Below are 41,489 nucleotides of genomic sequence, written 5' to 3' on the forward strand. Positions count from 1 at the left end.
GTATATCAACGGAACTTTGGTTCAGACAAATACGGGTGTGACTAATGCCGGTTATACCAACACCAGTGCAGGACTTGGCGTATGGAACATAACAGCTACAGCAACCAATACCAATGGTGTTGATTCACAGATGTGGATATGGAATGTCACAACAGCACCCACGCCACCAACGTCATCATTACCGCCACCAGTACCTCAGAACCTTGGTTTATATGATGCGGGGATAGACCAACTTCAGACCAACGCAACTAGCCAGAGTGCATGCAGACAATGCCATCAAACATCCGGAACAAACATCAGTGGAGGATACAGCAACACCGTCGTAGGTGGAGTACCAACAAGGCATCACAGGCTGTTACAAACACAAAAGATAAATCCATTAACCAATGCTCTATTCGGCTGTGGGGATTGTCATCCGTCCACTCCAGGAGCAGGAAATGGAATATTATTGGATAGAAGCTGTGTAGATTGCCATAATGGGACAAGTTTCTGGGCAGATTCGACTCTTGGTGCACATGTAGGCAATTTCAGTAGACCTCACCATGTCGATACAGCGAATGATACCGCAAATATTGGAACACCTGCTGCAAACAGGACGTGCAATTTCTGTCACGGCAGTTTCGTAAACAACTATAACGATGGACATTATAAACCATCATACGCTACGGACTTTATGATAACGCCGTTCGCTACCTTTAAAGCGACCAACTTCTCACAACCGGATGGACTTGGTGGCAATAAGGTATGGGGAGGTTGTTTATCATGCCATGATCCCAATCCTGCAGCAACGCCATCACCAATTGGCAGCAACCGCGACAACCATCACAAAGAAATATTGGGCTTTAGCGGATTCGGCGGTAAGACTGCATTCCAAAATGCATCGACTCCAGGCGCATCATGCAGCTGGTGCCATGTAATAACACCAGGCGGTGCAAGCCCGTTGAGAGTCAACATAACCAATCCATTTACTGGTGAGCTGCTCGTCGGAGCGATGGAAGTTAGGAACTCAACCATTGAAGCAACCGATGTATTTGAACCAGGAACAACTAATATCACCGTTAATGGTACGGGTTGCGAGAAGTGCCACGGTGTCCAGTCAATCCATAACATCCAGTTTAACTATGCGCCAGGTGGACAGCAAGGACTTGGTCATATAAACAATAACACGGATTGCTATGGCTGTCACAATTCATGGTTGCCAGCAGATACATGGACGCCGGGAGCCCTTGTTCCATATGTGGATAGTGTAAGCCCGTCAGTAATAGCCGAAGGAACTGCTGCTACTCTCACCATCACGGGTTCGAACTTCGTGAATGGCGCCTATACTTCTGTAGTAACTGTAGATGGAGTGACATATACACCAACATCTGTAACAGATTCACAGATAGTGGTTAACATTCCGGCACTCAGTGCAGGAGTTCACACAGTGCAACTTGTGAAAGGCGGGGATACGCTTAGCAAACTGTCGACATTGACTGTTGTGCCAGCGGTCACTTTGTCTTCAGCGACATTGAATGGCGGAACCTTAACTATCTCCGGAATTGGACTGGGAAATCAACCAACAACAAATGCTCAGCAATATGTCACTTTCAGTCATGCAGGAATAATCAATTATTCCACGAGTATCATCAGCTGGAGCGATACGCAGATAGTGGCAACATTATCTGGTTCAGTAGTAGCGGGAGATACGGTAGAAGTGATGACGGCAAACAGTGGACAAGCAACGGCTGCTATTGTAATACCAGGGTGACTGTAAAACATAAAGTCGAAGTGATGACCGCGAGTATCGGACAAGAAAATAAGTAGAAACCTGAAAGAAGGGATTTAAATCTCTTCTTTAAATTTTTTTTTAAAGAATGATAAGAACTAACTTCCAGCATTGGTTTTTCTTTGATGCCCTCCACAATTTATAAATTTCACCAGCACTAAATCACAGGCCTTTCCTCAACTTCGCTATCCAGTCCCTTATTTTTGCAGCTTTCTCAAACTCAAGGTTCTTCGCAGCTCTGTGCATCTCCGCTTCCAGTTCAACAATATAATTGAACATCTCCTCCTTTGGAGGGGCAACTTCGGTAATCTCCCTCGGCTGGACAGCCTTTCGAATGGTCTGCGGCGTGATGTCATGCTCCTGGTTGTACAGTATCTGCATTGCGCGCCGCCGGTTCGTCTCCTCCATCGCCCTCTGCATCGAGCCCGTTATCCTGTCAGCGTACATCACTACCCTTCCTTCCACATTCCTTGAGGTTCTTCCTATTGTTTGCAAAAGGGAGCGATCCGAACGCAGGAATCCCTCCTTGTCGGCATCCAGGATCGCCACAAGTGCGACCTCTGGCAGGTCAAGCCCCTCACGCAACAGGTTTATTCCCACAAGCACGTCGAACTCCCCGAGGCGCAGTCCCCTTATTATTTCGATTCGCTCGAGAGTTTCGATCTCAGAATGCATATACCTCGCCTTGATGCCGACATTGATCAGATATTCGGTCAGATCCTCAGCCATTCTTTTCGTGAGTGTCGTGACAAGCACCCTGTATTTTTTCGCAGTCTTTGCATGTATCTCAGCTATCAGGTCATCGATTTGACCTTTAATAGTCTTCACTACTATCTCGGGGTCCACGAGCCCGGTCGGTCTTATGATCTGTTCCACAACCTGGGCGCTTCGGGTCATCTCGTACTCGGCCGGAGTGGCAGAGACATACATAACCTGGCTCACACGCACCTCGAATTCCTCGAAAGTTAAAGGGCGGTTATCAAAAGCCGATGGCATCCTGAACCCGTAATCCACGAGCGATTCTTTTCGCGCATGGTCACCTGCATGCATTCCACGAATCTGAGGTATCGTGACATGCGATTCATCGATAACGATAAGATAGTCCTCCGGGAAATAATCAAGGAGGGAATATGGCGGTTCGCCTTCTCTTCTCCCGTCCATATGACGGCTGTAGTTCTCTATTCCCTGGCAGTATCCTATCTCCCGCATCATCTCGATATCGAACTTCGTTCTCTGCTCAAGACGCGCCGCTTCGAGTATTTTCCCCATGGATTTCAGCTTTCGCAGCCTATCCTTGAGTTCATCTTCGATCGATTCTATGGCCGCGTCAATTCTTTCCTGTGGCATCACGAAATGCTTTGCGGGGTATATCACAAGAGCATCGCTCTCACGGAACGCTTTCCCGGTGAGAGGGTCAAATTCAGCTATGCGTTCTATCTCATCGCCGAAGAGTTCTATCCTGACCCCGTTTGAAGCGTAAGAAGGGAATACTTCAACGGTGTCACCGCGTGCCCTGAACTTTCCCATGCTGAAATCAATGTCATTACGTTCGTATTGCATGTCCACCAGGCTTGAAAGTATAGCCCTGCGCTCCATATTATCTCCTTTTCTCAGGAGAAGCGACATATCATGCCATTCCTGCGGCGACCCTATGCCGTAGATGCACGAGACACTTGCCACTACGATCACATCCCTCCGCTCAAAAAGCGACCGTGTGGCTGAAAGCCGCATCCTGTTTATCTCCTCATTTATGGATGCATCTTTTTCGATATACGTATCGGTCTGGGGAATGTATGCTTCAGGCTGATAGTAATCATAGTAGCTAACAAAATATTCAACGGCATTTTCCGGGAAAAATGCCTTGAACTCCGAATAAAGCTGCGCCGCAAGGGTCTTGTTGTGCGAGATAACAAGCGTGGGCCGCTGAACTCTGTTAATTACGTTCGCCACCGTGAATGTTTTTCCCGAACCTGTCACGCCAAGCAGGGTTTGATGCTTCATCCCGCGTTCTAACCCGGAAGTCAGCTTTTCAATGGCTTTTATCTGGTCTCCCTTTGGCTCAAATCCGGATACAAGTCTGAATGCTCCCATCGCTTCTGAGAAGGAGGCATACTAACTTATTCTTTCCTGTTTGGGACATCAGAGCACGAACATGGTGAATAAGAGGTAGCCTATTGTTACCATAATCACCGAGTGCTTCAATCCGGAGAGCACACTGCCTTCTCCCATAACTCCTGCAATAAGGCCCGAGGAAAAGCCCTGTATCAGAGCCCCGTGAAAAAACAGGCGATTATACATGGCCAGTTTCTCCCTGTTAAGGCTCAGGGGAACTGCATGCGCCCCGGAGGAAGTCGCCTTTTCCCCGGCTTTTACCATTTCCTGAAGGAAAGTGGATGATATGATGTAGATGATTCCGATGAAAACCAGGAATGATATATAAATTATAACTATGTAAATAAACATGGAGACTCTTCGCTCATTCTTTAATTCCTGTTCAGCCGCAGCGTCACGGGCAGCCACCGATAGCACCTCGCCTATATCTCCGCTGGATTCATTCGCTTTTGTCAATAGAGTGACCGAACGTGCAACGATATGTGTTCTCACACGGTTCGCAAACCGCTTGAGCGCCTCATTAATTTCAAGTCCCCAGTCTATATCATTCCAGATTTTCTTGATCTCCTTGCTCATGCCAATATCGGATCGCGTCATTAATTTAATAGAATCTCGCAGCGTCATTCCGGTTTCATTGGTACTGGCAAGCTTTTTTAAGAAATCAGGGATCTGGTTCTGTATTTTATTTTCTTTACTCTTCTTGTACTCATGAAAAATCATCAGTGGGATTATTATAATATATATGGCCAAAATTATTTTGTCGTCTATATAGTCAATGAAGTAGTAAACTTTCAAGCCCTGAATGATAGAAATTATTAAGTAAATGAGCGCGATTGGCACGGTTATCGCCAGCGAGTATTCTGGTTTTTCTTTAATCCGCTTTAAAGGATCTTTGAGCAAGTTTCTTATCTTGATTGTGTCTCTGGATTTTATGAAATTCAAAAAGGTGGGCTTTTCTTCGGTCTCAGGAACTATTATATCACCCACAAGGCTCTCCGTGGGGAGGATTGGGGCATCGCCCGTTGAACCTGGGGTTATGATGCTGATCATAACTACAAACATCATCGAGCCTATCGGAATCACTGCATAGATTATAGCATATATCATTATATTGCTTCCAGAGCCCATTACAGACATCATCACACCAAGAATTATAATAAAAAGAGGCCCGGCAACAAACGCCGTAACGTAGGATTCCGCTATCAAACCAAGGGTTTCAAGAAATCCCTTCTGCTCTACCTTGGCCTTATTGAGATATTGTTCGGACTTATCCCTGAAATATGCGGGAATATTGCCACCGCTGTCGATAACTGTTAAAAGATTGTACATGAGATCCCTGAAATTCTCTGACGGTGTTACCTCGCAGATATTGTGGAGGGCAGTCCTCAAATCATTTCCAAAGTAATCCATGTCCCGAAGGATTACATCTACCTCCCGGGCGACTTCCTCGTATGTATCTGTGCATTTGCTCAGCGAACGCATTATCTCGATAACGTTCATGCCGCCACGGCTCAATGCATACATGAAGGTCACCGCATAGGGGAGGTTTTTATCTATAGACCCTTTTCTCTCACCAGCTAAGAAACTCGGATATATGGTAAAGAGCATATAGGTTATTCCACCCAGCAGTAAAGTCAGGAAGATTATAATAAAAAGTGCGATAGATATATTCCTGTATTGAATAAGCCAGGCACTCGATGGTGAAAATGTGAGGTGGGTCAACCTGTCGGGGAGTTTAACTACTGTTACTACTATATAGGCCATTATCAGGCCAACGAACGCCCCTATAAAACCCGCCAGCGCCGAGTAAAATAGGGCGTTTGAGATATACATCTCATAAGACATGGGTATGCGCGCCTGCCTCATAGAATTCCGCAGGTCGCGATAACCGCCCTTGTGCTGTTTCATCTTTTCCCCGAGCAAGACGAAGGGCAGAGCTTTTAATTTCCGGAAAAACAATTCAAATGATTTATTATAATTCGCCATAATTACCCGGGGGTGATATTCAGCTTCTTGATGATCTTTTCTGGTGTGGCCTGATAATCATGGATGATCGTGGAAATCGCATTGAAGTCTGAGATCTTATTATTGACCATGAACTCGAGTATTTTTTGCCTGTTCATGAGTTCATTTTTCAAGTCGGGAAGGCTCCAGCCCCTTCGGATCATTATCTCATTAACAGCTTTTGATTCCCCGACCCTCAGGAATTTATCGGTCAATGGATCCCAAACGAAAATATCGTTTGTCCTGATATTCCTTGTTGTCGGGTCGATATCTGTAATCTCAACAAGTTTCATGTTACGGCGCGATCGTTTTCCTTTCACGTAGGTCTGGGACTGTATGCTAATGATATTTAGCGCCTGTATCATAGTCCTCGGGACACTGATAGGCGGGTTTTCAAGCCGGTGGATGGCACTTGAAACAGAATCAGCATGCATCGTGGAGAAAGTGGTATGCCCTGTGCTCATCGCCTGGAAAAGGGTAAGAGCTTCCTTACCTCTCACTTCGCCTACAAGCAGGAATTCGGGCCGCTGACGCAGTGCGGCTCTTAAAAGCTCGTACATATCTATGCTTCCCCTACCATCGGCGGTGAATGAATCCCTTGTTATTCCGGGAATCCAGTTGGGATGGGGCAATTTCAATTCGCGCGTGTCTTCAAGGGTGATCACCTTTGCCTGTGCCGGGATGAATAAAGATACTGCATTAAGAGATGAAGTCTTTCCCGAAGCCGTTCCTCCTGCAAAAATCAAACTCTTATTGTTCTCAATGCACAGCCAGAGATAAGCCATCTCCTCTGGGGAGAACGTATTCCAGTTGAGGAGGTCGACTGGTGTGATCGGGATCTCGCTGAACTTTCGTATCGTAAAGGTGCATCCATGAGATGTCACTTCCGTACCCAGGGTCATCTGGATACGTGAACCGTCCGGCATAGTTGCGTCAATCATTGGTTCTGCGATCGATATATGCTTGCCGCAGCGCTGTGCTAGCCGGATCACATACGAAGTAAGCTCCTTTTCATTATAATATATATTTGTGGGAATATTGGCGTATTTCTTATGGTACAGGTATATCGGTATGTCATGGCCGTTGGCTGAAACATCCTCGATCCTGTTATCGTGCATTAACGGATCGATCTTTCCGAATTTTATAAAATCCCTTCTCGTATAGTACATTACTTTTTCGAGCGTAATCGGACTGATGTCGATCGCATAATCTTTTACAAGCATCTTGACCTTGCTTGTCAGGATCTTATCTTTATCAGATTCGGTCTTGATTTCTTCAACAAGAAGGACATCCTTCAGCCTGTCCTTAATCTCCTTAAGGAATAAATCCTCGAAATCCGTGAGCACAGGTTCCGCAATATAATACAGGTAGCTATTATTATCCGGGTTGAATAGTATTACAACAAATGCGTACGGCTCGTTTACCCAATAGCGTTCAATTTCGTTGAATCCTTCAAGCCCTTCAAATGTGACGAGAGGACCGTCTACAGCAGGATCATATGATTCTATTGAATCAGGTTCTTTTGTGAAAAAGTACTTTACCTTACCTAAGAAAGTCTGAGGGGGGTTTTCCTCAAGAACTTTCGATTGCATCTCTTTAAGTTTCTTGATACGGGTTTCAACATCAGACATTAATTTTTCTTCAAGGAGCTCAAAGACCGCCTGTTTTTCCGGGGTCAACTGCTGCTTGATGATATCCCTCGCATCATCGCTCTCAAGACGTGCAAGAAAACCTTCCACTCCCTCCGGCGATAGTTTTTCCTTTGACCACACCAGCTCTTCAAGTGATGCCTTTTCGGAATTTTCCTCAGGAGGTTGACCGGCATAGACTTCATTGCTTTCAGCCACGGCAATTGCTTCTTTGTCGTCTGATTTTCCATGATCTTCCTGAGGCTGTCCTACCTTTTCAGCCAGTCCAAATCCTGCTTCGGGAGGTATTTCTGGTTTTTCTTCCTCCAATATCAATTCTTCCAGCGGAAGTTCTTCTAACTCTTCTCCGGTTCTCGTTTCCTCTGGTACCTGGATTTTTTCCCTATCCTTCTCGGATATCTCAATTTCGTTCGGCTTTTTATTCGAATCTTCTAGGGCCGCTGTCTCTTCCTGTTCCGGGATATTTTCTATATCTATCCCGGGTATCATCTCACCCGCCTTACCATCAACGGGCTCTTTCTCTAAATCTTCCCGGGGTATCGTCTCTTCTGGTCCCGCTGTTATCTTTTCCTCCGATATTTCCCCATCATCAGAAGGCTTTACGATAACCTCACCTACGCTATTAGCTCCTTCTCTTTCAGAATTTACTTCTTCAGCTGCAACCGCCAGCTCATTCTTTTTTGCCGCCCTTTCCAATCCTTTTTTGCTTTTATTTCTCAATTTTTTTGATTTTTTCCTGGGCGCTTCCTTTTCATCTTCATCAGATTCCAAATCTTCAAAAGCTTTCTCTTTCTCTTCCCTTCTATGCGATGTTATCTGCTTTCCTACGCGAGAAATGGAATCTAAATCCATATCTTTCTTATTGAGTTCTCCTTCAGTTTTACCCTCTTTCCTGTTCCCGTTGCCTTTGGATGATTTTAGAAATTTCCTGACTATTTTTAGTTGTCCTGAAACATCTTCCATTTTTTCGTGCCCGGCTTTAGCTTCTTTAACGGCTTCTGTAAGATTGTCATAGATTGGTGATTCCGGGCTAATAGAGGCAATATCCCCTTCATAAACCTCTATTTCCTCACCCTGCTTGATCAGCTTTACCAGTCTTTTCTTGAGATCCTCTGTATCAATAGACGGATCCACAGAAGCCAGGTCGCTCACAAATCTCCCTATATGCATCTCATCCGGGGATTTAAATTTTGCAAGGAATACTCGCACTTTTTCGCGTATTTCAATCATAATTCTGGAATCATATCTTGATCTTCTTGAAATCCTCTATATCATTGGAGAGGCGCATCAATTCTTCTCCGGTAATAGAAACCCTGTCTCTCAATTCGTTAAGTTCTTCTCTTAATTGCCTTATCCGGACATACATCAAATAAATCATAAAAAAAGATATCAAAAGCACAATCACTAAAATAGTGGACATTATATCATCCATCTTATTTCCCTCCGAAAACTGTTCTGGCAAGCCGGTCCACGAAACTTTCCTTGCCTTCCTTTGACCCGGTTTCCGTGAATTTCTCACCTGCAAGATGAGCTGCGAGCCTCTTAAAAGCAATTGAGGCCGGAGATGTCGGAGCTCTTATGACTATTGGGACCTTGAATGCCGCTGAACGCCGTACATTTGAATCCTCGGGTATCAACTCAAGGACTTTTACCCCCAAAAGCTCTGAGACCTTGGTGCGGTTGATCTCCGTTTTTAATTCAATTCCAGCTCGGTTCAAAATTGCTCCTTCAACCGTGCGGCCTAGCATTTCGGTCAATGCCTTTGTTTTCAGGGCATCGGCCATGGATGCAAGTTCAGGGTTTACAACAAGGATAACTTTATCGGCAACTGCAAGCGGGATTACGCCATCCTTGCTTATGCCTGCTGGAGCGTCGATCAATATAAAATCCATTCCTTCCGTAATCTTAGTCATGACCTCTTTCAATACATCAGGATTACAATTCTGGAATCCCCTCAACGATAAGCCGCTCGGAACTACTTTGAGTCCTCCGGGACCATCGTAAATGGCTTCAGTTATTTTGGCGCTGCCACTGAGGACTTCATGCAGCGTTATCTTACATTTTTCAAGACCCATCAAAAGACCGAGATTCGCCATACCTATGTCTGCATCAAGCACCAGTGTTTTCTTTCCAAGCAACGCAAGAGCTGTACCAAGGTTCAGCGTAGTCGTAGTCTTACCAGTTCCACCTTTTCCCGAGGCGATTGTGTATACACGTGCCGTCATGTTTATTCCTTCGACTTAATATAATCCCTAAATAGTCGTATTATAATTTTATGATGTATATACTCATTATGGGTTTATAACGTTTATTGATAATTAATATATATGATTATGCTCATGATAGTGATATGTATATATAGTAGTGGATTAATAATTTAAAGATTACAGGAATGATGAATATATGGGCATATCGGAAGATTTCATAAATTATTGCACTCAAACTTTAGAAGTCAATTTCGGCCAGCTGTCTGCCGAAATAATAAATAAAGTCAAAGCGAAGAAGAGTCTAAACGATACCTCGAACACTGGCGACTTTAAGGAATTTATCGATGTGATCGAACTGAACCTGAGCGTGCTTTCAGGGAAAAATAAAGCCGCTGAAATCTGTAATACCCTTAGGACAAAGGCTGTGGAGACCACGGGAAGGCAGAAAGCACCTGAGACTACTATAAGCACCGATATCGACAAGGAAATAAGCGCATTCCTGGCGAAGAACACACTCCCATCTGAAAGCGACATTACAGACTATGCAAAATATCTGACAATGAAGTTTGGCGGCAATGCCAAAAAAGTTGAAAAGGATATCATCGAAAAAGTGAAGAATCATGTCAGGATTGCAATAAGCAGAAAAAAAGTTAACGAAGAAATAGGCAACTTCCTTGTGCGATACTCACAGCCTGAACAAAAAGATATTGACGATTTTGTAAATTATATTCGCTTGTTAAAGCTGAATTTTCCTGAAAGCGAATTGAGAGAATTCATAGAAAAAGAAAGACTATATCGCAAGTTCCATGGAGATCAAGAAGTTGTGGAAAAACCATCAGAACTCGATCAATTCATAGATATTATCAAAACACAGGATAAAAATGACATCAGCAAGGCCATGCAAAAACAGGAGATCAGCTATCTCATTAAAGATGAATCAGGACTTTCAGATAAACTGGTATCCGAGTTCGTCGAACTCATGACGCCAAACGAAGGTGATATGAAAGATACTCTGGAGAGTCTTGGCCTCAAACATTTGATTAAGAATGGATGAGGAAAAGTGAAATGTATATGTTACAACAGAAAATTTTTATGTAAATGTGCCGGCGCTTTACGCATAGCAGCATTCATTGAGTCTGTTGGAACCGCGGGGGTAATTATCTCTTCCCTCATTTGGTATGAGAGAACGAATATGCTTTTTGAGTTGCCAACTTTTGTAGCAACCGGACATATATCGTTGTGATTCTAATAATTACTTAAAGATACACTTGATGGAAGGATTATCAAAATACCCTGGAATGAAGAGCGGTGATAATCCATGGAGAAAAAGAATGAAAACTGGAGAACCCCTCATAAGCTATGATTTAACAGAGGAAGCATATGGCTTTAGTAATTAACAATAAATGTGTTTCAAAGATCGATAACCTTAAGAATGAGCTTGCAGGGTTAAGAAAAGATCTGGCCAAAGAAGACCTTAGGAAGGGAATGACCGAGTTAAAACAGAGCTTCCAGCAAGATGAGAAAAGAAAAAAGATAATAAGGGATAACCTCTACCGTCAATTCTGCGGAGTCCAGGAAAGAGGGGGAACAAACCCTGGATTCAATAAAGCCATTGATCTCATTAAAGCCAATTACGGGAAGGATGGCGAAGTGGGCATGACGCACAAACAGGAAATCGGTCATCTGATACACGACGGGTCTGAAATATTGAATGAAACATTATCAGACTTCACCAGTCTTATTACTCCCGATGAAAAGGACATGAAAGATATGCTGGAAGGACTTGGTCTGAAACACTTGATCAGGAACAAATAAGGAAAAGGAAAAATTAAAAAAAGAGGATTATCCCGATTGTTTTACCTTGAACAATTGGAATATCCCTAGCACGGATACGGTTATTATTACTGCGATAGCAGAGCGATAGACAACCGCCGGGATCCCGAAAACCGGATTTACGATAAGACCGCCATAGATCGCATATAAGGCAAAACCAATCCCCGCATATACGAATCTTCTTCCGGCCTTTTCCCCGATTATGGCATTCATTTTTCCTGACAGGTCAAGGAATGCATATGAGGATATCGCGGCACCGAGAAAGCCCAGACTGTACCTCTCCGCAAGGTCTGCGGCTTTGTAACTTATCCCGATATCGTTGTTCGTCAGGTCAAGCCCTACAAATATCATCAACCAGAAATACATTAGGAGCGCACCATAAGGTAACCCGCGAAGCCATCTTTTTTCTTCCTTCCCGACTGTAATTATATTCAGTCCGAAAGCAAGAAGCACAGCAAAGGAACTTGAGACAAGGAGCAATTTGATGATATCAAATGCCCATGCCGGCTGCCATACAAGGAACCGTGGGATATCAGAATATTCGGCCAACCCGTGGAGAAGCCCAAAGGCTGCAAGATATTTAAAGCCGTTCATTAATTCTATATGGCTTACTCTTTTTTTCCATAAGGTCAGGGCCAAGAACATTACTATGAAGCTTGTCCCGTATATCAAATAAACTGCAAGTTTTACCTGTTCATTATTCCAGTCTACCATTTAATAGCCTCCGTCTATACCCGTTTTTTTATTGGTTGCAATTATGTGAGCCTCACTATTTAAATGTAACTCATTATTATTAACATAATGATAGCAATTTTCATCTTTGTGATTATTCTTTCAATGTTATTTCAATAAAAAAATAGCAACAAGCTGACACTATGGATATATTATCCCGATAACACAATCAGAAAGAAATCGGGGAGTTTCATATTAAAATACAACTCCCCTGTAGAGTTTACATTTGCTTCAATTTATTCCTCGCCAGCGTATGCGCGGGGTCTATATCAAGCACTTTCTCAAAGCATTTCCTGGCATCATCCCCCCGTCCCAGTTCCTTGAGAGCTATCCCTTTATCATACCATGCTTGTGTGCTCCGTGGATCCATCTCAATGGATTTTTCAAAAGCCCTGATGGCCTCGTTCCCCTTGTTGAGGCTTTTTAGAACAAAACCTTTTTCATACCAGAGCGCCGGGTTTTTAGGGTTCAGCTCGATCGCTTTTTCATAAGCATGGAGCGATGTGTCAAATGCTTTAATAGCATCATATTTCATGCCCAGAGCGCGAAGATCGCTTCCTTTTAGACCCCATACTTTACCTTTTCCGAACCATGCGTTCCAGTTGCCTGGATCAATCTTCAGTGCCCGTTCAAGCAGGGCGAATCCCTCAGCATATTGTTTCTTTGAGCCTACAGCAATGCCTTTGCGGGCAAGCGCACCTGCATGACCCGGCTCAAGTGCAAGTACTTTTTCATAAGTCGCCAATGCATCAGCATCTTTGCCCAGGCCAGTTAGCATTATTCCTTTCTCGAACCAAATTTTTGTATTATCCGGCTCTATCTGGAGAAGGCTCTCGTATACGTTCAATAATTCGTTGTCCTTTTTGAGTTCTTTCAATATCAATGCTTTCTCAGAAAGCAGCCGAGTATTTCCTGGTTCAGATATGAGTATGTTATCATACGCGGTAAGTGCATCGTCCAGCCTGCCAAGATTCACAAGTACAATAGCTTTTTCATGCCAGGCTTTCGTATTGTTTGGGTCAAGTTCAAGAACCTTCTCATAAGCCTCAAGGGCAGGAAGATACTGTTCAAGTGTAAGATGGATTGACGCTTTATCATACCACGCTTTAAGGTTACCTGGGTCCATCGCCAGAATATCCGCATAAGCTTCGAGGGCTTTATCATACTTCCCCGAACGCTTATACTCATCAGCCTCTTGCAGAAAATCCTTCTTCTCCTTCTTCTTAAAAAATCCGCCTAATTTCATTTGAATACCTCAATCTCAGGATATTTATCCAAATAATATCCAGATTTTCATAGTGTTTTTTACAGTATAAATCTTTCTATAGCTGCATCGTGAAAGTTCTCGTTTCCATACTTCAGAAATGAAAAACATAAATGAAACAGACAACCATCAATGATATATAGAAGTTCAAACATTACGAAACAGCATTATTCGGAATCATCAAGAGCAGCATGTTTTGGAGGACCTTCGATGCTAAAAGTAAATAATTTGGTTAAAGATTATGTAATCGACTCAGATACGATCAGAGTGCTGAACGGGATAAGTTTTGATATAAAAGAGGGTGAAATCCTCGGAATCATCGGGAGAAGCGGCGGCGGTAAGTCCACGATCTTGAAAGTGCTCCGGGGTATGGAACCATTTTCTGAGGGAAGCTTCGAACTTGACGGATTCACCGTAGGACCCGGTGCGTCGCATAATGATATTAAAAAATTACAGCAAATGACGGCCATTCATCTCCAGCGGAATTTCGGGCTATGGCCGGGTGCCACGTACGAGAGTGTACTGCGAAGGCTCAACGCTCAAAGATGTGGTTATGAGATTTTGCCTGAGAAAGATGCTCCATACTACGATGAATTGTATGAAAAAAGCATGGAGTATCTAAAGCTTGTCAATCTTGACAAGAAAGCAGAGCATTTTTCAGCGGTTCTGAGCGGGGGAGAGAAACAGAGGCTGCTTATAGCAAGACAACTTGCAGCGAATCCCCATCTTCTTCTTCTGGACGAACCCGCGACCATGACATGCCCGGCGACAAAACAGGAAGTTCTCGACTCTATAAAGAACGTGAATGAAAAACTGGGAGTCAAGACCCTGGTGGTTTCTCATCTTCCCGAAGTACACTCCTATCTTGCCCACAGGGTACTCTGGCTTGAAGAAGGCAGAATAATAGAGGAGGGAAAACCCGGAGAGGTATTAAAGAAGTTTCTCAAGAAGATGAGACCTGCCGTTCCAATGCCAAAGCGTACATCGGATAAGACAGTAGTAAAGGTCACAGATCTTTCCAAGCGTTACTGGCTCATCAGGCAGGGTGAAGTGTTAGACCTTGACAGCATCAATCTTGAATTCAAAGAGGGAGAGATGGCCGCCCTCATAGGACCAAGCGGAGCCGGAAAGACAACCCTACTGCACGCCATGGATGGTCTTATTTATCCGGATGATGGGGAAATTGAATTCCTTGTGGGTGATGAATGGGTTGAAATGTCCACATATTCACCGAAGAGAATGGAAGTGCGAAGAATTACCAGCATAATGTACCAGGAGTTCGCCTTATCACCCCATTCTACGATAAAACAGCAGCTCGCTTACAAGTTGGGCGTAAAAGGGCAGAGTGTTGTTGAAGAGTCCAGAAAAAGGGCAAAGGAGCTGGGAATATCGGATAAAGACCTTGATGAATTATACAGGATGACTGATATGCCTGAGGAAAACAGCAGGGAGGTACTGGCGAGACTGGGATATACTCCAGCTATACTTGGTGTGCTTTTCCCGAGCTATCCTCTTACCGAAGTGATTAACTACGCAAAACCGGTCTTTGAAGCGGTTGGTCTGCCGTTGAGTGTTCTTGACGCCAAACCCTATCAGATGAGCGGTGGTGAGAACGTAAGAGCGGCCCTGGCAATGGCCCTTGCTTCGAAACCTTCCATCCTGCTACTGGATGAGCCTTTTGGCGACCTTGACCCTATAACGCTTCGCGAAGTTGCAAATTCCCTGAAGAACATCAATAAGACATTCAATACCACCATTATCTTCATCAGCCATCATGTAGATTTCATAAAAGAGGTCGCACAGAGGGCAATTTTGATAGATAAAGGGCACATCATCTCGGATGGGGACCCGAAGAAAGTCTGCAATGAGTTTATCGAGGCCAGTAATGCAAAGTACCTGAAAGTCTGCTTTGAAGGCTATTCCAGATAAGATAACTATATGCCAATATAACTACATTTTTCATAAAAATGACAGGTTCTCCCAGAAAATACGCAATATACTTGGCAATAGTATTTTTCCTGCTGATAATCATAGCTGGGAGCTTATATATGATCATCGGAGGCAAAAACTTCGGCATTTCGGGGAACAGGGTTGAAGTTGTCTATGTCCAAGGTGTTATGCTGACGGGGAGCGTCCCATCAGGTTTCGGGATCGCAACTTCCGAAGAGATAACAAAAAGCCTGAAAGATGCATCAGAGGATGATGCGGTTAAGGCTATAGTGATGAGGATAAATAGCCCGGGAGGCTCCCCGGCTGCGGCTGAAGAGATCGTGGCTGCTATGAAAAAAATCAAGAAACCGATAGTCATCTCTATGGGGGACGTTGCAGCAAGCGCAGCATATTACATCAGTGTGCCGGCTACCAGGATCATAGCCAATCCGGATACTATCACAGGCAGCATAGGCGTGATCTGGGAATTCCAGAACAGGTCAAAATTCTATGAAAAAGACGGCACGTCCTTCTATATTGCAAAATCAGGTGAGCTGAAAGATATGGGCGGGGACTGGAGAGGATTGTCGGATGAGGAAAAAACGTATGCAGACCAGACCATAGAGGAAGCGTACGGACGTTTTGTTAAAGAGGTTGCACAGGACAGGAACCTTTCCATGAGCAAAGTCAAGGATCTTGCGGACGGCAGGGTTTACACGGGCGCAAAAGCCAAGGAACTGGGGCTCGTGGACGAATTCGGAAGCCTGGACGATGCTATCGATATCGCCGCATCGCTTGGTGGGATAGTAGGCAAGCCAGAAGTTACGTATGCCAATAAGCCCTCTCTGTCGCAGTTGCTGTTCGGAGGGCAAAAGACGGAAATATCCGGATTTACAAGCTATTACTATGAGAGCCCTTACGGACGCCTGCTCTCGACATCCTGAACTATTCCTTTCGCGGTCTGGGATAGCGCTTCTTAATTTCCATGACTTTTTTCTCCAAACCATAAGCTAAGCTATCCACTAATTCGCCTGAGTAATAATCATATCGTGCTGCCAGGGATATCTTGGAGGCAACGGTTCTTGCGATCTTGCCGCGCTGCCACTTCGGGGCATTATTTATATAGGGGTGCCTGAAAATCACACCGTGCTTTGGAGATGGGGCTTTGCCTTTTAAATGTTTAAAGAGGGCGCTGTTCGCTCCTATAACCTGAACAGTGCTTGAAGGCATGGAGGCGAGTTTCCCAAGACCGCCAGCAATGCGAATCAATCGGGCTCCAAGAAGATATCCGGCTATATTCGTAAGATTTGGCGCAAGTTGAGGCATGCTATTCTTCAGATATTTTTCCATAGAAAGGCGGGATTCATACAAACCGAGGAGAGTTGCTGCAAGACTTTGCATCATCTGCAATTCAGGCTCAACATGCGACCCTTTTATCCCAAGTATATAACGGGCAAGTTCACCGCCCATTAAATCTGTCTCACCGAAGTTCATAATGTACCATTCTTTCAATCTCTCGCCCAGGACATTTCCGGTCTCATTAATCTCATCTATCGTCTCGATTGCCGCTGAAATCTGCCTATCCCGCGTAACGGCCTTGGTTAATTGTTTTTTTACAAGCCCGATGTTGAGTTCGTGAAAAATGTGGTCATATTCTTCATTTGAGGATACGAAGCCGTATTTTAATCCGAGGTCGCGGAGGTTAGTCCCTGCAACTTTTCCCACCATCATTAACGGTTCTCTTGTAAGGCGGGAGAGGAGCGTTTCGATGTCTTTTTGAAATAGTTCGACTCCAGTTATCCCGTTTTCATCTATCGAAAAAATCCCAAACCAGGTTCTTGTTTGCATGGGGTTATCATTTTCCTGATAATTACGCTTATATATATTACATTGCCCGCAAAAGCCCTCCTTACTGATTTTAATCATATAAATTAGCATAATAATTATTATAATAATTGTAATATTATCTTTCAAAAGCTATATATACTCAAAATAACATTCTAATTATTAATAGAAAGGCAGAAAACGGGATTCCGTTTTTCTGTATGGATTGGTTGTGCGAAAATCAGCAGAGGTGGTATGTCGCTCCCCATGCACCATGCTGTGTTATAAAAATGTCCATAGCAAGAAAGCTCATAAAATGAGTAGGTGGATTGGAGAAGATTGGATGTTGGAAACACCGAAAGAAAGAGTAAAATTGTTAAAAGCTGGAATAGATGGGAAAACTATAGAAAAGCTCTACTTGATATGCAATGGTATCAAAATTGTACACTCCCCCATCCTATTCGATATTCTTGAGATAGACATTAAAGAAAATAAAAGGATTGCAACAATCCGGAAACATGCACTTCCCAAAGAGCAGTATGCGGTTTGCTGACTCATGCGGCATAAATGAGCCGAGGGAATTTTCTCGCGATTACAAAATTTTTGAACCATTTTTTTACCGAAGGAAGAGTATAAATGTTAATATATGAATTACACTTCTTAACGCATAAGGAGGTAGCATGTACTTGACTAAAAAAATGGCAGGTTATGTATTGTATGCAGTAGGGATAATAGGCGGTGTGGAAGGGGTAACCAGTGACCCGAAAAGCATATCGATAAGCGTTGTGGCATTGATAGTCATAATATTCGGAAGCTACCTTCTCGAGAAACAGTAAATAAAATTAATTTGTTTTTTTAATCATTTTATTTTTCCTGTTGCTATTATAGCTTTTTTTTAACAAAGCTTATTGCACATAAAAGTAGTCAAGCCCTATTGAATAATATTTCCCAATAAGAAGGATCAACAATGAACCTGAAAGGCAGTGAAACAGAAAAGAATCTTCTAGCAGCGTTTGCGGGTGAGTCCCAGGCAAGGAACCGCTATACATACTTTGCAAGCACGGCAAGGAAGGAAGGATTTGAACAGATATCAGCTTTCTTCCTTGAAACTGCGGACAATGAAAAAGAGCATGCAAAGATCTTCTTCAAACACCTCCAGGGAGGCAATGTAGAGATAACTGCCATGTATCCTGCGGGGACCATAGGGAAGACGGTGGATAACCTGCTTGCGGCAGCTGAAGGGGAAAAACTGGAATGGGGAACACTTTATCCCGGGTTTGCAAAGGTCGCAAAGGAAGAGGGATTTCCGAATGTTGCAGATTCATTTACAGAAATCGGGGAAGTAGAGCACTTTCATGAGTGGAGGTACAGAGAGCTACTAAAGGTGGTAAAAACGGGTTCTGTATTTAAGAAGAACAGAACAGTTAAATGGCACTGCAGAAACTGCGGCTATATCCACGAGGGTGCCGAGGCGCCAGAAGAATGTCCTGCCTGCAAACATCCACAGTTGTACTACGAGGTACTGGCTGAGAACTGGTAGCTCTTGCATGGGTCATGATGGCGATCTTGACTGTGATATCACTCTCTGTAAGGCCGTGTGCTGCCGGAACTGTCCGGTTCTTACGGAAAAGGAGTTAGTTGACCTCCTGATTAGTATCAAAAAAGAATACGACCTGGAGCTTGATCAACAAAAGTATTTCAGGAAAGCGAAAGGAGAGCATGGGCTCTACTTTGCGATGAAGATGATCAAGGGACAGTGCATCTTTTTGAATAAGGAGAAACGCTGCCGGATCTACAGATGCCGCCCGAAATTGTGCGAGCTGTATCCGGCTGTTGATTTTGATGCAGTGGACCCAACATGTCCGAATATCATAAAGAACAAATTGACCCCAGAGACGCTAACAGTTCTGAAACAGCGCTATGCGGTTGAGATCGATGAGAGGATAAGAAAGGAGCAGACCTTCAGGTTTATCTGACATCAGAGTTCGGTTATCTTGATCGCGTGCACTGGACACTGGGCTTCGCATGCCCTGCAGAAGATGCAGTCCGGCTCTCTCACAGGATCGGACTTGCGGGGTGATGCAGGATGTCCGGGGGTATCGACCCATTCGAACACACTCACGGGGCAGACCGAAATGCAGATGCCGTCGCCCTCGCAGCAGTCATGGTCCAGCGCGACTTGGGTGCCGTGTACGCCAAGCTTTTCAGGAGGCTTCACTTCACCTCTTACCTTGTGGCTGTTGTGTTCGCCCGCAACAGGCTTTTTCATAAAATCCGGATCTATTGGAATTTTCCCACCTCAAGAAGAAATGGATTTTTGAGCTAATAATAGTTTGGTCATCAGAGGATTTCGTATTTCAAGTTTTGAAAATCAGCGCATATCCATAGAAATCCGGTTCTTATTGATGTGTCAACGATAAAAATTGAACAAGTTTAAGCCCATGAAAATAGAAACGGGTTGCCCTATCAGTAGAGACGTCAACACCAGACCATAACTCAGGGCAATACAAAAAGTCCCTTCGAGGTCTTTATAATTTTAACCTCATCTCCCTGCTCCGCGCTCAGGAACTCCGGTCGTTTAATCGTAACGGTCTCATACGTCTCAGGGTCCAGCACCTGGATCGTTGATCTCTCATCTACCACGAGCACTGCAGGGACCGCATCCTCTCTCCTGCCTAATTTTCGCACATCCATCAGGCTTTCGAAGCTCTCAATGAACCTTCTGCCTGTAACGATATCGACACCGCTCAAATGCTTTCCGCAGCTCTGTACCTCGATCACCTTATCGTCCGCGTCTATTATGTCCCCCTTCACGAACTCAGGAAGGCGGAGCGCAAATGTGATGCGGTAAAGATCCTCTCCGTTTTTCTGGCCTACAAGTTTCGGCGATTCAGCGAACCTGCCGCCGAATGCTTCGATTATGGCTCTGCATATCTGTTTTCCGAGCTTTGAGAGCCCCACATAAAGATCGATGCCCTCTTCAAGTTTTTCCGTCTTCGCGATAAATGCAAGCCTGTCTCCCTTTTCCTGCGCGCGCGATGCGACATCTTCTGCGATTGCTTGGCATTTTTTAAGTTCCTCTTTCGTGGGTATCCTATTGTCCGCCCTTATCTGGACGATCCCTTCAAAATAACCCCCCGATATCCTGCTACATGTATCGCAGGTTTCCCAGTTTACCCGGACTTCTGCATCCTGTGCATCTTCTATCTGCACTTCCCGGATTTTCGCTCTTCCTTTTATGTTCACGCGGTATCTGGAATAGTCAAGCTGTTTGGGGGATATTGTGAGCTCAAGGTTCGAAGCCTCTTTATTTACATTGAGATTATCCTTTACAGAATCAATGATCGTCTGCTTCTCATCTTCTTTTAACGCCCATTTGCCCTTCTTGTAAACAGAACCGCATGTCGGGCATATCCGCACGCTAACGACTTCGGGGCATTCGATCAATTTTTTGTTGCCAATGAAGCATTTCCCGCATACATTGTCATGAAAAATATCGGCTTCATTGCCGCATTTCGGGCAGAATAAATTACTCATCCTTTAATGAACTCCGAACCGCCTCAACGATACTGTTCCTGGAATTGTGGACCGGTTCCCAGCCAAGCTCCTGAATCTTATCTATAGAAAGCACCATGCTTGGAACATCGCCTTTCCATCCTCGCTTCCCCCCTGTGTAGTGGAATTTGACATTTTTTAAACCCATTTCTTCAACGATTATTTCCCCTATCCCGGTAGCGTTAATGGCATCTGCCGAGCCAACATTAAAAATATTTACCATATCGTGAGATTCCTTCACCGCGAATAGCATCGCATCGACACAGTCTGAGACATGGAGATATGATTTTCGCTGCTGACCGTCCCCCAGGATTTCAAGGTTGTGAGGATCATCCCTGAGTTTCTTTATAAAATCCACGATTATCCCGTGAGTACCCCGGGGGCCTACGATGTTGGCAAAACGGAAAATCCATGCCCTCAATCCAAATGTACCACAAAAAGAAGTTACGAGAGCTTCACAGGCAAGTTTTGATGCGCCGTATAATGATATCGGGATAAGCGGCCCATAAGATTCAGGCGTGGGTATAATGCCGGCTTCTCCATACACCGTGGATGTTGAGGTGAACGCGATATTTTTTTGCCCGTTCATTCGCATGGATTCAAGGACGTTATATGTTGCAATTATGTTCTGCTCAAGATGCACCCTGGTATTTTCTGCGCCCAATCTGACATCGGGATTTGCCGCCAGATGAAATATCATATCCGCGCCATCGATTGCTTTTCTGAGCTTTTCTGGCTCCGTCAGGTCGGCTTTGATGAAGCTGAAATTCCCATTCGAGGTATGAGCATTAAGGAATTCCAGTTTCCCTGAACTCAGGTTATCTATAACAGTTACCTTGTTACCCTCTGAAAGCAGTTTGTCCACCAGATTACTTCCTATGAAGCCTGCCCCTCCTGTTACCGCTATATTTCGTTTCATAAATATTTCATAAAAATGATTTTATATCATTAGAATTTTTTGCTGAATATAAGATTCCAAGTTGGAGTAGCAACTAATAAAGATTGTGGAAATGCACCGCAAAATATTATTTTTGACTCTTTATGCGTTCTGCGCACCCTGAAATGATCGCAGGCACTGCGCCTATCGCCGTACAAGTTTCAAGTGAAACGCCCCTGGACGTAATATCGAGATGGAACTCTGCCATCTCAAATAATTCCCGCGGAAGTCCCTTATGACCGAGCCCTATCAGGAAAAGGAAGGATTTTCTTTTGTTAACGTTCTCTGCAATAGTGTGTACATCTGTCTTCTTGCCCGGGGCGGGATGGGATGTTGTAACCACAGGGGAGCCGAACTGAGGCTGGAACCCTTTTTCCGGAAGATCAAAAACGAAGAACCTGCCCGACCTGAACAACTCTTCAAGATATTTCCCGGAACTGCCTATTGTAGTTTTATCTTTAACGAAACTTACCAGTTCCTCTGCCGTCATCCTAAATGGATAATCAAAAAGGGCAAGATTGAACCCGAAGGCGTATGCGACCGGAGCAGCTCTGGCAATACTGCGGTAATGAGCCTCATGAACCTTGATTTTATCGTATGTATTCACGATCCCCAGTGTCAGCATATTTCTAAAATTTATAGAAAAGAAGTGCGGATTATATGTCCAGATACGTGTATCTGTACATAACATCTTTATAATTGTTCAAAATATCCTCTGCATCCGATTTGGATAATTTGTTCTCCCTCAATGCCTGGTTCACCTCGGATTCAAAAGTGGATAAAAGTGCATTGATATTATATTTGACATAGCCCAGGGTATCGCAATTCCGATCCCCGTTCACGCTTGTCTTGATATGCCACTCACCTTTATCATCCACTATTATGTGGACTTCATTGGCAGCGCCGAAAAGGTTATGATAGTCCCCGATGGTATCCTGGTATGCGCCAAGCATGAGGACGGCAAGATAATAAGGCCCGTTATTCAGATCATGAAGTTCAAGTATCTCCTTGACATCCTTCAGATCCACGAACTTGTCAATCTCTCCATCCGAATCGCAAGTAATATCCACAATGGTCCCGTATTCGGTTGGTTTCTCATGAGCCCTGTTCACAGGAACGACCGGGAACAGTTGCTTTAAGGCCCAGAAATCCGGCATTGACTGGAAGATCGAGAAATTGCCAATATATTTTTTGGAAAGGAGTTTATTCAGGTCATCGAAATCATCGGATTTATTCTGTGTTTCCCTGGCAAAGCCTATGGCTTTCTCGCAGATCTGCCAGAAAAGAAGCTCTCCCTTGGATTTATCCTCAAGTTCAAGCTCACCAAGGTTGAACAGGGAAAGAAGCTCTTCACGATGCTGCAGGGCGTCATGATAATACTCAATATAGTTCTTGATGTTTATTTCTCTTAATCCATCGTACAGGTCTTTTATTATGTGCGGCTCATTCCCCACTATTTCGACATTGCCGCCATGGTTGCCGTTCTTATTCCCCTTAATGTTTATGACAAGTACCGAATGATATGCAGCGATGGCACGCCCGCTTTCTGACAGTATCACGGGATGAGCAACATTTTCCTCGTCGCATACGTCTTTGAGAGAATAAACCACATTGTTCGCATATTCCTGGATCGTGTAATTCGCACTCGCATCTGAGGAAGTCTTGCTCCCATCATAGTCAATCCCCAGACCACCCCCGATATTGAAATATTTGATGTTGATGTGCTTATTCTTAATTTTGGCATACACTCTTGCAGCTTCCTTTACAGCCTTCTGTATCCTTCGTATCTCGGTTATCTGCGAACCTATGTGGAAATGAAGCATCTGCAGTTGAGGGATCATATCATACTGGGCTATGACCTTTATACAATCAAGCATTTCAGTAGTGGTCAGCCCGAATTTTGCAGATTCCCCACCGGATTCTGCCCATTTTCCGCTGCCTTTTGAGTATAATTTTGCCCGGATGCCAATAAGCGGCTTTACATTCAACTGGTTTGCAAGTTCCAATAATCTTTTTGTTTCGTTGAACTCATCGATCACAATGATAACGTTATTTTTCAATTTGATCGCGTTAAGTGCGAGTGTAAGATATTCGTCGTCCTTATAACCGTTGCATATCAAAAGGGCTTCAGGGCTCAGATCAAATGATAGCGCAGCGAGAAGCTCTGCTTTTGTTCCCACTTCCAGACCCATATTGAATTTCTTGCCCGATTTGACGATCTCCTCGATGACTTCTTTTCGCTGGTTCACCTTCATCGGGAATACACCCTGGTATGAGCTATTGTACTTGAACTCGGAGATCGAATTAGAGAAAGCCCCGTTCAATTCTTTTATCTGTCCCTCGAGAATTTGCGGGAACCTGAGCAATATCGGAAATTTGATTTTTTTTGTGGTCAGGCTTTCCACTACGTTTTTTAGATCGACGGTCTCTGCGTCCTTTTTCGTGGGCCTGACAATAAGATTCCCGTTTTTATTAAAAGAAAAGTATCCGTTTCCCCAGCGCTCTATACCGTACAGATCAATTGCGTCTTCGATTTTCCACATTTAAGTAAATCTCACGTCCTTCAAAACCGAATTAAACAATACCTGATTAGGTTTAAAGTTTTCTATCGGATCGGCTTTGCACCTAAACCACATTCTGCACCTAAAGTCTATTTTGAGAACTTAACCGGCTTATTTGTTTCTGAAGCTCGAAGAATAATCTCATCAAGCATAACGGCGGGAGTTAAGTTGCTGTTGTTCGCTTTCGACACTTCTTCCCATTTATACAGAAGCTCTTTCATTACTCTGGTGGCAGAGAAACCCCTGTCTAAAGGCAGGGGAGTGAATGTCACACGCTGTTCGTTGCTCATGGTTTTACCTTTTTATTTTTGTATAAATAGGCTAATGCGCTTGTCACCCAAGAAATTATCAATCCAACCCCAATTCCCCGAAGGTATATGCTGCTTATAAGATGTCCCATTAAAACGAATATCACACTCAGAACTAACTCGAATAATATGAGCGTCGTATCTAACCGTCCCAAAATGCTTTTTCTATCCATGTTTTTCACCTTTTTATCATAATGTTCTGCCACTGCTTGAATAGCCCGTCCTTTAGGGTGGGGTTCTTTATTTCCTTTTCAAATTTTGTGCCTTTGAGAGCTTTGCACCTAAAGTCGGTCAAAAACGGTACTTTAGGTGCAAAGCTCATCGGATCTTTCATCGCCCTCTCTGTCCAATGTATACCTGTTCAACCCTCTCTATTGAATCCGCATCATCCGCCGATTTATCGCTTCTCACATTGACAAGCCTGGGAAAGCGAAGCGCATACCCGGAATCGTAGTTAGGGCTTTTCTGTATTTCCTCAAAAGCCACCTCAAAAACTATCTTCGGCTCAAAATCCAGATGTATCCCGCTTTCTGAAATCACCAGGTCCATGAATAATTTGGTCAACTCCTCGAGTTGCTCATCCGTTATGCCGGTAGCCACCCGCCCGATCGAAAGGAACTTGTCCGTATCCGGGTCACGGCATGCCAGTAAATAGGAACCGATAAGTTTTGTTCTTCTCCCTTCTCCCCATTCCCCCCCCACAACCACCAGGTCAAGTGTTTCCATAACAGGTTTTAATTTAAGCCAGTTCTTCCCTCTCTTTCCGGGTGAATAAAAGGAATCCGGATTTTTTAGCATTACTCCCTCATGGCCTGCAGCCAGTGCCTCCTTATAAATAGTTTCCACAACGGATATGTCGTGCGTGGTTTTCTGATCGGCCAGAATGCTTTTATCGCATGTTTCCTCAAGCCTGAGCCGCCTCTCCTTCAGGGGTTTATCGATAAGACTGTCGCCATTCAAATACATGATATCGAACAGGTTCAAGAAGAGAGGTATCTCAAGTGCAGTTTCTGAGATATCGTACTTTCGCCTGAAACGTTTCAGGATTTCCTGGAAAGCCATTGGGCGTTTGTCTTTACCAAGAGCTACTGCTTCACCATCAAGAATGACCCTTTGTGCAAAAACATTTGATCTTACGGATTTCACGATATCAGGTAGTGAAGACGTTACATTCTCAAGTTTGCGCGAATAGATGACAACACTGGAGCCGTCCTTGTGGATCTGTACACGCGCCCCGTCGAATTTCCATTCCACTGCCAGCTTCCCCATTTCTTCCACCGCTTCCTTCATGCCGGGTGCTATCTGAGCAAGCATAACTCTAAGAGGGCGCCCGATCAAGACACCTAGCTTCTCAAGACCAATTTTCCCTTCATTTTTCGCCGTATATGCCACGATCCCAAAATCGTTTACGATCATGTATCCCCGCTCGACAAGGTCCGCAGGAACCTCAAAGGCTTCTGCGATTGCATTCCTTACGATACCCTCTCCAACCCCGATGCGAAGTTCTTCTATAGCCAGACGCCCAATGTAGGGTATTTCAACAGGCCCTGAGGCGGCAAGCAGGTACTGGAGGTTCTTTATTTTCGCATCCTGTGACCCTTTTCCCTGGAGTCGAGCTATGGTCTGAAATCGCATGTATACATCGAGAATCGACAGTTTCTCATGTGAAAAAAAACCAAGATTCTTTTTGCCAGATTCCATTGCTTTTGCTGCCGCAAGGCCGATATCTCCCGTATCCCTCACGAATTCTTCTATGCGCTTAACAGGGAGGGAGGATATTTTAGATATGGCGGAATATAAAAGGCTCGGCCCGATACCAAGCTCTTCTTCACTCCAAACAGGGAACACGCGTCCCATGATGAAACGGCTTGAGATCTCAAGTTCATTGTCATCCACTTTCCTTAAAAAATCCGCAACGATTGAAGTCATTTCAAGCGACCCTGAGATCGACTCGATTTTGCTGCAGACCTCTGCAAATTCCTCAAAGGATGTCATAGAAGATAATTAGAACCACTCCCGCCGGGAATTGGGGAACCATATGATCGAGTTAAAAAATAGGGTAAATAAAAGGGGTTGGCCCTTTTATTCATTACTTGGTCGCATTAGCAAGTGCTGCTGCGTGAATGGCACCAATATCGGTACCGTGGCAATTTGTGCAGTATTTGCCTCTTGACAGATGTATTACGATAAGGTTACCCAGACTGGGTTTCAAATTGTCTGGCGGTGCAGCATGGCAATTTTCGCAAACTGCATAGTGACCTGGTCCTTCTCCCTTCTCTACCGTGGGGATCTTTGGTGGGAATCCGTGGCAAGTGTCACAGTTCAGGTTTACTGTACCAGGTCCTATGTGGATATTGTGGACCTGACTGCCGTGGCAGTTTATACAAAGTTTTCCACCATTGACGTGGGGAGAGTAATTCTGAGGGTTTACATGGCATAATTCGCATTTGATTGTCGCTACCTGGGAAGTTGTCGGTGCTGTTGAAGTGGCCCCTGCCGATGGGGTTCCTGTGGATGGTGGTGGTGGTGTTGCAGAAGTTCCTGTCGGAGTTGCAGCCGGCGTCTTTTCAGGCGTCCCTGCCGGCGCCAATTTGGTTGTACCCCCGAGGATAAAATAACCCCCCGCGGCAACAAGTATCAGGGCAACTATGATCGCAATGTAAATAGGTACCTTCGTCTCTTTATCGTCCATTTAAATATCACCATGCTAAATTGGGTTTTATATCTTTTAAATGTTTTGGTTTTACCTGAACCTGAGAAAAGCGCTGTTCAATAACATAGCGAAAGTCCTGAAACTCCATCCTGAAGGAAGATAACGCTGACATCACTGGGCTTCAAAAAGAGAAATATATAAATAATTAGTATTTTATATTTATATTGTCAGTTTTAACATCGGTCATCGGTTAATCCTTAGTTTTCCTCCTTCGATCTCATATTCAAGCCAGAGAGTGGGTTTTGATGACAGTCCGACAATTCTTATGTAATTCTTGTCATTTTCCTCTTTGATCTCAATGATACCATCAAAAAGTTGTTTTAATGTCGCTATTGTATGATCGTCATGCATGCCAACTTCTATTACAAAAATTCCAAGGGCTCCAGCTGCCTTGACGCGTCCTGTAAGAACATGCATGAACCTGAAAACGGTCTGGATATTTGAATACATCAATATTCCAGAAAGTGAATTGATATGAAGCTGGATTTTCAGGAGTTTCTTTTTCATGAGAAAATCCTCAAAAAACTGGCTTATGCGTACTCCTATTCCGGTCAAATCCACGGGACTGCTGGCAAATTTGATGTTTTCAGTTTCAATGGCAGTCACTCCAATCGATTTTGTAATGCAATCAATAATCCCTATCCTTGATAGCGGAAGTACCATTTTGTTCTCTTTGAACCATTCCAGGATTTGAGTAGGTGATTCATGAGTTGTTACCGTTATTAATGCATTTTCATTTATCTCCGCACCGTGAAACATTATATTGTACAAGATAATTTCTTTTTGGATCATTGGCGGACCGACCAGCATGATGTTCGTGCCATTTCTTATGCCTCCAATTGCATTATCCAGTTCTTCAATACCAAGTTTATAATCACTCATTGTTCCCCCTCCTAATGGTATGGTTTAATCCGATTTTCGCGTTTCATAAACTCTGTTGCGTTCAATGATGTCATAGAAAATCAGTACAATACCAATGATGTTATCTTTGTCATCATTGATAGTTGAACCGATAATATCTACGGGTATTTTCATACCTTCCTTTGTTATCAATACCGTATGATCTGCTAGACCGTAAAAAATATCTTCTCGAATGGCCTTCGTTACAGGGTTTTCTACCTGTTTGTCAGATTCTTCGCTAATAATATTGAATACGGTTGTCAGAGGTTTACCTGAAGCATCTTCCTGCTTCCAGCCCGTCAGTGCCTCTGCAATTGGATTCATAAGTCTTATGGTTCCTTCCGGGTCAGTTGCAATCACTGAATCACCTATACTTTGAATTACTGCAACAAGCCATTGATTGCTCTCTTTCAATCTCCGTTCACTTTCTTTTAATTTCTGTTCCATATAATGTTTGTAGAGGGCAATCTCAATAGTAATCTGTAATTCTCTTTCTCTGAATGGTTTAATCAAATACCCGAAAGGTTCTGTTAATTTTGCTCGTTCCAGTGTTTTTTCATCAGCGTAAGCTGTGAGGTACACGATCGGGGTGTCTAAATGGGAGCGTATTTGCTCAGCAGCTTCAATCCCATCCATCTTACCATGTATTACAATATCCATCAGCACCAGATCAGGATTATTTTCTCTCGTCTTTTTAATAGCCTCTTCTCCTGAAGATACTATTACTGGAACAGTATATCCCATCTTCTTCAATCTTCGTTGTATATCTTCGGCAATAGTAATTTCATCTTCAACAACAAGTATCTGTTTTACGGTCTTATCCGATCTTCTTTCTATGCCTTCATCGACAATAATTCCCATCTTTAACACCCTGTATTTGTATCTCTGGGGTCATTTTATCCCTCTAAATTTTATTTTAAACTCTGTTCCTTTAATTCGATTAAGATTGATTTCACCGTGAAGTTGATTTTCTGCTAGCGTTGTGACAAGATGTAAACCCAATGACTCGGTTTTTCTGAAATCCAAATCTTTCGGTATACCAATACCATCATCGCTGACCACGAGTTCAAGCATAGTTTCACCAATCGAGCGAAATGCTATCTTAATTTCACCGCCGGTGCCTGCTGGAAATGCATATTTTAGAGAATTAGTAACCAGTTCATTAATTATCAATCCGCATGGAGTCGCAAAATCAATATCCAATGGAATGTTTTCGATATTCATGTTTAGTGTTATTTTGCTTCCATTAACTTCAAATGTTTGAATAACGTCAGCTATCATATCACTAATGTACTCATTGAAGTCGATTTTTGCTAAGTTTTTGGACTGATAAAGTTTTTCATGGACAAGAGCTATCGATAATATTCTGTTCTGGCTTTCTATAAACATATCAATCACGTTTTTATCTCTGATGTATTGGGATTGATGTGCTAGTAGACTGGAAACAATCATCAGATTGTTTTTGACACGATGGTGAATCTCCCTCAAAAGTATTTCTTTTTCTTTGAGGGACTGAATGATCTGCTCCTGAGCCTGCTTTTGCTCTGTGGCATCTTTAATAACAACAACATATTTCACTTCGCCTTTTATTTTCACTTTATTATTACTTACAAAGATATCTCTTCGTGATCCGTTTTTTGTTACAATTGCTGCTTCATAAGGCTTACTTATACCTTGTTGGATTTCTTCCCAACGCATTCGCATGAACTCATGCTTATCCTCCGGAATGACTTTCATAAACGGTTCACCAATAAGCTCATCCATAGGCCATCCGAGTATTTTTGAAAATGCAACATTACCATACTCGAACTTTCCTTCTGTATCAACCACAAATATCCCGTCAACTGATGTTTTAATGATAGTATCAATATAATTGTTTGATTCTTTTAGTTTTTCTTCAGCCCGCTTGCGCTCTGTAATATCTCTCATGACGGCCAACAGCATCCTGGTTCCATAGGTCGGGTCGTGGATCGGTACGGCATAGGTTTTCCATCCATAGACGGTTGCCTTTCATGCTGATCATAGCAAATTCCAATTTCCCCTTGTTTCCCCGGCAAATGTTTTCATGGAAGTCGCGCCAAACATCACGGTATTCTGGCGCGATAAGATCATATAATGTGGCCCCGATGACTCCTTCACCGTGCTCACATTCGATCATATCCAGTCCGGCCCGGTTAATGGAAACCAGTTTGCTGTCCGCATCCACGACGGTCACGCATTCTGGTTCTGCTTCGATAATGGCGCACAAATGCTCCTGGCTTGCCAGCAGCGCTTCTTCCGCTCTCTTGCGATCGGTGATTTCCTTATCCCCGCGCGTGAGGGCTTGGTTCATCACCTGGATTGAGGAAAACGTAAGAATGCCAACCCAGGCGAAGATAACGGTATAGGCTACCCACTGGGTTATCGTAACGGAATAATTCGGATGCGGCAACAGTCCAGCATTTTCTGCCCCAATCAATCCGCCAACAAGGAGCGAACAGAGCGCGGTGGTTATCATCATCCCGCGAATGTCAAACAATAAACCCCCAGTGATGACTACCAACAAGTACATCGCCGTTGTGGGCGCGCGAATGGTACCTATGCTTGCCACGACTGCCGTGATCAGGACGAGTCCCATTGTGATCAGTCCAATCCTCGCCAGGCGCACTCTGCCGCGATGCATCCACGAGCGCAGAACCAGGCAAAATGCAAACGCCAACACTTCCGCTGCGAACGAAGTAAGAGAACTTTTGCCTCCCAGCAGATCGCCGATTAAGAGAATGGGCACAAGCATCGAAATGTTGGTCAAGGCAGAATTGAGTAAATTGGCACGAAGCGTCTTGATTTCATCGTCCAGGAACACTGGCGGCGCTAACCAGCGTTTTATATAAAGCATCATCGGATTACCCCATCCTGACTTTTCCATTACTCAAGTAGTTACATAAACTTTCAGTTATAATTTTCGGTCAAATTTTTAGTTGGGATACAAAATACCTGGAAGGGGTAGAGCTACTTCAGGACAGAACCCCGCTTGTTATATCCCAGAAAAATTTAAAAAAATTATCCAGAATAAAGAGAATTGAAGAGAAGCTGATTGCCGAAAAATGATATCAGGCTCTTTTCCCTTAGTTACCTTAATACCTTTTATGGACAATTTTCATTATCCAGAATAAATACTAAGACAACGATCTATTTTTGTGCACTTAAATCAAAAAGAATCCTTTTGTTTGACTTAAATTCTTCCGATATTGTATTTTTGTCTTGCTGTCTTGATAACTTCTTTTATTTGTTGGGGAACATGCTCAATACATAGGCTATTTCCATCAAAGATAAACTCTGCTTCTGCTAGACATTTAATACATTTTAATTTCATTATCAATCACTAGTTGGTTTCTTTCTACCCTATTGTTATTTAACCTTTGTATATTGTTTTCTTTTAAAAATTTATCCAGAATAAAAAGTAAAAACCATAATTTATTTTTCTATAATTATTTTGGTTGCCCTGTAACATTGGCATCGACATCATTTTTCATTGATTCCCATTTCTTTAATTCCCAGATTAAAATTTTACGGCGCAAGATTTGTTAGGATTAAATAATGGAGAATAAGGAGCTGGCGATAAAAAAGGGTGATCGAAGGGCTAGAGATAAGTTCGCCAGTCTCAATCTATTATTTGCTGCACAAATACAAGACAGATGTTGTGAAGAATGATGACAACTTTAATTTCCCAGGAAATAATCAGAAGTGCGAGGGATGGGATTTGAACCCACGAACCCCTTCGGGATTAGCCCCTAAAGCTAACGCCTTTGACCGGACTGGGCGACCCTCGCATTTTACGCCATAGATTACGTAAGTTTCTTATCAGATAAAGTCCTATTTTTAATCACCTTTTTTCGTGTTATGCGGCCATAAATCTTATGTGATATTTCGTGGAAGACCTAAATCCTGCGCCTTGACCGGGCCGGGCGACCTCCGTACTTTTGCCTATAAATGATTTTTATTGCATAAAGCTTTGTTTAGCTGCACAATAGGTGGGATAATATGAAAGGAGTTTACGTTTTAATTCTGAGGCTGGACAACGATACCGATATCCGAACAGGTGGACTAGGAGTGCTTTGTTTTAAAAAAGGGTATTATGCCTATGTTGGTTCTGCTCTTGGGGCTGGAGGATTCAAGCGTGTAACAAGGCATTTCGATGTAGCTTCGGGGAAAAACAGTACAAGAAAATGGCATATCGATTACCTCCTTCCGCACTCGGAGGTAATTTGCGCGGTTTTTTCACCAACTGACGATGCCCTCGAATGCATTGTCGCAAAAATTTTAGGTGAATTTTCAGGTGCTATACAGGGCTTTGGGTGCAGCGACTGCACATGCGAATCGCATCTTTTTTTTACAGGTGGAAATATAATGGATGAGGCTTCGCACATCTGCGAAGGTGTCTCTGGAAACGAAAGTATCATTATTTACCCGAACATGTAGGAAGTATATGGACATCGGAATCATTGGAGGCTCCGGATACACGGGCGGAGAGCTTCTTCGCTTGCTGGCAGGGCATCCGGAAGCAAATGTCGTGGCCGTTACATCCCGGAGCAGGAAAGGGCAAAAAGTCAGCGATACCCACGCACATCTTCGGAAAATATACGAATTGGATTTCGAAGATCTGAGCGCAGAGGAAGTCGCATCACGCTCCGATATCGTATTTACAGCAGTTCCACACGGTACTGCCATGCAGGTCGTCCCTTCGCTGCTTGATGCCGGCGTGAAAGTCATCGATCTTAGCGCAGATTATCGTCTCAAGACATCGGTTTTTGAAAAGGTCTACAACCTGAAGCATACCGATCCAAGGGTTGCAGTCTATGGCATACCGGAGCTCCATCCCGAAGTGGCAGGGGAAAATTTCATAGCGAACCCGGGCTGCTACCCAACTGGAGCATCTCTTGCCGCCGCGCCCCTCGCTGATGCCGGACTTATCGAGCGCGCAGTATTCGATTCCAAAAGCGGGATCTCAGGGGCCGGCGCAGAGCCATCGGAAGTATCTCATTATCCCAACATGGCAGAGAACATCCAGGCTTATAAACTCACATCCCACCGCCATCGCGCCGAGATAGTGCAGGAACTCTCGCGCCTGGACGGTAATCTTACCAAGATCAGCTTTACTCCCCATGTCATCCCTTCCGTGAGGGGGATCCTTACCACGGCGCACATTTTTGTGAAGAAGGAATTGAACGATAAAGAAGTGAACGACATTTATTGCAATTTCTATGGGGATAAGCCATTTATCCGGCTGATAAAAGGAATCCCAATGCTGGGAAGCGTGCGCGGTTCCAATTTTTGCGATATAGGTTTTGAGATAGAAAAAGGCAGTGACAGGATAGTTATTATATCTGCGATAGACAATCTTGTTAAAGGAGCATCCGGTCAGGCGATACAGAACATGAACCTGATGTTCGGACTTGATGAAAAGACAGGGCTCTGGACACCGGCCACTGCTCCATGAGGTTAAAATGAAAATAAGAGATGTAATGAATAAAAACGTGATCTTCTGCAAACCCGATGATCCTGTGAGTACCCTTGCAAAACTCTTCAAAGAGAACCATATCAGCGGTATGCCGGTCGTCGAAAATGAAAAAGTCGTCGGTATCGTTTCTGAAACTGATCTGCTGAAATTATTCAAAGCCCCAGAATTTTCAGGAGGATTGTGGCTTCCAAGCCCGCTTGAAGTCATAGAGCTACCCCTGAGGAACCTTGTCAGGCTTGAAGAAATGAAAAAAGCACTCGAGGATGTGAAATTGAAGCATATCCGGAGCATTATGAAAAAAACGGTTCACTCCATATCTCCCGACGATAGTCTGGAAGAGGCTTCAGGCAAGATGGTCAGGCACAACGTCAACAGGCTGCCAGTCATTGAGAATGGAAAGCTTGTGGGGATCGTGGCGCGAAGCGATATAATCAGGGGACTCTCATCAGCGGAATAGAATCCTATGAAGCTCATCGAAGGCGGAATCTGTGCTGTCAGGGGTGTGAGGGCAAACGGGATCAAACAGGGAAAGAACGGTCTTGCGATCATCGTTCCTGATGCCAAGAGCCTTTCTACATCTGGCGTTTTCACACGCAACAAGGTCATTGCAGCCCCGCTAATTGTCACGCGAGATGCGCTCGCGAAAGGAGAGCTCAAAGGTATTATCGCGAACAGTGGATGTGCCAATGCATTCACGGGTGAGAAGGGCATAACCGATGCAAAGTGGATGGCAGGCATACTTGCAAACAAACTGAAATGCAGGCCCGATGAGATCGGAGTGGGGTCAACGGGTGTTATAGGACGGTACCTGGACAGGGTATGGATCGAGGAACATCTGGACGAAGTTTATCGAAATCTCAGAGGTGAAGGAGAAGCAAGTAAAGCCGCGGCAAGAGCCATTATGACCACAGACACAGCGATGAAAGAAATAGCAATAGAGCTGGATAACGGGGTACGTATCGGCGGGATCTCCAAAGGGTCAGGGATGATCGAACCGAACATGGGTACTATGCTTGCGTTCCTCTATACAGATGCAGTACTATCCAGAGAAGCGCTTGATGAATCCTTAAAAAAAGCAGTTGACAGGAGCTTCAATATGGTAGTGGTGGATGGGGATACGAGTACGAACGACATAGCGATACTGACCGCCACAGGGTACCATGAGATCGAGGAAGAGGAATTCCAGGAGGGGCTTGATTTTGTGTGCATGAGCCTTTCCAGGATGATAGCAAGGGATGGGGAAGGCGCGACCAGATTGATAGAGGCAAGGGTCAAGGGCGCGCTGTCTCTGGAAGACGCAAAGAAAGCGGCAAAAGCAATCGTACGTTCGCCGCTTGTGAAGACAGCGATATTCGGAAAAGACCCGAACTGGGGAAGGGTCGTGGCCGCTGCAGGCTATTCAGGCGCAGAGGTCGACCAGGATAAGATATCCCTGAAATTCTCAAATAATAACAGCGAGGCTGTGCTTGTTGATTCGGGCAGGATTATTGAAGGAAAGCTTGAGGCCCTAAAGAGCATTATGGAAAGCGATGAGATCATTATTGAAGTGGATATAGGTCTTGGGGATTTTGAGGCGATTGCGTGGGGCTGCGACCTGACATACGATTATGTGAAGATCAATGCGATGTACACGACATAGAAAATAAGGAAATACAAGAATACAAAAATTTCCAAAGGGGAATTATGTCCGGACATTCATATTTGGGCTTCCGAAGCATCTCGAAGGCGTTGTCAGGAAAATAATGGACACTTTGACCTTGTTTTGAGAACTATATAACATAGGGTAAAAAAACATCAGGTGAAAAAATTTGGTTCCATGATTGAAAATCAGGTTCCGGGAATTACTACTTTTCCAGCCACGTCTATATTTCCTGGATCACAAACCTGCAATGCCGATGCCCCGTCCCGCAGCATTCGGTTTCCCTGACGATCCAATCAAGGTTCAGCCGGCTTGAAATAACCCCTTCGATAATCCCTTCATCCATGGAGCACAGCGTTTTCCCCACATTCGGCATTTTCCCGCAATGATAGCAATTGGTGACCAGAATTACCGGGCTTTGATCATTGATTATCGTCATATTCCCGAGATTATGGGCTTTCCAGAAAACCGAGAGTTCATTCAAAATCCCTTCGAAATCATCCGATTCAATCACTCTCCCGATCTTGATACCGATGTCTGTTCCCAGCCTTTTCATAATTGGCTTCGGGTTAAAACCATAGGCTTCCATACCATATCGGACCGTATGGAAAATATGGTGAATAAGAGAATCGCCATTAAGCCCCGGGAGCGCAATCTCTTCCAGATGCGAATCATATTGATCTCGCATTGGCTTCTCCGAACAGGCAAAGCATATCGAATTCAACACGAAATATTTTTTGCGCTTATCATTAGGATAAGTCCTTTCCTGTATCAGGTCTAATTTTTCAAGATCATCCAGGTGCACCGATATGGTGGATTTGGCTTTCCCTGATTCCTCCACAAGGTCGTCAAAAGAAGTTGTTCCTTTTCCCAGAAGCTCGAGTATCTTTAATTTCACAGGGCTGTCCAGAGCAACTATACCGGAATCGGTAGAATAAATCATAGTATTCTGGTCATTACCCATGTATTTCTAAATAGTCTTGGTAATATAAATAATGTTCGTTTTTGTACGAAACTTTACCTTACTAGGCTATTTCGGCAGGTCATTCAAACAATCGATCCAGCAACCATTCAGGATCGAATTTTACCAGGTCTTTATAACTCTGACCAACTCCAAGGAATAATATCGGTTTGCCTGTTGTGTATGCTATGGAGATCGCCGCCCCGCCTTTTGCATCTGCATCCTGTTTTGTAAGGATGCTTCCATTAAATGGCACCGCGCTGTTGAAAAGCTTGGCGCGTTCTACCGCGTCGTTCCCCGCAACGGCTTCATCCACGAAGATAACAAGATCCGGGCTGTTAACCCTGCAGACCTTCTTCAACTGGTCCATCAGGTTTATGTTGGTGTGCATTCTCCCCGCAGTGTCCGCAAGCACGACATCTTTGTGTTTTGCCCTGGCATATTGGATCGCATCGTATATTACGGCAGCGGGGTCTGCGCCTTCCTGGTGTTTTATTATCTTTATTCCAAGCGCTTCGGCATGCCTTTCGATCTGCTCGATGGCACCTGCGCGAAAAGTATCACCTGCCGCTATAACGATAGAATATCCCTGATCTTTGAAGCGCTCCGCCATTTTTGCGATAGTCGTAGTTTTACCCGTTCCGTTCACACCCACAAAAACAATGCTCACGGGCTTATTTGATTTTTTGACGAAAGCATCAAAATCAAAGGATTCTACAGAGATCACTTTTGATATTGCCTTTCTTAAGGCAGTTTCAACGATCTTTCCTGCATCTGAGCCGATCTTTCTCCGCGTCCCGACCAGTTCGGATTTCACCGAATCCACTATTTTTTCAGCCACAGGGAGCGCAACATCGCTTTCCATGAGAGCCATCTCAAGATCCCAAAGTGGGTCTTTCAGGCTTTTCTCATCGATGATGAATTCCTGTTCAAATACTGCGGCTTTTATTTTATCTAATACCCCTATCTTTTCAGCTGGCTTGACAGAAATTGCAGCCTCTGCGGGGGCAACTTTCTCGACCTCAGGTTTCGGGGGTTCCCCTATGATAGCCTCTTTTTCTTTCTCCTTTATTGCGCCCCCAAGGATCTTTTTGAAGCCGCCAAGCTTTTCTTTGAGCTTATCAAACATGGTTTGAATTCAAAAAAGTCTCCGCATTAAAAAACGGATTTTTATACAAAATCTTATTCAGCACGCATTGGCTGCTGGGATTGCTCGTGTTTTTGCGCGATCTTCTCGATATTCTCAAGTTCCTGGCCGAGTCTTGTGAGCGTAGTGTTCAGTTGCTCATTATATTTCGACAGCTCGTCTTTTCGTTTCTCAAGGAGGACCTTTGCATCATCGACCTTCTTTTCGACGCTCACTCCGGCGCCAATCCCTATCACCACCTTACCGGGATTGGTGAGGGTAGCGCTTACAAAAGAACCGAAACCGATAGGAACGAGCGTTTCCTTCCCTGCGGGTTCATCTTTCAAGGCAGCGATAGTGGTCAGTGCGGTCTCCACTTCTTTCACTGTCAACTGGACCATGTTCATTTGCTGGGCCACGGACTCGGCCTGATACTGGTATTGCTGGTGCTTTGCCCCCAATTCCTGGAGCTGCTGTGGTGTCAGTTTATCGCTCATCCTTAGCCTCTTCCGTTGATTCTATCTTTATCAGACGGCGCTCCAGGCCATGCTCGCTTCCGATCAATGAATATGCTTTATCAATGGCATTTTTTTTATTCAAGCTCGCTATCTTTTTGGTAAACCGTTCTTTTCGATCTCCTGCTTTGAAAGTTCCTTTCACTATAAAATTCATAATATCACCTGAATTGGGCATGTCTTATACCCTCAAAGATATATAACTACCTTTTTAACGAGACCGTTTCTATTTGTGTTGGTAGTTATCCTAAGATACAATATATAATTTAAAATATGGGTTGTGGGTAAATTGTAGTACTTTTACCAGTGATTTTATCTTTTCTATCATTGGTCAAATATTTGCACAGCGTACCATGCCTTTGAAATCTGGGAATTCAATATTTAATAATTTTACCAAAATTTTTAATTAATTCTTTACAAAGCTTTTCATCAATAGTAATATGCTCAAATTTGTTTAACATAATTAAAGAAGGAAGTTCTTTTTCAGCAACACTGCCTAACCAATCTGTAATTATCAAATCATCATCATTAATCCTCAATTTTTCCTCAAAATAATGTGACGGATAATAATCATCATGTAATACAATTTTACGCTGGGGGCTGATAGTTATACAATAGTAATATAAAAAATCAGGATTTTTTAAACCTTCAAGTTTCAGTTTTTTAATTTCCTGATTAATGATTTGTTTTGTAACGATTTCTACTTCATCAATTGTTTTTTTAAAATTATTATTAAATTCTAAACTATAATCATTGCCATGTGCGATTTTCTTATTTCTAAATTCTTGAACTCTTGAAATTATCCTATAGTCTATATAATTGGACTGGAGGAATTTTTTTAAATCTTCTGATGTCGACCGTTTTGATTTAACAAAATTTCTGGTGAATTCTTCTAAACATCTATAATAATTCATGAATTTTTCAATTTTCGTATTTGATAGTTTAGCGAGCGTAAACCAAATTAAAGCTTTTTGAAGTGATGAGTTAGGTTCTATATTTTGTTCTAATATTTTTAAATCATTTTCTAAAAATTTCCATTTTCCTAATCTTAATAGTTGAAAATCATCACTACTGGTCAATGTCAATCTCAATTGGCGAAACCAAATTTTGGTTTTGCTTCGTAATACCAACGGCAATAAATGGCACTAATTCCCCTAAAATTAAAGTATGAAATGAAAACGTGCGTAGGGCGAATTCTTGAATATATTGAATATCATCTCCAGAAAAGGTTAAATCGTATTTTTTAAGATAATACTCTGAATCAAATACAATCTGCGATTCATTAGTCTCGGTATTTACATTTTCATAGAAATATCTATCTAAAACAAAATAAAATTTCAATTCATTATCTTTTAAATTAGTTATTATATCATTATTTTCTAATATTTCGTGAATAGGATATTTATATATCCTACTTTCTAAATATTTATCTCCCCACAAACTAGTTTTTCTCATCGAATCATCCATTTGAAGGTAATTGTTAATGGAACAACATAATATATAAAATGTTATTTTGCCATTTTTGCTTAAAAACCGTGTATAATTCTTGTAATACACCAATTTAATGAGATTTACTTCAATTCGTATTGGTAGTTATAAGAATATACAATAGATCTTAATGGATTGACCTAAAAACTACTTGAAATAAGACTTCCGTGCAAAAGGTACGGGAAATCTATGAAGTTGTTCAATATAAGGGATCTTTACAGGGAAAAGTACAGGGAATACATAGTGGGCTCAGAAGAGATACAAAAGCACAGCGTGTATCTTGTTTATGGGGAAGCTCCCGGAGGGGATAAAAGAGAAATGGCTCCCGGTGGCCATGACGAGATTCTTTTTCTTTTGTCAGGGGAAGCGAGACTTGAGAACAATGACACCAGAATATCCTTGAAAAAAGAAGAGGCAGTTTATATGAACCCTGATGAGACTTTCACTTTTACGGCGCTATCCGACTGCAAGTATGTTGTGGCAGGGACACATACTGCGCCGCACGAGCATTAATAGAGTCTTTTTATTTTTCATGAAAGCTATCATCTTTGATATGGACGGCGTGCTTGTAGATTCCATGGCAGACCATGCCGAGGCATGGAAGCAGGCGCTGGCGACAGTGAAGATAATCATCGACAGGAAAGATATCTACGAGCTTGAGGGTTCGAACCACATGCAGATAGTTGAATTGGTATTCAGGCATTTCGGTCTGATTCCGACAGAAGAGATTGTGCAAGAACTGAGCAGCAAAAAGGTGGAGATATTCAACCGGATAGAGCATGTGAGACCTTTTAAGGGAATAAAAGAACTGCTTCTATCACTGAAATCAAAATACAAGCTCGCCGTGGTTTCAGGCTCCAATGGCAAGACCGTTCACAGTTTCATGGAAACCTTTTTTCCCGGTATTTTCCAGGTGATCGTGGATGGAGATGAAGTTAAAAAAAGCAAGCCTTCACCAGAGCCATACCTCATGGCCGTCGAAAAGCTCGGTTTGGGAAAAGAGCATTGCCTCGTCATCGAGAATTCACCTCTCGGGATACGCTCTGCAAAAAGCGCAGGTCTCAGATGCCTCGGGATCCCAACATATCTGGAGAGGGAATACTTGAAGGAAGCCGATGTCATTGTGGAGAACCACAGGGAGCTGGGGAAGTATATACAACTGGAGGAAGAGCGAGAGGAAGAAGCTGAGGAAGGCGTAAATAAGGAGACCATTACATTAGCATTGGTATAATTTTTATTTCTTTGCGTACTTCGAGTTCTAAGTATGAAAAACAACTAATTTGTGCAAACTGATGCGAACTCAAGCTATCAGAGTTCGTACAAGTTCGTATTAGTTCGCTGTCAATGTTATGTGCTTTTTCATTGTTTTCTATGAACCACGTTCAGAGAACAAGAATGAAAAAGACCATAAGTACCGGATTTTCGTTCCGGTTTAACAGTGATAGAACACGGATTGCACAGATGACACGGATACACGCGGATTAAAATTATCTGTGAAAATCCGTCCAATCCGTGTCATCCGTGTTCACATCAAAAACTGAACCGAAGTGGCGTCAATAGTTAAACGCAGCAATAAGAATTCAGGAAAAAGAAAACATCATAGGGCGGAGATGTTCTCCCTTAATTCCTGGGAAGGCGCAAATTGACTCCCAGAGTTTGAGGCAGGAACTTGCGTGTGAGGGCCTGAAAAGGGGAAAATAAGAAGACCATTTACTGCAAATTACACCCCCAGATGAACTCAGCCAAATGATTCAAAACCTTGATCACATATTTTGACAGTCCGGCGCGCCGATATGAATCCGATGCAGCTACTGTTTCTGAAAATAACAAACCGCAGATGAGCGTACTATTAACACTTTCGGTCAGCATTATCTTAACGGCGCTGGGGTTACGACCCCAGACCCCAACGGATGCGCCGCCGCTGGCGGGGTTTAACACGAAATCACCGGTTGCATATTTTCACGATT

The 41,489-nt window shown here is 43.5% G+C and carries 44 protein-coding genes and 1 tRNA gene; 18 read left to right on the forward strand and 27 right to left on the reverse strand.

The features are described from left to right. The coding region (locus O8C65_13015) for an IPT/TIG domain-containing protein (protein ID MCZ7357843.1) at window positions 1–1,750 on the forward strand (1,750 nt) is incomplete at its 5' end. A gap of 180 nt (window positions 1,751–1,930) precedes the next feature. Here the strand turns inward: O8C65_13015 and uvrB are convergent. The 5 genes from uvrB to minD form a co-directional block, all read right to left on the reverse strand. Beyond that, window positions 1,931–3,859: an excinuclease ABC subunit UvrB gene (gene uvrB / locus O8C65_13020; protein ID MCZ7357844.1), complete on the reverse strand. Its 1,929-nt coding sequence runs from the start codon at window positions 3,857–3,859 to the stop codon at window positions 1,931–1,933. Window positions 3,860–3,907: 48 nt separating this feature from the next. Next, a complete protein-coding gene (locus O8C65_13025; protein MCZ7357845.1) occupies window positions 3,908–5,788 on the reverse strand; it encodes a type II secretion system F family protein in 1,881 nt (626 codons plus the stop codon). An 80-nt stretch (window positions 5,789–5,868) separates the two neighbouring features. After that, window positions 5,869–8,763 carry an ATPase, T2SS/T4P/T4SS family gene (locus O8C65_13030; protein ID MCZ7357846.1) on the reverse strand — a complete coding sequence of 965 codons (2,895 nt, stop codon included), beginning with the start codon at window positions 8,761–8,763 and terminating at the stop codon, window positions 5,869–5,871. Window positions 8,764–8,773: 10 nt separating this feature from the next. Continuing rightward, window positions 8,774–8,965 (reverse strand): hypothetical protein, encoded by a 192-nt coding sequence (locus tag O8C65_13035; protein MCZ7357847.1) that lies wholly within the window; start codon window positions 8,963–8,965, stop codon window positions 8,774–8,776. 1 nt (window position 8,966) lies between these two features. Further along, window positions 8,967–9,758 carry a cell division ATPase MinD gene (minD, locus tag O8C65_13040; protein ID MCZ7357848.1) on the reverse strand — a complete coding sequence of 264 codons (792 nt, stop codon included), beginning with the start codon at window positions 9,756–9,758 and terminating at the stop codon, window positions 8,967–8,969. A gap of 178 nt (window positions 9,759–9,936) precedes the next feature. Here minD and O8C65_13045 point away from each other — a divergent pair, with 178 nt between their 5' ends. From O8C65_13045 to O8C65_13055, 3 genes are all read left to right on the forward strand, one after another. Then, window positions 9,937–10,794, forward strand: a complete 858-nt coding sequence (locus O8C65_13045) for a hypothetical protein (protein ID MCZ7357849.1) — start codon at window positions 9,937–9,939, stop codon at window positions 10,792–10,794. A 217-nt stretch (window positions 10,795–11,011) separates the two neighbouring features. Then, on the forward strand, window positions 11,012–11,137 hold the full coding sequence (locus O8C65_13050) for a hypothetical protein (GenBank protein ID MCZ7357850.1): 126 nt from the start codon (window positions 11,012–11,014) through the stop codon (window positions 11,135–11,137). After that, window positions 11,121–11,555, forward strand: a complete 435-nt coding sequence (locus O8C65_13055) for a hypothetical protein (GenBank protein MCZ7357851.1) — start codon at window positions 11,121–11,123, stop codon at window positions 11,553–11,555. Before O8C65_13050 ends, O8C65_13055 begins: the two co-directional genes overlap by 17 nt. Before the next feature lie 27 nt (window positions 11,556–11,582). On the opposite strand, the gene O8C65_13060 is transcribed toward O8C65_13055, so the two are convergent. Both O8C65_13060 and O8C65_13065 read right to left on the reverse strand, forming a co-directional pair. Continuing rightward, on the reverse strand, window positions 11,583–12,287 hold the full coding sequence (locus tag O8C65_13060) for a hypothetical protein (GenBank protein MCZ7357852.1): 705 nt from the start codon (window positions 12,285–12,287) through the stop codon (window positions 11,583–11,585). 238 nt (window positions 12,288–12,525) lie between these two features. Further along, a complete protein-coding gene (locus O8C65_13065; protein MCZ7357853.1) occupies window positions 12,526–13,551 on the reverse strand; it encodes a tetratricopeptide repeat protein in 1,026 nt (341 codons plus the stop codon). Between the two features lie 228 nt (window positions 13,552–13,779). Between O8C65_13065 and O8C65_13070 the strand changes: the two genes are divergently transcribed. Together O8C65_13070 and sppA are read left to right on the forward strand one after the other, a co-directional pair. After that, on the forward strand, window positions 13,780–15,498 hold the full coding sequence (locus O8C65_13070) for an ATP-binding cassette domain-containing protein (GenBank protein ID MCZ7357854.1): 1,719 nt from the start codon (window positions 13,780–13,782) through the stop codon (window positions 15,496–15,498). 38 nt (window positions 15,499–15,536) lie between these two features. Then, window positions 15,537–16,442, forward strand: coding sequence for a signal peptide peptidase SppA (gene sppA / locus O8C65_13075; protein ID MCZ7357855.1), 906 nt, complete (start codon window positions 15,537–15,539; stop codon window positions 16,440–16,442). Between the two features lies 1 nt (window position 16,443). Here sppA and O8C65_13080 read toward each other — a convergent pair whose 3' ends face one another. Next, window positions 16,444–17,346, reverse strand: a complete 903-nt coding sequence (locus O8C65_13080) for an rRNA biogenesis protein (GenBank protein MCZ7357856.1) — start codon at window positions 17,344–17,346, stop codon at window positions 16,444–16,446. A gap of 319 nt (window positions 17,347–17,665) precedes the next feature. Here O8C65_13080 and O8C65_13085 point away from each other — a divergent pair, with 319 nt between their 5' ends. The 5 genes from O8C65_13085 (at window position 17,666) to O8C65_13105 (ending at window position 19,648) form a co-directional block, all read left to right on the forward strand. Next, window positions 17,666–17,875, forward strand: a complete 210-nt coding sequence (locus tag O8C65_13085) for a hypothetical protein (protein ID MCZ7357857.1) — start codon at window positions 17,666–17,668, stop codon at window positions 17,873–17,875. Window positions 17,876–18,002: 127 nt separating this feature from the next. After that, complete coding sequence (locus O8C65_13090; GenBank protein ID MCZ7357858.1) at window positions 18,003–18,158, forward strand: hypothetical protein; 156 nt, start codon at window positions 18,003–18,005, stop codon at window positions 18,156–18,158. A gap of 131 nt (window positions 18,159–18,289) precedes the next feature. After that, on the forward strand, window positions 18,290–18,862 hold the full coding sequence (locus O8C65_13095; GenBank protein MCZ7357859.1) for a rubrerythrin family protein: 573 nt from the start codon (window positions 18,290–18,292) through the stop codon (window positions 18,860–18,862). Window positions 18,863–18,869: 7 nt separating this feature from the next. Beyond that, window positions 18,870–19,298, forward strand: coding sequence for a YkgJ family cysteine cluster protein (locus tag O8C65_13100; protein MCZ7357860.1), 429 nt, complete (start codon window positions 18,870–18,872; stop codon window positions 19,296–19,298). Between the two features lie 110 nt (window positions 19,299–19,408). Continuing rightward, on the forward strand, window positions 19,409–19,648 hold the full coding sequence (locus O8C65_13105) for a hypothetical protein (GenBank protein ID MCZ7357861.1): 240 nt from the start codon (window positions 19,409–19,411) through the stop codon (window positions 19,646–19,648). A gap of 170 nt (window positions 19,649–19,818) precedes the next feature. Here the strand turns inward: O8C65_13105 and O8C65_13110 are convergent, their stop codons facing one another. The 13 genes from O8C65_13110 to O8C65_13170 form a co-directional block, all read right to left on the reverse strand. Next, window positions 19,819–20,859 carry an NMD3-related protein gene (locus O8C65_13110; GenBank protein MCZ7357862.1) on the reverse strand — a complete coding sequence of 347 codons (1,041 nt, stop codon included), beginning with the start codon at window positions 20,857–20,859 and terminating at the stop codon, window positions 19,819–19,821. Beyond that, complete coding sequence (locus O8C65_13115) at window positions 20,852–21,796, reverse strand: NAD-dependent epimerase/dehydratase family protein (protein MCZ7357863.1); 945 nt, start codon at window positions 21,794–21,796, stop codon at window positions 20,852–20,854. The genes O8C65_13110 and O8C65_13115 overlap by 8 nt, the downstream gene beginning before the upstream one ends. Window positions 21,797–21,902: 106 nt before the next feature. Further along, complete coding sequence (locus O8C65_13120; GenBank protein ID MCZ7357864.1) at window positions 21,903–22,439, reverse strand: DUF531 domain-containing protein; 537 nt, start codon at window positions 22,437–22,439, stop codon at window positions 21,903–21,905. Window positions 22,440–22,470: 31 nt separating this feature from the next. Then, on the reverse strand, window positions 22,471–24,357 hold the full coding sequence (gene speA / locus O8C65_13125) for a biosynthetic arginine decarboxylase (GenBank protein MCZ7357865.1): 1,887 nt from the start codon (window positions 24,355–24,357) through the stop codon (window positions 22,471–22,473). A 107-nt stretch (window positions 24,358–24,464) separates the two neighbouring features. Then, entirely contained in the window at window positions 24,465–24,665 is a 201-nt protein-coding gene (locus O8C65_13130) for a hypothetical protein (GenBank protein ID MCZ7357866.1), read from the reverse strand. Between the two features lie 196 nt (window positions 24,666–24,861). After that, window positions 24,862–25,017 (reverse strand): hypothetical protein, encoded by a 156-nt coding sequence (locus tag O8C65_13135; GenBank protein MCZ7357867.1) that lies wholly within the window; start codon window positions 25,015–25,017, stop codon window positions 24,862–24,864. Next, window positions 25,014–26,678 carry an ATP-dependent DNA ligase gene (locus tag O8C65_13140; protein MCZ7357868.1) on the reverse strand — a complete coding sequence of 555 codons (1,665 nt, stop codon included), beginning with the start codon at window positions 26,676–26,678 and terminating at the stop codon, window positions 25,014–25,016. The genes O8C65_13135 and O8C65_13140 overlap by 4 nt, the downstream gene beginning before the upstream one ends. A 94-nt stretch (window positions 26,679–26,772) precedes the next feature. Further along, window positions 26,773–27,375, reverse strand: coding sequence for a hypothetical protein (locus O8C65_13145; protein MCZ7357869.1), 603 nt, complete (start codon window positions 27,373–27,375; stop codon window positions 26,773–26,775). Window positions 27,376–27,579: 204 nt separating this feature from the next. After that, a complete protein-coding gene (locus O8C65_13150; GenBank protein ID MCZ7357870.1) occupies window positions 27,580–28,278 on the reverse strand; it encodes a recombinase RecA in 699 nt (232 codons plus the stop codon). 24 nt (window positions 28,279–28,302) lie between these two features. Then, window positions 28,303–29,157, reverse strand: a complete 855-nt coding sequence (locus O8C65_13155) for a response regulator (GenBank protein ID MCZ7357871.1) — start codon at window positions 29,155–29,157, stop codon at window positions 28,303–28,305. Between the two features lie 30 nt (window positions 29,158–29,187). Further along, window positions 29,188–30,225, reverse strand: a complete 1,038-nt coding sequence (locus O8C65_13160) for a PAS domain S-box protein (GenBank protein MCZ7357872.1) — start codon at window positions 30,223–30,225, stop codon at window positions 29,188–29,190. After that, window positions 30,194–31,201: a PAS domain-containing protein gene (locus O8C65_13165; protein ID MCZ7357873.1), complete on the reverse strand. Its 1,008-nt coding sequence runs from the start codon at window positions 31,199–31,201 to the stop codon at window positions 30,194–30,196. The genes O8C65_13160 and O8C65_13165 overlap by 32 nt, the downstream gene beginning before the upstream one ends. Before the next feature lie 819 nt (window positions 31,202–32,020). Next, window positions 32,021–32,105, reverse strand: a tRNA-Leu gene (locus tag O8C65_13170). A 211-nt stretch (window positions 32,106–32,316) separates the two neighbouring features. On the opposite strand from O8C65_13170, the gene O8C65_13175 reads away from it, so the two are divergent. The 4 genes from O8C65_13175 to argJ are packed head-to-tail and all read left to right on the forward strand — an operon-like array spanning window position 32,317 to window position 35,432. Beyond that, on the forward strand, window positions 32,317–32,754 hold the full coding sequence (locus O8C65_13175) for a GIY-YIG nuclease family protein (protein ID MCZ7357874.1): 438 nt from the start codon (window positions 32,317–32,319) through the stop codon (window positions 32,752–32,754). A 7-nt stretch (window positions 32,755–32,761) separates the two neighbouring features. Continuing rightward, the gene (gene argC, locus O8C65_13180; GenBank protein ID MCZ7357875.1) at window positions 32,762–33,772 is read left to right on the forward strand and encodes an N-acetyl-gamma-glutamyl-phosphate reductase; all 1,011 of its coding nucleotides are present in this window, start codon (window positions 32,762–32,764) and stop codon (window positions 33,770–33,772) included. Window positions 33,773–33,779: 7 nt separating this feature from the next. Next, window positions 33,780–34,250, forward strand: coding sequence for a CBS domain-containing protein (locus O8C65_13185; protein MCZ7357876.1), 471 nt, complete (start codon window positions 33,780–33,782; stop codon window positions 34,248–34,250). A gap of 6 nt (window positions 34,251–34,256) precedes the next feature. Beyond that, complete coding sequence (gene argJ, locus O8C65_13190) at window positions 34,257–35,432, forward strand: bifunctional ornithine acetyltransferase/N-acetylglutamate synthase (GenBank protein ID MCZ7357877.1); 1,176 nt, start codon at window positions 34,257–34,259, stop codon at window positions 35,430–35,432. A gap of 223 nt (window positions 35,433–35,655) precedes the next feature. Here the strand turns inward: argJ and O8C65_13195 are convergent, their stop codons facing one another. From O8C65_13195 to O8C65_13220, 6 genes are all read right to left on the reverse strand, one after another. Beyond that, entirely contained in the window at window positions 35,656–36,396 is a 741-nt protein-coding gene (locus O8C65_13195; protein ID MCZ7357878.1) for an ArsR family transcriptional regulator, read from the reverse strand. 79 nt (window positions 36,397–36,475) lie between these two features. Further along, window positions 36,476–37,522: a signal recognition particle-docking protein FtsY gene (gene ftsY, locus O8C65_13200; GenBank protein MCZ7357879.1), complete on the reverse strand. Its 1,047-nt coding sequence runs from the start codon at window positions 37,520–37,522 to the stop codon at window positions 36,476–36,478. Window positions 37,523–37,575: 53 nt separating this feature from the next. After that, complete coding sequence (gene pfdA, locus O8C65_13205; protein ID MCZ7357880.1) at window positions 37,576–38,016, reverse strand: prefoldin subunit alpha; 441 nt, start codon at window positions 38,014–38,016, stop codon at window positions 37,576–37,578. Further along, window positions 38,006–38,194, reverse strand: coding sequence for a 50S ribosomal protein L18Ae (rpl18a, locus tag O8C65_13210; protein ID MCZ7357881.1), 189 nt, complete (start codon window positions 38,192–38,194; stop codon window positions 38,006–38,008). The genes pfdA and rpl18a overlap by 11 nt, the downstream gene beginning before the upstream one ends. A gap of 214 nt (window positions 38,195–38,408) precedes the next feature. Continuing rightward, window positions 38,409–39,113, reverse strand: coding sequence for a hypothetical protein (locus tag O8C65_13215; protein MCZ7357882.1), 705 nt, complete (start codon window positions 39,111–39,113; stop codon window positions 38,409–38,411). After that, on the reverse strand, window positions 39,103–39,489 hold the full coding sequence (locus O8C65_13220; GenBank protein MCZ7357883.1) for a hypothetical protein: 387 nt from the start codon (window positions 39,487–39,489) through the stop codon (window positions 39,103–39,105). Before O8C65_13220 ends, O8C65_13215 begins: the two co-directional genes overlap by 11 nt. A 222-nt stretch (window positions 39,490–39,711) precedes the next feature. On the opposite strand from O8C65_13220, the gene O8C65_13225 reads away from it, so the two are divergent. The 3 genes from O8C65_13225 to O8C65_13235 form a co-directional block, all read left to right on the forward strand. Beyond that, window positions 39,712–40,035, forward strand: a complete 324-nt coding sequence (locus O8C65_13225; GenBank protein ID MCZ7357884.1) for a hypothetical protein — start codon at window positions 39,712–39,714, stop codon at window positions 40,033–40,035. A gap of 19 nt (window positions 40,036–40,054) precedes the next feature. Continuing rightward, entirely contained in the window at window positions 40,055–40,753 is a 699-nt protein-coding gene (locus O8C65_13230; protein ID MCZ7357885.1) for an HAD family phosphatase, read from the forward strand. A gap of 528 nt (window positions 40,754–41,281) precedes the next feature. Beyond that, window positions 41,282–41,489, forward strand: a 208-nt coding sequence (locus O8C65_13235) for a hypothetical protein (protein MCZ7357886.1), incomplete at its 3' end; no start/stop codon positions are given.

This window comes from Candidatus Methanoperedens sp. (assembly GCA_027460535.1).
Taxonomy (GTDB): domain Archaea; phylum Halobacteriota; class Methanosarcinia; order Methanosarcinales; family Methanoperedenaceae; genus Methanoperedens.

Bases quoted from the DNA above. Each gene is read 5' to 3' on its own strand.
- O8C65_13165 (MCZ7357873.1), bottom strand. From the start codon at position 31,201: ATGGAAAAGTCAGGATGGGGTAATCCGATGATGCTTTATATAAAACGC.
- O8C65_13140 (MCZ7357868.1), bottom strand. From the start codon at position 26,678: ATGACATCCTTTGAGGAATTTGCAGAGGTCTGCAGCAAAATCGAGTCG.
- sppA (MCZ7357855.1), top strand. From the start codon at position 15,537: ATGACAGGTTCTCCCAGAAAATACGCAATATACTTGGCAATAGTATTT.
- O8C65_13135 (MCZ7357867.1), bottom strand. From the start codon at position 25,017: ATGAAAGATCCGATGAGCTTTGCACCTAAAGTACCGTTTTTGACCGAC.
- O8C65_13185 (MCZ7357876.1), top strand. From the start codon at position 33,780: ATGAAAATAAGAGATGTAATGAATAAAAACGTGATCTTCTGCAAACCC.
- O8C65_13220 (MCZ7357883.1), bottom strand. From the start codon at position 39,489: ATGAGAAAAACTAGTTTGTGGGGAGATAAATATTTAGAAAGTAGGATA.
- O8C65_13085 (MCZ7357857.1), top strand. From the start codon at position 17,666: ATGTTGGAAACACCGAAAGAAAGAGTAAAATTGTTAAAAGCTGGAATA.
- O8C65_13225 (MCZ7357884.1), top strand. From the start codon at position 39,712: ATGAAGTTGTTCAATATAAGGGATCTTTACAGGGAAAAGTACAGGGAA.
- O8C65_13105 (MCZ7357861.1), top strand. From the start codon at position 19,409: ATGTCCGGGGGTATCGACCCATTCGAACACACTCACGGGGCAGACCGA.
- O8C65_13065 (MCZ7357853.1), bottom strand. From the start codon at position 13,551: ATGAAATTAGGCGGATTTTTTAAGAAGAAGGAGAAGAAGGATTTTCTG.
- O8C65_13195 (MCZ7357878.1), bottom strand. From the start codon at position 36,396: ATGGGTAATGACCAGAATACTATGATTTATTCTACCGATTCCGGTATA.
- O8C65_13095 (MCZ7357859.1), top strand. From the start codon at position 18,290: ATGAACCTGAAAGGCAGTGAAACAGAAAAGAATCTTCTAGCAGCGTTT.
- O8C65_13090 (MCZ7357858.1), top strand. From the start codon at position 18,003: ATGTACTTGACTAAAAAAATGGCAGGTTATGTATTGTATGCAGTAGGG.
- pfdA (MCZ7357880.1), bottom strand. From the start codon at position 38,016: ATGAGCGATAAACTGACACCACAGCAGCTCCAGGAATTGGGGGCAAAG.
- speA (MCZ7357865.1), bottom strand. From the start codon at position 24,357: ATGTGGAAAATCGAAGACGCAATTGATCTGTACGGTATAGAGCGCTGG.
- minD (MCZ7357848.1), bottom strand. From the start codon at position 9,758: ATGACGGCACGTGTATACACAATCGCCTCGGGAAAAGGTGGAACTGGT.
- O8C65_13120 (MCZ7357864.1), bottom strand. From the start codon at position 22,439: ATGCTGACACTGGGGATCGTGAATACATACGATAAAATCAAGGTTCAT.
- O8C65_13230 (MCZ7357885.1), top strand. From the start codon at position 40,055: ATGAAAGCTATCATCTTTGATATGGACGGCGTGCTTGTAGATTCCATG.
- O8C65_13150 (MCZ7357870.1), bottom strand. From the start codon at position 28,278: ATGAGTGATTATAAACTTGGTATTGAAGAACTGGATAATGCAATTGGA.
- O8C65_13100 (MCZ7357860.1), top strand. From the start codon at position 18,870: ATGGGTCATGATGGCGATCTTGACTGTGATATCACTCTCTGTAAGGCC.
- O8C65_13035 (MCZ7357847.1), bottom strand. From the start codon at position 8,965: ATGGATGATATAATGTCCACTATTTTAGTGATTGTGCTTTTGATATCT.
- O8C65_13045 (MCZ7357849.1), top strand. From the start codon at position 9,937: ATGGGCATATCGGAAGATTTCATAAATTATTGCACTCAAACTTTAGAA.
- O8C65_13080 (MCZ7357856.1), bottom strand. From the start codon at position 17,346: ATGCAAACAAGAACCTGGTTTGGGATTTTTTCGATAGATGAAAACGGG.
- O8C65_13145 (MCZ7357869.1), bottom strand. From the start codon at position 27,375: ATGGACGATAAAGAGACGAAGGTACCTATTTACATTGCGATCATAGTT.
- argC (MCZ7357875.1), top strand. From the start codon at position 32,762: ATGGACATCGGAATCATTGGAGGCTCCGGATACACGGGCGGAGAGCTT.
- argJ (MCZ7357877.1), top strand. From the start codon at position 34,257: ATGAAGCTCATCGAAGGCGGAATCTGTGCTGTCAGGGGTGTGAGGGCA.
- O8C65_13025 (MCZ7357845.1), bottom strand. From the start codon at position 5,788: ATGAAACAGCACAAGGGCGGTTATCGCGACCTGCGGAATTCTATGAGG.
- O8C65_13115 (MCZ7357863.1), bottom strand. From the start codon at position 21,796: ATGAAACGAAATATAGCGGTAACAGGAGGGGCAGGCTTCATAGGAAGT.
- O8C65_13155 (MCZ7357871.1), bottom strand. From the start codon at position 29,157: ATGGGAATTATTGTCGATGAAGGCATAGAAAGAAGATCGGATAAGACC.
- O8C65_13030 (MCZ7357846.1), bottom strand. From the start codon at position 8,763: ATGATTGAAATACGCGAAAAAGTGCGAGTATTCCTTGCAAAATTTAAA.
- uvrB (MCZ7357844.1), bottom strand. From the start codon at position 3,859: ATGGGAGCATTCAGACTTGTATCCGGATTTGAGCCAAAGGGAGACCAG.
- O8C65_13060 (MCZ7357852.1), bottom strand. From the start codon at position 12,287: ATGGTAGACTGGAATAATGAACAGGTAAAACTTGCAGTTTATTTGATA.
- ftsY (MCZ7357879.1), bottom strand. From the start codon at position 37,522: ATGTTTGATAAGCTCAAAGAAAAGCTTGGCGGCTTCAAAAAGATCCTT.
- O8C65_13070 (MCZ7357854.1), top strand. From the start codon at position 13,780: ATGCTAAAAGTAAATAATTTGGTTAAAGATTATGTAATCGACTCAGAT.
- O8C65_13055 (MCZ7357851.1), top strand. From the start codon at position 11,121: ATGGCTTTAGTAATTAACAATAAATGTGTTTCAAAGATCGATAACCTT.
- O8C65_13175 (MCZ7357874.1), top strand. From the start codon at position 32,317: ATGAAAGGAGTTTACGTTTTAATTCTGAGGCTGGACAACGATACCGAT.
- O8C65_13130 (MCZ7357866.1), bottom strand. From the start codon at position 24,665: ATGAGCAACGAACAGCGTGTGACATTCACTCCCCTGCCTTTAGACAGG.
- O8C65_13110 (MCZ7357862.1), bottom strand. From the start codon at position 20,859: ATGAGTAATTTATTCTGCCCGAAATGCGGCAATGAAGCCGATATTTTT.
- O8C65_13050 (MCZ7357850.1), top strand. From the start codon at position 11,012: ATGGAAGGATTATCAAAATACCCTGGAATGAAGAGCGGTGATAATCCA.
- O8C65_13160 (MCZ7357872.1), bottom strand. From the start codon at position 30,225: ATGAGAGATATTACAGAGCGCAAGCGGGCTGAAGAAAAACTAAAAGAA.